49 protein-coding genes (2 of these 49 running past the window's edge) are annotated in these 57,671 nt (G+C 50.9%); 32 read left to right on the top strand and 17 right to left on the bottom strand.

What is annotated here, in order from left to right:
• The 5 genes from folC to L2712_RS07305 form a co-directional block, all read left to right on the top strand.
• Positions 1 to 1,166 carry the 3' portion of a bifunctional tetrahydrofolate synthase/dihydrofolate synthase gene (folC, locus tag L2712_RS07325; protein WP_248977363.1) on the top strand. Its footprint begins 103 nt before the window's first position, so only the last 1,166 of its 1,269 coding nucleotides appear in the window; its start codon lies beyond the left edge, outside the window; it ends in the stop codon at positions 1,164 to 1,166.
• Between the two features lie 36 nt (positions 1,167 to 1,202).
• A complete protein-coding gene (gene dedD / locus L2712_RS07320) occupies positions 1,203 to 1,841 on the top strand; it encodes a cell division protein DedD (protein WP_033539269.1) in 639 nt (212 codons plus the stop codon).
• A gap of 217 nt (positions 1,842 to 2,058) precedes the next feature.
• Positions 2,059 to 2,547, top strand: a complete 489-nt coding sequence (locus L2712_RS07315) for a CvpA family protein (protein WP_033539183.1) — start codon at positions 2,059 to 2,061, stop codon at positions 2,545 to 2,547.
• A gap of 85 nt (positions 2,548 to 2,632) precedes the next feature.
• Positions 2,633 to 4,147 (top strand): amidophosphoribosyltransferase, encoded by a 1,515-nt coding sequence (gene purF / locus L2712_RS07310; protein WP_033539184.1) that lies wholly within the window; start codon positions 2,633 to 2,635, stop codon positions 4,145 to 4,147.
• Between the two features lie 188 nt (positions 4,148 to 4,335).
• Positions 4,336 to 6,453 (top strand): methyl-accepting chemotaxis protein, encoded by a 2,118-nt coding sequence (locus tag L2712_RS07305; RefSeq protein WP_033539185.1) that lies wholly within the window; start codon positions 4,336 to 4,338, stop codon positions 6,451 to 6,453.
• A gap of 101 nt (positions 6,454 to 6,554) precedes the next feature.
• Here the strand turns inward: L2712_RS07305 and L2712_RS07300 are convergent, their stop codons facing one another.
• Positions 6,555 to 6,845 carry a hypothetical protein gene (locus L2712_RS07300; RefSeq protein WP_248977362.1) on the bottom strand — a complete coding sequence of 97 codons (291 nt, stop codon included), beginning with the start codon at positions 6,843 to 6,845 and terminating at the stop codon, positions 6,555 to 6,557.
• 152 nt (positions 6,846 to 6,997) lie between these two features.
• Between L2712_RS07300 and L2712_RS07295 the strand changes: the two genes are divergently transcribed.
• Positions 6,998 to 9,049: a DNA topoisomerase III gene (locus L2712_RS07295; RefSeq protein ID WP_248977361.1), complete on the top strand. Its 2,052-nt coding sequence runs from the start codon at positions 6,998 to 7,000 to the stop codon at positions 9,047 to 9,049.
• A gap of 206 nt (positions 9,050 to 9,255) precedes the next feature.
• On the opposite strand, the gene L2712_RS07290 is transcribed toward L2712_RS07295, so the two are convergent.
• Positions 9,256 to 9,450: a DUF4250 domain-containing protein gene (locus tag L2712_RS07290; protein WP_033539188.1), complete on the bottom strand. Its 195-nt coding sequence runs from the start codon at positions 9,448 to 9,450 to the stop codon at positions 9,256 to 9,258.
• 311 nt (positions 9,451 to 9,761) lie between these two features.
• Here L2712_RS07290 and L2712_RS07285 point away from each other — a divergent pair, with 311 nt between their 5' ends.
• Positions 9,762 to 10,919, top strand: coding sequence for a porin (locus L2712_RS07285; protein WP_248977360.1), 1,158 nt, complete (start codon positions 9,762 to 9,764; stop codon positions 10,917 to 10,919).
• A 193-nt stretch (positions 10,920 to 11,112) separates the two neighbouring features.
• Here L2712_RS07285 and L2712_RS07280 read toward each other — a convergent pair whose 3' ends face one another.
• Positions 11,113 to 12,636, bottom strand: a complete 1,524-nt coding sequence (locus L2712_RS07280; protein WP_248977359.1) for a sigma-54 interaction domain-containing protein — start codon at positions 12,634 to 12,636, stop codon at positions 11,113 to 11,115.
• 197 nt (positions 12,637 to 12,833) lie between these two features.
• On the opposite strand from L2712_RS07280, the gene L2712_RS07275 reads away from it, so the two are divergent.
• The 7 genes from L2712_RS07275 to L2712_RS07245 all read left to right on the top strand — a co-directional run bounded on the left by L2712_RS07275 (position 12,834) and on the right by L2712_RS07245 (position 20,427).
• Positions 12,834 to 14,393: a flavocytochrome c gene (locus tag L2712_RS07275; protein WP_248977358.1), complete on the top strand. Its 1,560-nt coding sequence runs from the start codon at positions 12,834 to 12,836 to the stop codon at positions 14,391 to 14,393.
• Positions 14,394 to 14,428: 35 nt separating this feature from the next.
• The gene (locus tag L2712_RS07270; RefSeq protein ID WP_248977357.1) at positions 14,429 to 16,087 is read left to right on the top strand and encodes an HAL/PAL/TAL family ammonia-lyase; all 1,659 of its coding nucleotides are present in this window, start codon (positions 14,429 to 14,431) and stop codon (positions 16,085 to 16,087) included.
• 67 nt (positions 16,088 to 16,154) lie between these two features.
• Positions 16,155 to 16,535, top strand: coding sequence for a cytochrome c3 family protein (locus L2712_RS07265; protein WP_248977356.1), 381 nt, complete (start codon positions 16,155 to 16,157; stop codon positions 16,533 to 16,535).
• A 189-nt stretch (positions 16,536 to 16,724) separates the two neighbouring features.
• Complete coding sequence (locus L2712_RS07260; RefSeq protein ID WP_248977355.1) at positions 16,725 to 17,633, top strand: LysR family transcriptional regulator; 909 nt, start codon at positions 16,725 to 16,727, stop codon at positions 17,631 to 17,633.
• A gap of 307 nt (positions 17,634 to 17,940) precedes the next feature.
• Positions 17,941 to 18,387 (top strand): DoxX family protein, encoded by a 447-nt coding sequence (locus L2712_RS07255; protein ID WP_088905904.1) that lies wholly within the window; start codon positions 17,941 to 17,943, stop codon positions 18,385 to 18,387.
• 114 nt (positions 18,388 to 18,501) lie between these two features.
• Positions 18,502 to 19,494: a glutathione S-transferase family protein gene (locus L2712_RS07250; protein ID WP_248977354.1), complete on the top strand. Its 993-nt coding sequence runs from the start codon at positions 18,502 to 18,504 to the stop codon at positions 19,492 to 19,494.
• Positions 19,495 to 19,551: 57 nt separating this feature from the next.
• Positions 19,552 to 20,427, top strand: coding sequence for a DODA-type extradiol aromatic ring-opening family dioxygenase (locus L2712_RS07245; RefSeq protein WP_248977353.1), 876 nt, complete (start codon positions 19,552 to 19,554; stop codon positions 20,425 to 20,427).
• Between the two features lie 354 nt (positions 20,428 to 20,781).
• Here the strand turns inward: L2712_RS07245 and L2712_RS07240 are convergent, their stop codons facing one another.
• The 3 genes from L2712_RS07240 to L2712_RS07230 all read right to left on the bottom strand — a co-directional run bounded on the left by L2712_RS07240 (position 20,782) and on the right by L2712_RS07230 (position 25,958).
• On the bottom strand, positions 20,782 to 22,485 hold the full coding sequence (locus tag L2712_RS07240) for a hypothetical protein (RefSeq protein WP_248977352.1): 1,704 nt from the start codon (positions 22,483 to 22,485) through the stop codon (positions 20,782 to 20,784).
• Entirely contained in the window at positions 22,469 to 24,211 is a 1,743-nt protein-coding gene (locus L2712_RS07235; RefSeq protein WP_248977351.1) for a hypothetical protein, read from the bottom strand. Before L2712_RS07235 ends, L2712_RS07240 begins: the two co-directional genes overlap by 17 nt.
• Before the next feature lie 457 nt (positions 24,212 to 24,668).
• Positions 24,669 to 25,958: an alpha/beta fold hydrolase gene (locus tag L2712_RS07230; RefSeq protein ID WP_248977350.1), complete on the bottom strand. Its 1,290-nt coding sequence runs from the start codon at positions 25,956 to 25,958 to the stop codon at positions 24,669 to 24,671.
• A gap of 159 nt (positions 25,959 to 26,117) precedes the next feature.
• Here L2712_RS07230 and L2712_RS07225 point away from each other — a divergent pair, with 159 nt between their 5' ends.
• The 7 genes from L2712_RS07225 to L2712_RS07195 all read left to right on the top strand — a co-directional run bounded on the left by L2712_RS07225 (position 26,118) and on the right by L2712_RS07195 (position 33,628).
• Positions 26,118 to 26,762, top strand: a complete 645-nt coding sequence (locus L2712_RS07225; RefSeq protein ID WP_033539195.1) for an MBL fold metallo-hydrolase — start codon at positions 26,118 to 26,120, stop codon at positions 26,760 to 26,762.
• A 146-nt stretch (positions 26,763 to 26,908) separates the two neighbouring features.
• Positions 26,909 to 27,940: an XdhC family protein gene (locus L2712_RS07220; RefSeq protein WP_248977349.1), complete on the top strand. Its 1,032-nt coding sequence runs from the start codon at positions 26,909 to 26,911 to the stop codon at positions 27,938 to 27,940.
• Complete coding sequence (locus tag L2712_RS07215; RefSeq protein WP_248977348.1) at positions 27,937 to 28,581, top strand: nucleotidyltransferase family protein; 645 nt, start codon at positions 27,937 to 27,939, stop codon at positions 28,579 to 28,581. The genes L2712_RS07220 and L2712_RS07215 overlap by 4 nt, the downstream gene beginning before the upstream one ends.
• 66 nt (positions 28,582 to 28,647) lie before the next feature.
• Entirely contained in the window at positions 28,648 to 29,142 is a 495-nt protein-coding gene (locus tag L2712_RS07210; RefSeq protein WP_248977347.1) for a (2Fe-2S)-binding protein, read from the top strand.
• Positions 29,139 to 31,382, top strand: coding sequence for a xanthine dehydrogenase family protein molybdopterin-binding subunit (locus L2712_RS07205; protein WP_248977346.1), 2,244 nt, complete (start codon positions 29,139 to 29,141; stop codon positions 31,380 to 31,382). The genes L2712_RS07210 and L2712_RS07205 overlap by 4 nt, the downstream gene beginning before the upstream one ends.
• 232 nt (positions 31,383 to 31,614) lie before the next feature.
• The gene (locus L2712_RS07200; protein ID WP_033539199.1) at positions 31,615 to 32,109 is read left to right on the top strand and encodes a DUF1097 domain-containing protein; all 495 of its coding nucleotides are present in this window, start codon (positions 31,615 to 31,617) and stop codon (positions 32,107 to 32,109) included.
• Positions 32,110 to 32,179: 70 nt separating this feature from the next.
• A complete protein-coding gene (locus L2712_RS07195; RefSeq protein WP_248977345.1) occupies positions 32,180 to 33,628 on the top strand; it encodes a methyl-accepting chemotaxis protein in 1,449 nt (482 codons plus the stop codon).
• A 74-nt stretch (positions 33,629 to 33,702) separates the two neighbouring features.
• Here the strand turns inward: L2712_RS07195 and xthA are convergent, their stop codons facing one another.
• Genes xthA through L2712_RS07180 form a run of 3 tightly spaced genes read right to left on the bottom strand, consistent with a single transcriptional unit; the run spans position 33,703 to position 35,380 of the window.
• Positions 33,703 to 34,512: an exodeoxyribonuclease III gene (gene xthA, locus L2712_RS07190; RefSeq protein ID WP_248977344.1), complete on the bottom strand. Its 810-nt coding sequence runs from the start codon at positions 34,510 to 34,512 to the stop codon at positions 33,703 to 33,705.
• Positions 34,513 to 34,535: 23 nt separating this feature from the next.
• Complete coding sequence (locus tag L2712_RS07185; RefSeq protein WP_033539202.1) at positions 34,536 to 34,835, bottom strand: YciI family protein; 300 nt, start codon at positions 34,833 to 34,835, stop codon at positions 34,536 to 34,538.
• On the bottom strand, positions 34,835 to 35,380 hold the full coding sequence (locus tag L2712_RS07180) for a septation protein A (protein ID WP_033539203.1): 546 nt from the start codon (positions 35,378 to 35,380) through the stop codon (positions 34,835 to 34,837). The genes L2712_RS07185 and L2712_RS07180 overlap by 1 nt, the downstream gene beginning before the upstream one ends.
• Before the next feature lie 397 nt (positions 35,381 to 35,777).
• Between L2712_RS07180 and L2712_RS07175 the strand changes: the two genes are divergently transcribed.
• Entirely contained in the window at positions 35,778 to 36,959 is a 1,182-nt protein-coding gene (locus L2712_RS07175; protein ID WP_248977343.1) for an HD-GYP domain-containing protein, read from the top strand.
• A 12-nt stretch (positions 36,960 to 36,971) separates the two neighbouring features.
• Here the strand turns inward: L2712_RS07175 and L2712_RS07170 are convergent, their stop codons facing one another.
• From L2712_RS07170 to L2712_RS07135, 8 genes are all read right to left on the bottom strand, one after another.
• Positions 36,972 to 37,487: a CIA30 family protein gene (locus L2712_RS07170; protein WP_052125590.1), complete on the bottom strand. Its 516-nt coding sequence runs from the start codon at positions 37,485 to 37,487 to the stop codon at positions 36,972 to 36,974.
• Positions 37,488 to 37,567: 80 nt separating this feature from the next.
• A complete protein-coding gene (locus L2712_RS07165; protein ID WP_248977342.1) occupies positions 37,568 to 38,173 on the bottom strand; it encodes an HAD family hydrolase in 606 nt (201 codons plus the stop codon).
• A gap of 416 nt (positions 38,174 to 38,589) precedes the next feature.
• The gene (gene trpA / locus L2712_RS07160; protein WP_033539206.1) at positions 38,590 to 39,393 is read right to left on the bottom strand and encodes a tryptophan synthase subunit alpha; all 804 of its coding nucleotides are present in this window, start codon (positions 39,391 to 39,393) and stop codon (positions 38,590 to 38,592) included.
• Positions 39,386 to 40,603, bottom strand: coding sequence for a tryptophan synthase subunit beta (gene trpB / locus L2712_RS07155; protein WP_248977405.1), 1,218 nt, complete (start codon positions 40,601 to 40,603; stop codon positions 39,386 to 39,388). Before trpB ends, trpA begins: the two co-directional genes overlap by 8 nt.
• 54 nt (positions 40,604 to 40,657) lie before the next feature.
• Positions 40,658 to 42,127 carry a bifunctional indole-3-glycerol-phosphate synthase TrpC/phosphoribosylanthranilate isomerase TrpF gene (trpCF, locus tag L2712_RS07150; protein WP_428848613.1) on the bottom strand — a complete coding sequence of 490 codons (1,470 nt, stop codon included), beginning with the start codon at positions 42,125 to 42,127 and terminating at the stop codon, positions 40,658 to 40,660.
• Complete coding sequence (gene trpD / locus L2712_RS07145) at positions 42,128 to 43,165, bottom strand: anthranilate phosphoribosyltransferase (RefSeq protein ID WP_248977340.1); 1,038 nt, start codon at positions 43,163 to 43,165, stop codon at positions 42,128 to 42,130.
• The gene (locus L2712_RS07140; protein WP_248977339.1) at positions 43,165 to 43,776 is read right to left on the bottom strand and encodes an aminodeoxychorismate/anthranilate synthase component II; all 612 of its coding nucleotides are present in this window, start codon (positions 43,774 to 43,776) and stop codon (positions 43,165 to 43,167) included. Before L2712_RS07140 ends, trpD begins: the two co-directional genes overlap by 1 nt.
• Positions 43,773 to 45,326, bottom strand: coding sequence for an anthranilate synthase component 1 (locus L2712_RS07135; RefSeq protein ID WP_248977338.1), 1,554 nt, complete (start codon positions 45,324 to 45,326; stop codon positions 43,773 to 43,775). The genes L2712_RS07140 and L2712_RS07135 overlap by 4 nt, the downstream gene beginning before the upstream one ends.
• 435 nt (positions 45,327 to 45,761) lie before the next feature.
• Here L2712_RS07135 and rnm point away from each other — a divergent pair, with 435 nt between their 5' ends.
• The 10 genes from rnm to csy3 all read left to right on the top strand — a co-directional run.
• Positions 45,762 to 46,622, top strand: coding sequence for an RNase RNM (gene rnm / locus L2712_RS07130; RefSeq protein WP_248977337.1), 861 nt, complete (start codon positions 45,762 to 45,764; stop codon positions 46,620 to 46,622).
• Positions 46,619 to 47,239: an L-threonylcarbamoyladenylate synthase gene (locus L2712_RS07125; protein WP_033539212.1), complete on the top strand. Its 621-nt coding sequence runs from the start codon at positions 46,619 to 46,621 to the stop codon at positions 47,237 to 47,239. The genes rnm and L2712_RS07125 overlap by 4 nt, the downstream gene beginning before the upstream one ends.
• Positions 47,240 to 47,395: 156 nt before the next feature.
• On the top strand, positions 47,396 to 48,184 hold the full coding sequence (locus L2712_RS07120) for a segregation and condensation protein A (protein WP_248977336.1): 789 nt from the start codon (positions 47,396 to 47,398) through the stop codon (positions 48,182 to 48,184).
• Positions 48,185 to 48,199: 15 nt separating this feature from the next.
• On the top strand, positions 48,200 to 48,811 hold the full coding sequence (scpB, locus tag L2712_RS07115; protein WP_248977404.1) for an SMC-Scp complex subunit ScpB: 612 nt from the start codon (positions 48,200 to 48,202) through the stop codon (positions 48,809 to 48,811).
• 181 nt (positions 48,812 to 48,992) lie between these two features.
• Positions 48,993 to 50,255, top strand: a complete 1,263-nt coding sequence (locus L2712_RS07110) for a tyrosine-type recombinase/integrase (RefSeq protein ID WP_248977335.1) — start codon at positions 48,993 to 48,995, stop codon at positions 50,253 to 50,255.
• Positions 50,256 to 50,591: 336 nt separating this feature from the next.
• On the top strand, positions 50,592 to 51,581 hold the full coding sequence (gene cas1f / locus L2712_RS07105; RefSeq protein WP_248977334.1) for a type I-F CRISPR-associated endonuclease Cas1f: 990 nt from the start codon (positions 50,592 to 50,594) through the stop codon (positions 51,579 to 51,581).
• Positions 51,578 to 54,952, top strand: coding sequence for a type I-F CRISPR-associated helicase Cas3f (gene cas3f, locus L2712_RS07100; RefSeq protein ID WP_248977333.1), 3,375 nt, complete (start codon positions 51,578 to 51,580; stop codon positions 54,950 to 54,952). Before cas1f ends, cas3f begins: the two co-directional genes overlap by 4 nt.
• A gap of 14 nt (positions 54,953 to 54,966) precedes the next feature.
• Complete coding sequence (locus tag L2712_RS07095) at positions 54,967 to 56,241, top strand: type I-F CRISPR-associated protein Csy1 (RefSeq protein ID WP_248977332.1); 1,275 nt, start codon at positions 54,967 to 54,969, stop codon at positions 56,239 to 56,241.
• Complete coding sequence (csy2, locus tag L2712_RS07090) at positions 56,238 to 57,152, top strand: type I-F CRISPR-associated protein Csy2 (RefSeq protein ID WP_248977331.1); 915 nt, start codon at positions 56,238 to 56,240, stop codon at positions 57,150 to 57,152. Before L2712_RS07095 ends, csy2 begins: the two co-directional genes overlap by 4 nt.
• A gap of 11 nt (positions 57,153 to 57,163) precedes the next feature.
• Positions 57,164 to 57,671: the beginning of a type I-F CRISPR-associated protein Csy3 gene (gene csy3, locus L2712_RS07085; RefSeq protein WP_248977330.1), read on the top strand. Its footprint extends 521 nt past the window's final position; the window shows 508 of its 1,029 coding nt (coding positions 1-508); it begins with the start codon at positions 57,164 to 57,166; the stop codon falls past the right edge of the window.

The raw sequence follows: 57,671 nt of genomic DNA, 5'->3' as shown, positions 1-57,671 counted from the left end.
CGGTGGCCAAAACCATGGGACTGGAGAGCCTAGGCAGTACCAAGGTGCTCACCGTTGCCGGCACTAACGGCAAGGGAACCACTTGCGCCATGATAGAAGCCATCATGACACAAGCGGGTCAACGAGTGGGGGTATACAGCTCTCCCCACATGCTTAAATACAATGAGCGTGTGCGTATCAATGGGGTTGATGCCAGCGACGAGGCGCTTATTGAGGCGTTTTGCGCCATCGATGCGGCGCGCGGCGCCACCTCTCTGACCTTTTTTGAATATGCCACCTTAGCGGGCCTCTACCTGTTTAAACAGGCAAAGCTGGATCTTGTGCTGCTTGAAGTGGGTCTGGGTGGACGACTCGATGCCACTAACATCATAGATGCCGATATCGCGGTGATCACAGCTATCGATCTTGACCATCAGGAATACCTCGGTGACACCCGGGAGCTGGTGGGGCGTGAAAAGGCTGGAATAATGCGTACTGCTCGCCCTGTGGTGATAGGGGAGCCGGACCTTCCCGAGACAGTGGTTGAATACGCCCATGCTATTGGTGCCCAAATGGTGCGGGTGAATCATGAGTTCAGCTACCAGGTCACTGAGTCCGACTGGTGCTTTAGCGCCAACGAAGCAGTGCTGGGCAACCTATCACTCCCCGATCTGCCACTGCCTACGCTACCACTTGCTAACGCCGCGACAGCGGTTGCCGTAGTGAGCCTATTCGAGACCGAGTTGCCGCGCGGCGCAATCGATTCAGGTTTGAACCGTGCCAGATTGAGCGGGCGGCTCGAAGTGGTCAGTGAGCAGCCTAAGATCATCTTAGATGTTGCCCATAATCCCCATGCGGCGCGCTATCTCTCGCAGCGGCTTAAGGCCTATGACGGCCAGCGGATCTTCGCTCTGTGCGGCATGTTAAAGGATAAGGATTGCCGCGCCGTGCTCGGTCTGCTCGATGAACAGGTGCATGCCTGGTATCTGACGGATCTTGACTGCGAACGCAGCGCCAAGGCTGAAGATCTTCTAAGTTACCTAGGAGAGGGCAAGCAAGCCATGGCTTTTTCATCGGTTCGCCATGCTTATCAGGCGTTAAAACAGGAGATTAACCAATCCGATGTGGTAATTGTGTTTGGCTCCTTTTACACTGTGGCTGAGTTTAAGCAATTGGACCTTGGGTGAATGCAGGTGGATGAAGTAGAAGTCAAACAAGAGAAGATATCGAGCCAGTTTCAAAACCGTTTAGTCGGCATCATAGTATTAGTGGCTCTGGGGGTCATTTTTCTGCCCGATATCTTAGACGGTAAGAAACAGCATCAGGAAGAGCAGTTTGCCGAGATCCCTTTGCGTCCTCAGTTTGAATCTGACAGCAATGCCCTGCAGTCATTCGAGCCTATCGATCTCAGTGAGCAGGAAGAGCAATTTAATCAGAACTTGCCGGCATCAGAGACTGATAGCACTACGGCAAGCGGCAGCACCTCTTCGGCCAAGCCTGGTGATTCTGGCTCAAGTAACCCTGAGGCCAGCAATTCAGCTTTAAGCAAAAATGAGCCAAGTAAGACTGAAGCGGTAAAGCAGGATAGCAAAGCGACCAGTGAGCCAGCAGTCGCTAGCTCAGCCTACACGCTTCAGCTGGGCAGCTTTAAGAATGCCGCTAACGTTAATGCCCTAGTGAAACGTTTGCGAGACCAAGGTTACCGAGCCTATACAGTGCCGAAAAAACCTGTTGATGGTCAGTTGACCAAGGTATTTGTGGGTCCGGATATCTCTAAGGCGAAATTGCAGAAACTGCAGACCAAGCTGGATAAGTTTACCGGTCTTAAATCGGCTGTGGTCGACTATAACCCGCTGCTATAGTCCGCTGCTATAGTGGTCCCGATGTGAGATACTAAGCCCAGGCAATTGCCTGGGCTTTTTTATTCTAAGGTTAAGGAGAGGTGGATTGAGTTCAGAATTCAGTGTCCGTAATTGCGGATAAACTAAATCAATTTTAAATCAGGCTAGGGGGTGAGAATGTCTTCAGTCTCTGGTAAAATCCCGCCGTCTTAATGCTAATGCTGGATCACCTTATTCAATGGTTTGGATCGATTATGCCATTATTGCGGTTATCGCAATCTCGACTTTAATTAGTCTACTTCGTGGTTTCGTTAAAGAGGCTATGTCACTCGTGGTCTGGTTTGCAGCCTTCTTTGTTGCAAGTCAGTTTTATGAAGACCTTGCCGTCTACCTGACCCAGATGAAAGATGAGTTTGTGCGCAATGGCATTGCCATCGCTATCCTCTTTGTCTCAACTCTTATCCTCGGCGCTTTGGTTAATTATCTTATCGGCCAGTTAGTGGCCAAGACTGGCCTGTCGGGCACAGACAGAGTGCTGGGCCTTTGTTTCGGTGCCTTGCGCGGCGCCTTGATCGTCAGCGCGATACTCTTTTTCTTGGATGCGTTTACCGGCGCGCCCAAAACAGATTGGTGGGCCAGCTCGCAGCTGGTTCCCGAATTCGGAGTGGTTATCCAATGGTTTTTTGACTATGTGGAAAACACCTCAAGCTTTGTACCCAAAATATAACAATCTTAAGCGGATTAACGCCTCTGTCCAGAGCAAAGGCGAACATAATAATTATCAGAACATCTTAAAATGAGGAAACCTACCCATGTGTGGTATCGTCGGAATAGTTGGCCGATCATCGGTTAATCAGACAATCTATGATGCACTTACTGTGCTACAGCATCGTGGCCAGGACGCTGCGGGTATTGTCACCGTAGATGGTAATGCGTTTAGATTGCGTAAGGCCAATGGTCTGGTAAGAGACGTTTTTGAACCTAAGCATATGCAGCGTCTGCAAGGCTCTGCGGGCATAGGTCACGTACGTTACCCAACTGCGGGTAGCTCAAGTGCTTCAGAGGCACAGCCTTTCTATGTTAACTCGCCATTTGGTATATCTTTGGCTCATAACGGTAACCTGACCAATACGGTTGCGTTGCACGAACGCCTGCTGAAGCAGCGCCGTCACGTTAATACGACCTCTGATTCTGAGGTTCTGCTCAACCTGTTAGCAGATGAATTGCAACACACCAATAGTCAGTTCCTGACTGCCGATGAGGTATTTGAGGCGGTCACTAAGGTACACGATGTGACTCGTGGTGCTTATGCTGTGGCGGCAATGATTATCGGTCAAGGCCTGGTAGCGTTTCGCGATCCTTACGGCATTCGTCCTCTGGTACTGGGTAAGCATGAGACAGAGCAGGGCACCGAATATATGGTGGCCTCTGAGAGTGTCGCACTCGATGCCGTCGGCTTTGAGACAATGCGTGATGTCGCGCCAGGTGAAGCTATCTATATCTCACTCGATGGCCAACTCTATACCCGCCAGTGCGCCAAGTCGCCTAGCTATTCACCTTGTATCTTCGAATACGTTTACTTTGCCCGCCCTGACTCGACTATCGATAAGGTGTCAGTCTATGGTAGCCGTGTGAACATGGGTACCATGTTGGGTGAAAAGATTAAGAAAGAGTGGGAAGATCACGATATTGACGTGGTGATCCCTATTCCTGAAACTTCTTGCGATATCGCCCTTGAGATCGCCCGTAATCTTGACTTGCCATACCGTCAGGGCTTCGTGAAGAACCGTTATATCGGGCGTACCTTCATTATGCCTGGTCAGCAGGAGCGTAAGAAGTCAGTACGCCGCAAGCTTAACGCCATTAACGCCGAATTTAAGGGTAAGAATGTGCTGCTGGTGGATGACTCTATTGTGCGCGGTACCACTTCTGAGCAGATCATCGAGATGGCACGTGAAGCCGGTGCCAAGAAGGTGTATTTCGCCTCTGCAGCCCCTGAGATCCGCTTCCCTAACGTCTATGGCATCGACATGCCGACTTCGAGCGAACTGATCGCCCATGGTCGCGACGCCGATGAGATCAATAAGCTGATTGGTGCCGATGGTATTATCTTCCAAGATCTAGAAGATCTGATCGAAGCCGTCCGTCAGCAAAACCCAGATATTAAGCGTTTTGAAACTTCGGTGTTTGATGGCAACTACATCACCAACGATGTTGACCAAGCCTATCTGGATCATTTAACCCAGCTACGTAACGATGATGCCAAGGCCAACCGCATCAAGGATATCGGTACCAACCTGGAATTGCACAACGTCTGTCACCCATAGGGGATAGCACTGGTGTGAGTAAAAAACCGACCCAAAGGGTCGGTTTTTTTTATGGTACATTTTGCTAAGTCACTCCCTCTGTAGCCCTAATTAAATGCCTGATAGCATGGTGTTTTAATGCTTTAGTGCTATTTTTAATAATTGAACATGCATCGCCTCATGCCTGTAGCCACCCTTAGGAGTGATAAATGAAACAATTGTCCATCAGTACTAAGTTGCTTTGGATCACCTCTGCACTGTTTTTGATCATCGTTGCCATTCTCTCTTTTAGCCTCTGGTGGTCCTTAAGTGATAAGAATGCGCAGCTGGCGCAGCAGGTGCAAAGCACCCTACATAACGAGACGCGGCAGCGTCTAAGTGCCAGAGCCAGTGAGTACGGTGAACGAGTGGCGGGTTTTATCAACGAGGCTTATCGGATCCCCTATTCTTTTGCCGGCATGATGGAGCAGAGCGCTAGCTCTCAGCCCCTCTCTCGTAATGGAGTCGAAGAGGCGGTGACTGGTGTGCTGAAAAAGAATAGCCAGCTCTCCTCCATGTACGCCCAGTTCGATCGCAATGGTTATGATGGCCGTGATGATGAATATACCGGCAATGTCAGCCACAGCGTACCCGAGACGGGGTCGCTGGAGATCTATTACACCCGTAATAGCGATGGCAGCGTCGAGCACCAGCAGGTGGATGATGCGCAAGAAAAATATGTCGATACCCTTAACGAGTTTGGTGTACGCGAAGCCGAGTGGTATCTGTGTGCCAGAGATAAAAAACGCCCCTGCTTAATGGAGCCCTACCTGTACGAAATTAGCCCTGGCAATAATGCTCTGATGACTTCGCTCACTGTGCCTGTGGTGGTAGACGGGAGTTTTCGTGGTGTGATTGGTGTGGATGTTAACCTGCCAGTGTTTCAGAAACTGATCGATGAGTTATCGGCCAGTCTCTATCAAGGCAAGGCCAAAGTGACGCTGCTTAGTCAGCAGGGCTTGGTCGTCGCGGCTAGTCATTATGATAAGAAGGCGCGGCCCTTGTCTGAGTCTATCTCGTCTCAGTTAGCCTCACAGTTGACTGGGCTGCACCGTCAGGGAGGCTATCTTGAGCAGGAAAAAAGTATTGTTGTGGCGTTTCCTATCGACATTCCACTTGCTGAGGCGCAGTGGTCTCTGGTGATTGAAGTGGATAAGGAAGATGCCTACCAGGCCGCTAATGCCATGGACGCTTCTATGTCTGCTATGGCAAGTTCTCTAGGAAGCTTGTTGCTGATGGTCGGCGCCGTAGTATCTGTGATCGCCATAGTGACCATCAGTGTGGTGATTCGCTCGATAATCGCTCCTCTTAAAGTGATTCAGAGCCGGGTTGAGAACCTCGCCAGTGCCGAGGGGGATTTGACTCAGCAGGTGACGGTTGAATCTCACGCCGAGCTTATCGCCTTAGGCGGCGGCATCAATGGCTTTATTACTAAGCTCAGGTTATTGATCAGTGAGCTGAAAGATTTGGCATCGCGCTCACAGGCCGAAAGTCAGGTGGCGGCAGATATTGCTCAGCAGACCCATGACAGTGTTAATCGTCAATACAGTGATATCGAGAGCGTGGTAACCGCAGTGAATCAGATGAGTGCCACCGCGCTTGAGGTGGCTAAGGCATCTGAGCAGACAGCCTCGGAAACAGAGGCGATGAGCCTTAATGTCAAAGCCGGCGAAGACAGCCTGAGTCAGGCCATGGGGTATGTGACCCAAATGTCCCAAGAATCGCTGTTGGCTAAGGAGGCCGTAGGTAAGGTGGCGGAAAGCAGCACCAATATCAGCAAGATCCTTGAGGTGATTAGCGCCATTGCCGAGCAGACTAACCTGCTGGCCCTCAATGCCGCCATCGAGGCGGCCCGCGCCGGAGAGCAAGGACGGGGTTTTGCCGTGGTGGCCGATGAGGTGCGGGCGCTAGCGTCTAAGACGCAGAGTTCGACCGATGAGATTAGTAAGTTAATCGAGTCATTGCAGCGAGAGGTCACCAGTGCCTCACAAATCATCGACCAAGGGGTAGATGGCGCACAGCGCGCGGTGGCGCAAACCGAGTCGGCCTTGAGTTCACTCAACACTATTGTGAGTCAAATTCAGGAGGTCTCAGGTCAGGTGACGCATATTGCGACGGCTGCAGAGGAGCAGAGCGCGGTGACTGAGGAGGTTAACCGTAATATCACGGGTATTTCCGATTCCGCTTCTGAGCTGGCACGTTTGGCCGATGAGGCGCAGCAAAGCAGTGCCAGTCTGGCGGCTTTAGTTGAGCAGCAGCATCAGCAGCTGGGCAAGTTAAAAACCTAAGTTAATCCTCTAAGCTTTTAGGCTAGCTAGGCGTCTCTGATGAGGCGCCTTTTTAATTTGTATCGTTAGAATCTTATCTCGTGAGTCGAAGAGTGCATTGGCTAGCCACTGCGAAATGATAAGGGAAGCAGCAGTCCCTGGTTGAACCATACCAGTAACCAAATGCTAAAGAGCAGGGTAAGCGCTGTACGATGCACTCTGCTACGCCGAGCGATTGCCAGCAAGGTTACGGCGCAGCTTAGCAGAAGCAGCAGGCTAAATAGTGGCAAGGGAGCGGCATGCCAAGTCACTTGCGAGTATGGCATCAAAAGCAGGACCAATGCCGTCGCCATTAGCATAGCGTAGATCAGCAAGCGGTCGGGTCGGTAGGGGGTCTTGAGTCGTGTGTGCATATTAGCCTCCGTGAATTAACCTTAGGCTACTCTTTAATGAGAATAGTTCTCAACTAAATTTACACGTAAGCATCAGATTGGCTTCTTACATTTGCGCCGACGGCGCGAGTGGTTTAAAGTTACTGTTAATTTATACAGTAATTGATACCAACATGATCCTTTACATAGCAGAGAAACCCAGCTTAGGTCGGGCGATCGCCGACGTGTTACCTAAGCCCCTGAAGAAGGGGGAGGGATATATCACCGCGGCCAATGGCGACACTGTTTCCTGGTGCATAGGTCACCTGTTAGAGCAGGCCGAGCCCGACAGTTATGATCCTGCCTTTAAGTCCTGGTCGTTCGAGCACCTGCCTATTGTGCCACAGCAGTGGAAGATGACTCCCAAGAGCAAGACCCGGGGGCAGCTCAGTGTACTGCGAAAGCTTGTTAAGCAGGCGAGCCAACTGGTCAATGCCGGTGATCCCGATCGAGAAGGTCAATTGCTGGTGGATGAGGTGATCGCTTATCTGGGCGTAAAAGGGGATAAGCTCAATCAGACCCAGCGTCTGCTGGTGAGCGATCTCAACCCCCAGGCGGTGAAGCGTGCCTTGGGGCAGCTTCGCAGCAACCGCGAGTTTATCCCTCTGTCGACCTCGGCCCTGGCGCGTTCCCGCGCCGATTGGCTCTATGGCATGAATATGACCCGCGCTTATACGTTACAGGGGCGTAAGGTGGGCTATCAGGGCGTGCTCTCTGTCGGCCGGGTGCAGACGCCGCTGCTCGGTTTAGTCGTGCGCCGTGATGAGGCGATTGAAAACTTTGTCAGTAAGCCTTTCTATGAGGTGCTCGCCAATCTCTATACTCAAGAACAGGCTCACTTTAAGGCCAAGTGGCAACCCAGTGAGGCCTGCCAGCCCTACATGGATGAAGAGGGACGGGTGTTGTCGCGGCGTCTTGCGGAAAATGTGGTGGGGCGGATAACCGAGCAGGCGGCAGTGGTGAGCGACCTAAAGGCAAAAGATAAACAGCAGGGGCAGCCGCTGCCCTATAACCTGTCGTCGCTGCAGATTGATGCGGCCAAGCGTTTTGGTATGAGTGCCAAGGCGGTGCTCGATACTTGTCAGTCTCTGTATGAGAAACATAAGCTGATCACCTATCCGCGCTCCGACAGCCGCTATCTGCCCAAGGAGCAATTGGCCTTAGCCCCTAGCGTGATAGGCGCCGTGCTCAAGGGCGCGGGCGAGCTTACGGCCCAGTGTGATGCGCCAGATCCTAAGATAGTCTCCAAGGCCTGGAATGATGCCAAGGTGGATGCCCACCATGCCATAGTGCCCACCGAGAAGGTGGCTAACCTGAGCACCCTAAGCCAGGCCGAGAAACAGATTTACCTGCAACTGGCCCGCCAATATCTGGCGCAGTTTTACCCTGTCTATCGTTATCATGAGACCCAGGTCGAGGTGGAGATCGCCGGGGGGCATTTTCATACCAAGGCAAAACAAGAGATCGCCCTTGGCTGGAAGCAGTTGTTTCCCAAGCGTAGCGATGACAAAGCTGAGAGTGAAGGGGAAGAGGGGCTGGCCCAGTTACCACCGCTGCATAAGGGACAGGCGCTGCATTCGGGGCTGGGAGAGCTTATCGAGAAGCAGACCCAGCCACCTAAGGCTTTCACCGATGCGACTCTGCTCAGCGCCATGACGGGGATCAGCCGCTATGTCACTAATGCTGAGATCCGCAAGATCCTAAAAGAAACAGATGGCCTGGGTACAGAGGCGACTCGCGCTGGGATCATCGAGCTTCTGTTTAAGCGCGGCTTCCTGGCGCGTCAGGGAAAATCTATTGTCTCCACTTCGGTCGGTCGTGGACTCATCAACAGTCTGCCTGAGTCGGCAACTACGCCAGATATGACAGCGCTGTGGGAGAGTCACCTGGATGCCATCAGCCGTAAAGAGGCGAAATATTTAACCTTCATGGCGCCGCTTATCGAGTCGCTTAATGGACTTATCATGCAGGCGGGTGCCCAGCTGCCCAAGGCCTTGCAAGGTGTCGAGGCGCCTAAGAGCCAGTTTAAGAAGCGCGGTTATGGAAATCGCCGTGGCAGCACAGCAGGTGGCAAAGGCAATACGAGCGGCAAGAATAGCGGCGCGGCTAAGGGAAGCGCTAAAACAGCCTCCAAGGGCAATGCTAGAGGAACGGCTAAACCGCGCTCATCTAAAGCAAGGGCCTAAACAAGAACTTAAGCAAGAGCTTAAGCATAGGCCTAAGCAAAAGCCTGAGTGCATACCCATTAATGCAACTTTGCACCTCAGTACGGCCAAGGTTAATGAGTGCTCTGTTGTAGGGCACAAGCGCAGTCGGGGAGTTGCTTCATTAAGAGCAGGGGCTCGGAGGCCCCAAGAGTTGCTATCGTGGCAGATAATTGCTGTGAAAGCCTTTATCTGCAGGCGCGGTATTGGTTGCTGATGGGGTCATATTCAAAGCCTGATGCGGCCAACTTCTGCTCCAGTTGCTCTTTGGGAATATCTAACTGGTAAAAGAGTTCCTGTTTATCCTGGCAGTTCAGCCTGAGTTGCTCGTTAACTATTCCCACGAGTATATCGCCGCTTAGCTGAGTTAAGTGGTAATCCATATTTGTCTCCTGCTTATCTTGATATGCATCTGTTATAGGTTTAGCCCAGTTTTTATGGGCTGACAACGATGTTGTTACCATGAGGCGGCGTTTGGTGACGTGGCTTTTTATGGCTGTTTACAACGATATTTAATTATTAACACGATATTTAGCGATCTTGATTCACGATATTTCGTGAACGCTTGATCTTATTCTAACTTCCTGTCGATTAGGCCTTTTTATTCGGTGCTGGCACGTTAGCTGCTGTTACAGGCTATTGGGGATACCCAATCTAACAATAAAACAGATAAACACTGATAAAGGGAAATATGATGAATAAGAAGTTATTAGCTCTGTTGATTCCATCTGTATTGATGGCGAGCTCGACGCAGGCCATTGAGTTGTACAAGGATCAAACCAATGCACTGAATATGATGGGCTGGTTAGGTTTCGCTGCGGTTAACGATGGTGACGATACTGCCGTGGTTGATAATTTTTCGCGTGTCGGTTTCAGGTTCGACCGCCAGGAGAAAAACGGCTGGCGCAGCTTTGCTCACACCGAGTGGGGCATCAACATGGTCACCAGCGATGATTCGCTCAAGTATGTCGGCGGCCAACTAGGTGCGCAGAAGACCTCAGACTTCCTGTTTAACCGTCTGGGTTATGTTGGCCTGTCACACGCCAAGTGGGGTAGCCTGAGCTTTGGTAAGCAGTGGGGCGCCTACTATGACGTGGCCTATACCACAGACGTGCTCAACGTCTATACCGGCTACTCGGTCGGCGCCTATACCTTCGGTGACGGTGGCCTAACCGGCGCGGGCCGCGCCGATTCAGCCTTCATCTATCGCAACAGCTTCGGCAACCTGGATATCGCGCTGCAATACGCCGCCAAGCAAAATGGCGACGTCGCCCTGTTTGATAAGAATGGTCAGGCGGTGGATGATGGCTCTCACCTGAGCTTCGACACCAGCTATGGTGCCAACCTGACCTATCATGTAACCGATAAGTTTAAGGTACTTGCCGGCTTTAACCGCGGCGATTTCGAGGGTGAGCTGGCCGGAGTTAGCGTCGATGATACCAATGAGATCATTGGTATCGGCGCCCAATATGGCTCCTTCTATCAGTACTCACCTGGCCGCGACGCCAAAGGCCTCTATGTCGGTTTCAACGCCCATCAGAGTAAGCAAAATGAATTGGTGGCGGGTCAGCTTTATGACTCTACCGGTGCCGAGTTCCTGGTGGCCTACCACTATGACAATGGTTTCGTGCCTAGCTTCCTAATCTCTTACCAAGATCTGGATACCGACGAGACCACTGCCATCAAGGGTAACTGGACTCGTCAGTTTGCCGTAGTAGGCCTGCACTATCGCTACAGCCGAGATACCGTGATGTTTGCCGAAGCCAAGTTCGACTTCAGCGACATGGATGACAAGGGCTTCGAGGCGGCCCAAGACAACAGCTACGCCGTCGGTATCCGCTACTTCTTCTAGTTTGATTGTTCCCTGCAAAGTTCAAAGCACTCCTCGGAGTGCTTTTCTTGTCTCTGGTATTTAAAGGATTAGCGCCAGTTTATAAAGCTAAGCTATTAATACCAAAGCATTTAGTGCCAAGCTTTTAGTGCTAAGCTCTTAACACCAAGCCTTTAGCACTGAGCTCTTAACGCCAAGCTTTTAGCACTGGCAGTTAACACAGCCCTAGCTTCTTCATCTTGCTGCGCAGTGTGTTGGGGTTGATATCCAGTAACTCGGCGGCGCCACCCGGCCCGTAGAGCTTACCGCCGGTGATCCTTAGCGCATGGGCAATATATTTGCTCACCATGATGTCGAGTGGGACTAGCTTATCGCTGGCGTGGCTGGGATCGATAATGATGGTCTCCTGTCCACCATTGGCGCTGGGCTCTATTTTATCGAATTGAATCAGGTTGAAGTTGAGCGGGCCCTCAGGGGTTTCGATCATGGCACGCTCCAGTACATTGATCAGCTCGCGTACATTACCCGGCCAATGGTAGTGGTTTAGGCTGTTGAGTTGTTCGGCGCTGATTCTGGGCAGTTTGTTCAGATTGAACTTGGCTGCTAAAACTTCGATAAAGTGCTGCACAAGCAATGGAATGTCCGAGCGGCGCTGACGCAAAGAGGGGATCTCGATAGGAAAGATTGCTAGGCGGTACCAGAGATCTTCGCGAAAGGTTTGATTTTTCACCATGGCCTGTAGGTTTCTGTGGGTAGCCGCGATTACTCGAATATCAAGGTTGATGGAATCATAACCACCCACCCGGGTGATGCTGCCGTTTTGAAGTACTCGCAGCAGCCGTACCTGTACCGAAAGTGGTAGCTCACCTATTTCATCTAAGAAGATGGTGCCTCCGTTGGCCTGTTCGAATAAGCCTGCCTTACGATGCTCGGCACCGGTAAAGGCGCCTTTTTCGTAACCAAACAGTTCTGAGTCGATCAGACTCTCGGGGATAGCGCCGCAGTTGACCTTGATGAAGGGCTTATCAGCACGTTGGGATTTACAGTGGATCGCATTGGCGATCACCTCCTTGCCGCAACCGGTTTCCCCCAGAATCAACACGCTGGTATGCAGCTTGGCGATTGCCTCCACTTGGCTCATTATCCGTTTGAGTCCAGAGTCGGCGCCAATGACCCCACAGGGATTAAAGGCCTCTTTGAGTACCCGGTTTTGTTGGGTAAGTGCCTGATTGGCTCTGAGTAAGTTACGCCCCTTAAGATTAAAGGCAGTGATCAGCGACAGGGTATCCTTGTGGGGTTCGATCAGTTCGGCGTGGCGGTGACAAAACTGCATCTTCTGCTTGGCATAGAAACCCACCACACCTAGATGGGTGTTGCCGCTTAACATACGTAGCAAGATCACCGACTGGATATTCGGGATCACTTGAGGCGCCACAAAGCCTGTCACCTGATCATGTTCTAGATCGTTAATAATTCGGATCACCGGACGGTCTGGATCTTTCAGCAAAGTCTCCATTTCTGTGGAGAGCTTCACCTGTTTAGTCAGTGCAGTAGCCTGCTCGCTATCCACATGGGCGAGAAATTGGATATCACCATATTCTGGTCGATAGATATTAAGGTAGATACCGTCTATCGGAAGGTGTTGCTTGATGTAGTCAAAATAGGCTAGCAGTGAGTGTTCAAGCTCCAGACTGCTGCACAGTCGCTGTGTGGCTTCGAAATAGAATTGTTTTTGCATTGATATGTCATGGTAACCACGAAGTTTCGTGATTGTAGATCATTATATTTCGTGATTATGTGTTCCCCTTCATAAATTGCTTGTTATCCCCCTCTTTTTAGGTAGTTGGCATGAGGAGTGCAAACTTAATGGTATGAAATCAGTAATTAACTTTCTGATTTTTATGTTTGCTTAATAGGTTTACAGGATAACAAATAATGACACGAAAAGATCTAATAAGCCCGGGTCGACGCCAGCTGTTAAAAGGTGGCGCCGCGATGGCCGCCAGCGTGGCTGGCCTGGGAGCAATGGGCGCCGAAGCGGCCGAGTGTAGCGGCGATACCCTGCCTCGTTTTGACGAGATAGTCGATGTTCTAGTGATCGGTAGTGGTTTCGCCGGTATGTCGGCGGCGCTGCAGGCCAAAGAGGCTGGTGCTAGCGTAATGGTGATCGATAAGATGCCTGTGTTTGGCGGCAACTCCACCATCAATGGCGGCGCCATGGCGGTAGCTGGTTCCAAGTTGCAGGCTAAAGAGGGGATCAAGGATTCGGTCGATACCATGGTGGCCGACATGCTCAAGGCTGGTCGCGGCATGAATGATGTCGAGATGCTCAAACTGGTGTGTAACGGCACCGCCGAGTCTTGTCTGTGGCTGGAGGCCTATGGCGTTGAGTGGAAGCCTTTCGTGCAGCACTTCGGTGGCCACTCGCTGCCTAGAGTGTTACAGACTGTGCAGAGTTCCGGCGCTGGCATCATTCGTCCCCTGATCAAGGCGGCGAAGCAGCATGGTATCGAGATGCGAAATCAGACCAAGCTCGAATCTTTTGTGAAAGATTCGGCGGGCCGTGTGATCGGTGTCCAAGTTCGCGATGGCTATTATTTTCCGCAGGAGCGCACGGGTAAAATGCGTCTCATCGGCGCACGCAAAGGGGTGATCATGGCCACCGGCGGCTTCTCCCGCGATCTCGACTATCGTCAGATGCAGCAGCCTGAATTAAATGGCGATCTGGACTCCACCAACCATCCCGGCGCGACCTCTGAGGCCCTCAAGCAGATGATGTTGATCGGCGCTAACCCTATTCATCTGGACCAGATCCAGCTCGGCCCCTGGGCATCACCGGATGAGAAGGGCTTCGGCACCGCCTCTCAGTTCAACACTATCGCCACCTATCCCAGCGGAATAGTGGTGGATGTGCGTACCGGCGAGCGTTTCTTCAACGAATTGGCCGACCGCAAGGCGCGCGCCGACGCCATAATGACACGTCGTGATGACCAGGGTAACCCCGTCTATCCAGTTGGCTTTACCAATGCAAAGGGGGCAGCCAAGGCTCAGACATTGGAGTGGGGCATCAAGTACAAGGTGATCCAAAAGGCGGACACCCTGGAAGAGTTAGCAGCCCTGTATCAGATCCCCGCCAAGCCATTGAAAGATCAGGTGTCGCGCTGGAATGACGCGGTGAAAGCCGGCGAAGACAAGGAGTTTGGTCGACCCATGCAGAAGGCCATGGCACTGGAAGGGGGGCCTTGGTACGGCGTGCGCATGTGGCCCAAGGTGCACTACTGCATGGGCGGTGTGAAGGTGAATACCCAGTCTCAGGTGCTGCACCTGGTGAGCAACGAGCCGATTGACGGCCTGTATGCCGCGGGTGAAGCGACTGGTGGCATCCATGGGGCGAGCCGTCTCGGTGCCTGCGCCGTGGCAGAAGGTGTGGTGACGGGCAGAAATGCCGGTCGTATCTGCGCGGCAAGCGCGGCAATCGAATTAAAACAGGCTTAACGCAGGTGTGAGCCTAGAAAAATATTAAGGAATTGATGATGAAAAAAGTAAATACTCTGTTGGCAACAACCGCCCTGGCGACTAGCGCCTTGGCTATGACCTCCGGCGCCGCGATGGCGAGGGATACTGTGGTACTCGACGGCCAGCATCTGACGCAAGCGCAGGCTTGGGCTATCGCTGATGGTGCCAAGGTAGATATCGCGCCTCAGGCGGCCTCGTCTTTGGTGAAGGCCCACGACCTGCTGATGGAAGCGGCGCGTCTAGGTAAACCTGTGTATGGTCTCACCGTGGGCGTGGGGCTAAACAAGGACCACAAGCTGTTCGATGCCAATGGCGAGCTAAGCGCCGAGGTGATGGCGGCTTCTAAATCTTTTAATTACAGCACCCTAAGAGCACACAGTGCAGGCGTTGGCGAGCCAATGCCGGTAAGACTTTCCCGTGTTGCTCTTGCGGTTCGCTTGAATACAATTCTGTCTGGTCACACTGGCGTGCAGCCCTACGTGGCAGAGATCTACAAGGCTTACCTGAATAAGGGGATCACCCCTGTGATTCCATCGCAGGGTACCGTGGGCGAGGCGGACATTCTGCTGGCATCCCACGTGGGCCTAGCCATGATCGGTGAGTGGGATGTGTTTTATCAAGGTAAGCGCATGAGTAGTGTCGAGGCCATGAACAAGGCGGGCGTGAAGCCACTTAAGCCTATCGGTAAAGACGCGCTTTCTATTTTGTCTAACAATTCGGTTGCCGTTGCTTACGCCATGAAAGGCTACCAGGATGCCGAGCATTTGCTGCAAGTCTCTCCAACCGTATTTGGCCTGAGCCTTGAAGGCTTGAACGGTAACGTGGCGCCATTCTTGCCACAGACCAATGACATTCGTCCTTTCCCTTATCTGAAGGCGACCACAGAGGATATTTTGGGCTCACTCTCTGGCAGCTATCTGTGGGATCTCAACAGCGAGCGTCCACTGCAAGACCCGTTGAGCTACCGCACCACGGCCTATACCTTAGCGAGCGCGCAGAAGGCGCTGTCTGATCTGGGGCTGGTGATCGACATTCAGATCAACCACTCGGACGATAACCCTGGCGTGATCCTAGGTGCCAGTAAGCAATATGCAGAGCACTCTCAGGTGGCCAAATACTTGGTAGAAGGCAAGGGCGGCGTGTTCCCAACCACTAACTTCGAGCCGCTTCCTGTGGCTCTGGCTGTGCAGCAATTGAGCGTGGCCCTGACCCATGTCTCTCACAACAGCGCTATGCGCACCATTCACCTGTCGGACGATCACTTTACCCATCTTCCACGTTTCCTGAGCGCGCCGGGTAACAATGGTCACGCCTTCGGTGCGATCCAGAAGACCTTCGTGGATATGCAGGTGCGCAACAAGATGTTAGCGACCCCAGTATCTTACGATGGCATTCCGATCGCCGGTAACATCGAAGACACCTTCACTAACCTTAAGCTGGCGAGCGACAACCTGATTCAAATCGTTGACAACATCAATACCATGTATGGTCTCGAGTTGTTGCACTCGACCCAGGCTATTGACCTGCGCAAGGCCGGCAACGCCGACATTAAGTTAGGTAAGGCGACTAAGGCCATGTACCAGGCGTATCGTCAGCAAGTGCCTTTCGTCGAGCTTGACCGTCCGTTTACGCCAGACATTCAGGCGTCACACGACTTCATCGTCAAGTACTGATGGATTGGGCAATAGCCCAAGTGAGTTATTAGCTGGGGCGCTTGGCGCCCCACAATAAGGATTAAAGATGTTAAGAGTAATATCGGCCCTCTGTTTGGCGGCGCTACTGAGCGTGCCGAGCGCACAGGCCATGAAGCTAAAAGATTATCATAAAGAGATCATGACCAACGAGCAGGGCAAGGTGGAATGCAGTGCCTGTCATGGCGAGGCGAAACGCAAGAGCATACCTAAGATGAGTGCCTGCGAGTCTTGTCACGGTACGGCGGCCGAGATGGCCGAGCTGACCAAGCGTCCCGAGGGGGCAGGTCACAGCGTTGAGCCAAATCCCCACGACAGCCTGCACTATGGCAGCGATCTTCCTTGTACTTACTGTCATCAGGAGCACAAGGAGAGCAAGGTGTACTGCAATCAGTGTCATGAGTTTAAGTACCCTAAGATGAAACGTTAGCCAAGTTCGGCTAGGGCGCCCAGTGCCGAGTCTGGGGACAAGGGTCACAGCGCACGCTCCCGCTGCTGTGGCCTTTTTCTTTACCTCTTCCCCGCAATTTCAAGCTATTACCTTCAGTTATTCGCTTAAATAGGCTACTTTGTCTTTGATTATCAACATTTGATGACTAATTGAGTTGAGGAGTGGATCTTGGATAGAATCGATACCATGAAGGCCTTTACGGCCGTGGTGCAGGAGGGTTCCTTTACCAAGGCGGCCGACAGGCTTGGGCTTTCCTCTCAGTTGGTCAGCAAATATGTGTCTCAGCTTGAGGAGCATCTTAAGGTGCGCCTGCTTAATCGCACCACGCGGCGGGTCAATGTGACCGAGGCGGGTAGGGCCTATGTCGAGCGCTGTCAGCAGGTGCTTATCGATATCGAAGAGATGGATAATGCCTTGACCAACCTTAGCGAGACGGCCTCGGGTTTGCTTAAGGTCAGCGCGCCCATGTCCTTTGGCATCCATCACCTGCCAAGCGCACTCGTGAAATTTCAGCAGCAACATCCTGATGTTAAGTTAGATATCACCCTGACCGACAAAAAGGTGGATCTGTTGGAAGATGGCGTCGATGTGGCGCTGCGGATAGGTCAGCTCTCAAGCTCCTCGCTGATCGCCAAGAAGCTCACTCCGATCAAGCTAGTTGTCTGCGCCTCGCCAGCATATCTGGCCGAGCGCGGTGAACCCAAGACCCCGGCGGATCTTGTCCATCACAACTATCTGCATTTTAGCTACTCAGATCTGGGTGCGGCCTTTGGTCGGTTTGGCGAGCATTTCTCTGCGCTCAAGATCCCAAGCGATTTTGCCTGTAACAACGGCGACATGCTGGTAGAGGCGGCTATTGCGGGCCGCGGCATAGTGGTGCAGCCCACTTTTCTCGTAAGTAAGGCATTGCGACGCGGTCAACTCAAGGCGATTTTGACCGACTACGCCCCTGAGCCCTTTGGCCTATACGCCGTCTATGTGCACCGTAAGTTTCTCGCCAGCAAGGTGCGCTGTTTTGTCGACGCCCTGAGCCAATACTATGGCAAGACCCCATACTGGGATGCGATAGACGACTAACTGGTTTTGGCTAGCTTTCTCGCTTTAGCCAGCTTTCTTGTGCTCAAGCCCTAAGCCCTAAGCCTAGGTTTTTTAAGCCTTAGTTCCCCGGCCTGAGTCTCTGAGCCTTAATCTCTAAGCTTTAGTCTCCAAGCCTTATCTGGCATCTCTACTTATTATCGCTATTTTGTTGCTAATCATTAAATGATAGCGATGTTTATCAATTTGACGTTGAGAGCTACATTTACCTCATCGGCAGCGAATGGCCAATGGCTTATACCTAATCCAAGCGAAAGGCTGCAAACCAAACATCTTTGAGGAGATCATTATGAACAAGCAAACCTTAATCAAACTACTTAACAGCGATGCAGGACTGGCCCCTTTGGTACTGCGCCTGCCCCTAGGGCTTATCCTGGCCGCCCATGGCGCCCAGAAACTTTTCGGTTGGTTTGGTGGTTACGGCCTGGAAGGTACAGGGCAGTGGATGGCAAGCGTCGGCTTTGAACCAGGTTATCTCATGGCTCTATTGGCGGGTAGCGCCGAGTTCTTTGGGGGTCTGGCGCTGGTATTGGGATTACTCACTCGACCCGCTGCTGCGCTGACGGCATTCACTATGGCGGTCGCCATGACGGTGCATCTGGGTAACGGCCTGTTTGTCTCTAATAACGGCTATGAGTTTGCCTTGATTCTACTGGCGGCTTCTTTATCACTGGCGCTGCAGGGCGGCGGACGCTACTCGGTCGATGCCATACTGACTGCGCGTCTTAAAAGCTAAGCATTACAGACTAAGTAACACATATTAGGCATCAGGAACCAAGCATAGATTTTGATGCCTTTTACCTAATAGATTCTGCTCAACCCTTGTCGAATGAGAGTTAAGGAGCCACCCATGTTAGTTAATGGTCAATGGGCTGAGGCCTGGCAACCTGTGCAGGCGCAAGATAAGCAGGGACGATTTGTACGCCAGGGCAGTAGTTTTCGCCACTGGATCACCCCGGATGGCAAGGCTGGCCCTACGGGTGAGGGCGGTTTCAAGGCGGAGGCGGGTCGCTATCATCTCTATGTCGCCTATATCTGCCCCTGGGCCTCACGTACCCTGATGGTGAGAGCGCTCAAGGGATTAACTGACTTTATCAGCGTCAGCGTGGTCAAACCCGTGCTGTCGGATCAGGGCTGGCAGTTTGGCGGCGCGTCAGACAGTAAAGTAGGTGGAGACGACACTAACCTAGAGCACGGTGACAGTCTTAATGGCCACAAGTATCTGCATCAGCTCTATACTCAGGTGGACCCACAATTTACCGGTAGGGCGACCGTGCCTGTACTCTGGGATAAGCAGCGCCAGGTCATAGTGAATAATGAGTCGGCAGACATCATACGCATGTTGAACAGCGCATTCGATCATCTTACCGACGCGGCACAAAATCCGGTATTGGACCTCTATCCACAGGGCCTACATCAAGATATCGATAGCCTGAATGAGCGTCTCTATCATCAGCTCAACAATGGTGTCTACAAGGCGGGCTTTGCCACCAGTCAGTTTGCCTACGAAGAAGCTTACCAAGGCGTCTTTAGCCTGCTAGATGAGCTGGAGCAGACCCTGAGCGATGGTCGCCCCTACCTGCTCGGCGAGCAACTGACCGAGTCGGATATTCGCGCCTTCGTGACCTTAGTGTGCTTCGATGTCGCCTACTATGGCCTGTTTAAGTGTAACCGTGAGCTGATCGCCCAGAAGCCGCAGCTGCAGGCCTATCTGCAGCGTATCTATGCCCTCGATGGCATTGCAGCCACGGTCAATTTCGAGCATATCAAGCAGGGGTATTATTCGATCAAGGCGCTGAATCCAACGGGCATAGTGCCTGTCGGCCCCCAGGTTAGCTTATGAGTTTCAGAAAAGAGTTTAAAAGTGAGTACAAGCATGAGTGCAAACATGAGTACAAATATGAGCGCAAGTAAGAGCTTAAGACAGATCTCCCCTGAGATGAGCGAGCAGCTAAAGGCTGTAACCAGTGCCGGGCTCATGCCGAGCCTGTTTGTCTCCCACGGCTCGCCCATGTTGGCCCTAGATGAGAGCGACAACGCCGCGTTTCTCGCCGAACTGGGCCAGCTACTGCCAAGACCTAAGGCGATACTGGTGTTCTCGGCCCACACGGATATTGGCGGTAAGGTGCGCATCGCATCGGGCGATACCCCGCGCACAGTGCATGACTTCTACGGCTTTCCTGACGCCCTCTACCGGATGAACTATCCCGCCCCTGGCGCGCCCAAGCTGGCCGCCGAGGTCGCGGAGATTCTGCAAGGCGCCGGGTTTGAAGCAGAGTTAGACAAAGATCTAGGTTGGGACCACGGACTCTGGACGCCGCTCTGCCGCCTCTATCCCGAGGCGGATATCCCACTGGTGTTAGTCTCTATCGACAGCCGCCGGGGCGCGAGCTATCACTACCGTCTGGGGCAGGCGATAAAAACCCTGCGCGCCGAAGGCATATTGGTACTGGGCTCGGGTGGCATCAGCCACAATTTAGGTGAGCTGTTTCGCCGACCCGGTGACCCGCAAAAGGTAGAGAAGATGCAAAGCTTCGTGCAGTGGATTGCTGATAAGCTTTCCCAAGGAGATCTGCCCGCACTGCTGGATGTCGAGCGCCAGGCCCCACACGCCCGGTTCAACCACCCCAGCATAGAACACCTGCTGCCCTTCTACGTCGCCCTAGGCGCAGGACAGGGCGAAGGGATTAATGAGGCTAGTAAGCCGCCACTACGACTACACCAAAGCGTTGAACTACAAATCCTCGCCCTTGATACCTACGCCTGGCTCGAGTGATTTCCGGGCATATACCTGCCTTAAGTTGTTTTTAGATATAAAAAGCCTTCGAATGAAGGCTTTTTCTTTTTTGGCTTGAAACATCTAGCCGTAAAGGTTTTTACTTCGTTGATGCTAGCCTTGACCCTCATTGTGTTGAATTGCCTGCAGCAGGCCCCATGTTATTACACCAGTATCAATCGTCTCTTCGATTTGACGTTATTACATAGCCTGGCCTTAAAAATATTCTGGACAAAAAGTAATATAAATTTTGCTAAAGTGGCTAGAACCTGATTAATAGAGGTAAGTCTCTCTCTAGTAACCATGGCGTTTTAGTTTCTATAAAATGAGTCTGTAAATCTCTGAATTTACTATTTATTCAGATGTTGAGAGCCAGTCATCAAGATAATGAAAAGGAACTGGATATCGGTAGCAACGACAGGCTGTTAGTATCAAAGGAGCCTTACCTTTAGTAACGGCTGACATTCTCTTGAACGAGTCGGCATTGCCACATTCTTGCTTTATGTGATCTAGCGCCGCTCTCCCATTCATCGGAAAGCCAGTTGATGCAGAGCCATGCGTATCTGAATTAGAGTACATATCTTGTTCACTGCTTTGGTTTGGATACCAATACTGTAACGTGCTATGTTCAAGTTTATCTGTGGCAAACCTTTCCAAATTTTGGCTTACTGTATCTAGTTTATAAAGTGAACAAAAAACCGTTAACAGCGGGTATAAAATACTAGCCTCCGTAACTTTATTCTTATAATTACTATCGGCCTTATCTTTATTTCTATGCTCAAGCAGCCTTTCATAAGAGTTATGCACGATTGGATACATGCCATCGCACTCGAAAGAGAAAGTGCACCTATCGACGATTCCAGAGAGCCAACTCTGCACAAAACTATCAAGTTCTGAATTATTTGAAAGTAAAGTTAAAGCTAAACCAAGATCAATTGCCTGTGAATCTTTGTACGGAGACAATAACATTGGATTATTAACAACCAAGAGATTGATTGACCTAGTAACTTCTTCAAGGCGAATCTGTAATTTTTCCTGCTCTTCGCTCTCTCCATCTATTGGCGAATTTTCAGCATAATTCTTTGATAGTGAGTTTAAAATCCAGTGGCCTTTGACCGACAAACGTCCTAGCACATCAAACAGCTTAATGTTTACATCAATAGAGCATGGTGAATGAACCGCATGAGAGAGCGCGTATTTAAGTCCAACATATGGAATTAAACATCGGTCCACATAACAGTCAGTAATTTGTTGATACGTATCCAAAAGACTATCGAATGATTTTGAGGGTTTATTCCTTCCTGTGTAGTAACCTTTAACCTTATCCCAAGCTAGGAGTAGTGCCCGCTCAGATGAAAGGTATGCAGCTTCCAAATTTCCACCGTCACGACACCAGGAAAATAAAACCCATAAACAAACGTTAATCCGAGTTATTGACGATGCAACAGAATCGGTATCAGTTGCATTTGACAAAACTTCATCAATCAACCGCGAGAAATGTTTGTCTGAACTCTCAGGCTCCTCAAGTAAAGCCAAGGATTTTCTTAACAAAGCCTGACTAGAGTTGGGCAATAGTTCCTCTTTCAGTAAATGTTGTTGAATAAGCTCAGAGAGCTTATCGCCATTCCACTCTTCAAAAGAAATATTGTCTTGCGTATTCCGCTGTTCATAGCCAGAGACCTCTTGCCTAATTCCTGAACCAACATCCCCACCAAAACATAAGCAGATGACTATTTTTTTATCCCTATGTTCAGGTGGTAGACGACTGGGAATAAATGAATCCTGAATCTCATCTAACGAGGGTCTAAGAGCTTGGTCTGCATTTCCATTCCAAGTTTCACGGGTAAGGTTCCCAGACTTTACAGAGAACAAATAGACTTTTTCTTTCTGATCATTTATTTGCCCTACAGCCGCTATATCAACACCGTATTCTTTGACCCCACGAGTCGGTGAAATGAACACATTCATTCCCATACTACTCAATAGATCGGGTAATACAGCATCCAACTCCTTGCGCTCTTTGAGCGAGGCTAAGTATTGCTTAAGAATTAACTTCATCTTTCATTCTCTCACAACGGTAAACTCGTAGAACGTAATCTAGTGACTCTGGGTCTAAGACGTTTAACCTTGGCATTTCAGTCGAATGAGAAAAAGACTGCATTTGCATTTCTTGTCGCACTTGCTCTCCATCCCCTAATTGCATGTAATAAATTGAGCTATTGCCATACAATAGCGTCTGCTTCGTTGCTATCAGATCAATAATCGACCCAGTAGAAGCTTCTTCGTATCCTTCCAGCATTTGCTTATTAAATTCTTTCCAATAAATGTTTATATTTTCACTAGAAGCCGTTAACTCCTTTAATTCAGAGACTTTTTCAATATCCGAATGATAAGCCTGAAGCTTACCAAGCAACCGCTCACATGGGTGTGCTTGAAAGCCTTTATCAATGCATGATTGAAAGAATCGCTTAAGCTCCCCTGGATAACTTAAAAGCAAGGGGTCATACAAAACCTGTTCAAGCTCTTTACGAGTAGATCTCGAAGCAGTTTCGTAAATAGATAGAATGAAGCTTGCCGCCGCTATAGGCCGAGTAAACAGCCAACCGACAGCTTTGTGGCTAACAAACACTTGCTTCACTTCATCACCTAGCAATGCCACTTCTGCCTCTAGTTCGACATCCTTGCCCGTAACATAATGAAGTAGATCTAAAACACCGTGACAAAGTGTGGAATCACCAGACAAAAACCACTTTGTGACGATGTGATTAAGTAGCTCGCGGTGCTTGCTCAGTAGCTCTCTGGAAAAGTAATTCAACTGGGTGAACTTCACGCCCACAGTCAAAATCGATTCTAATAACTTTAGGGCAAGGGGTGAGGCCCCCTTCTCAACTAGATTGACCAATAAATAGTCGATGTTATCTATGATGCCTTTGTGCTCAGGGGAGACATTGGCTAACTGGGCTACCAGAAGCTCTACAACGTCCTTCGGTAGTTCGGCTCGCTGAAAGGCAACAATATGTGATATCTCATAGAGAACCTCTGGAGGAGCGCCCTCAACAAACGTAAGTAGAAACTCTTCAATCTGCGACCAATAGGATGGGAATGTATCTCCAAAGTTAATTGTCGCTCGAAGTATCGAAGCACAACAGCCACTTTCACGCTCGCCACTGGCACTGCTGCTAAGTAGTTTCCAAATGACATTAGCTTGCGTTTCACCTACCTTAAGCCTTCCCAAAGTAAAATAGGCTTGGCTTCTGACAGTGTCATTTTTACTAGCAATCAGGTCTTCTGTCGTTTGGATAGCGTCGTTCACACGTTCTGAGTCGTATGCGAGGATTGAGCTGGAAAGAAAAGGGGCATATGCACTTAGTTCACTTTGTTCCAGAATAAATGCGACACTATCTCTTGGACGATGTGCTTCTACGCTACAGAAACGTTGAAAAGCCCCATAGACTCCACCAATGGCCAAATCTCTGCCAGCCTGTTGTATGAGGTTCAGCAAGCAACGGAGGACATCTTCGACACTTGCATTGAGCGAAGGCAGCGCGCCTTCAAAGGCATGCAGAATCGTGAAAAAATCGTATCCACTGGAGCTTTTATCAACTCCTCTCATTATCTCGACAAGATCAATCTCTCCTGCGTTGTGCAACTGAGACAGCGCCTCTTTTAAGACCTTCTCATCTACTCGTATTTCTTGGACATACAAATCACAAATATGAGCCAGCAAACTATCTGTTGTCTCGTTAGCAATTAGCAATCTAACTTTTGTTTCTTCTAATGACATTTCTTGTCCTTACAAAGACAGCCACTAAACAATTTGTTAGATAAGCAAAATTAGGTCAAATAAAATGTGTCAAAATTGAGTATTGGAATGAGCCTAAAACTTTTTGGGGCAAAACAGAGTTATCTTTTGATCTCCTTTCTACCCCCAATGCTACTCACAGCAAATGAAGCTAAATCGAAGAGACGTTTGGCTACTGGTGTATGCACGCTTTTGGCTCTTGGCGGCATGGACGCCGCCGTGAAGCTCACACGGATGTGCTTGCGGCGTGCCAAAAGTGTGCTTGCACATCCCTCGCCGGGCAGGCGTTAGGTAGCCATGAAGGTTCGACCTTCAAATCACCTTAATTAATGACAATTTCATTCAACGATTAAAGTGAACCGTTACTATGAGCGAGCGAGCGAGCGGCCGGCCGAGAAGAGCAGGGGAAAAGGGGCGAGCGATACGCCCCCGAGCAGATTTACCTCAATTGTTCCCCACGATTAATCCCAATCAACCTATCCAAAATATGCTCCCCATCCATACGGATGCCATTGTGCTCATATTCAGAGGTAAGCCAGTACTTCAAGTTACCTACCTGAGCCGCTGTCTCCAGGCTGTAATTCATCTCCACGAACATATCTTCGCTGTAGATGGCTGCGGCCACGGGCACCTGGTTGGCGGCCAGCTTGGCGGGATCGTAGAGCATGGGCCAATCGGCCTTGTCTGCCAGCAGGTGCGCCGCGTGTTTCAGCGGCTTGAGGTTGGTGAACTGGTCGAAGAACCAGGGATAGACCATCTCGCCGGTAAACAGGAAGGGCTTGTCCGCCTGGTAGTTAAACTCATCATAGGTTTGTCTGACCCTATGGGCCGCCCAGCTTGAGGCGCCTTGCTGACAATAGATACTTTCGTGCAGTAGGGCGAAGATGGGGTTGGTGTTGTAATCCAGCAGCTGGCAGAAGTGAGCCAAAAACAGTGGGTTGACTTGAGTGCCCTGGGCCGTCTCTATCAGGGCCTGTTCCAGCAGGTAATATACTGGCTCGCCGCCTTGCTCCATGCCGATGTTGATCCCCAGTAGTTGCAGCATCTCCACCGTGAGTCGCTCGCCGGTGGCTATGCGTACTTCATTTTCTTGCAGGTAGGCCGCCAGGCGTTTAACTAAGTCTTGGGCGTCCGGGAAGCGGGCGAAGAAGTCCTGGTTTTTGGCCAGTACCCGCTTGTAGGTGGCCTGATAGACCTCATCGGCGCTGCGGGTGAGCGAGGGGATGCCGCCTGTGATATAGGCTTCAATCAGACCTTGAGGCGCATCGTTTAAGTATTTCAATACGCAGAAGCCGCCGAAGCTCTGGCCGAGTATGCTCCATTTTTCATCGCCTATCAGCTGCGTGCGGATAAGCTCGGCATCCTTGATAATGCTGTCGGCGCGAAAATGGCTCAGATAATCGGCCTGGGCCTGTGAGTCCAGATGGGCTAATGATGCATAGTTGATGGGGCTTGAGAGGCCTGTGCCGCGCTGATCCAGTAATAACACTCGGTATTCCTGTAGGGCACGCTTTATCCAGCCGCCGTTTGCTGCGGGTCTGATGGCGCCAAAACCTGGCCCGCCTTGGAAATAAACCAGATAGGGGAGTTTGCGCTCTCTGTGCTCAGGTGCCACCAGTTCGCGGGCGAAGATGGTTAGCTTTTCACCGTCGCTGGCGCTGTGATCTAAGGGCAGGCTAAAATAATGCTTGATACAATGGATGCCAGCAAGGCGTTGTGAGTCGGACATGGTGAACCTTATTATGAAATGTTGCCTGTAAGCGCAGACTTGTAGGGTACTAAATGACGCCGATAGGTTATCCTAGATCAATCTTTTTGTCAGTGTCATTAGAGAATCCTACCTTGATATCGTAACCTATGCCGAGGTGGATGAAAGTGGAAGAATAAGATGAAGTATCAAATTGTGCCCGTGACACCGTTTCAACAAAATTGCAGCATTATCTGGTGTGAAAAGAGCAAGCGGGCGGCAGTGGTCGACCCGGGTGGTGATATAGAGCGCATAGAGCAGCAACTGGCCCATAATGGCTTAACCCTCGAGAAGATTTTACTGACCCATGGGCATATCGATCATGTGGGCGGCGCCAAGGCCTTGGCCGAGGCAACGGGCGTACCTATTGTCGGCCCCCATAAGGACGATGCCTTCTGGTTGGAGACATTGCCGCAGCAGAGTAAGCATTTTGGTTTTCTGCCTGTTGCGTCCTTTGAGCCAGCGCAATATTTGGCGGCAGGCGATAAAGTCAGCGTGGGCGAGCAGAGCCTTGAAGTGTTGCACTGCCCCGGGCATACGCCGGGTCACATAGTATTCTACAGCGAGTCAGATCGCTTGGCCTGGGTGGGTGACGTGCTCTTTAAAGGCTCAATTGGTCGTACCGACTTTCCGCAGTCCAGTCATCAGGCATTGATCCAGTCGATCACTCAGGTGCTCTGGCCGTTAGGCCGCGATGTGAGCTTTATTCCCGGTCACGGCCCCATCTCTACCTTCGGCGCCGAGCGGCAGCAAAACCCCTTTGTTGCCGACCAGCTGCTGAGTTGATCTGATAACGGCGACCTTAGGTCGCCGTTTTGCTCTTCATGATGCAATGAAATCTTTTGCAACGTATTGAACCTGTTTTCTTATTCCCGTCTCTGCTAGGTTAAAAGATCACGAATATCTTTTGCGGCAAACAGAGACACAGGGATATGTCACATCACATCGAAGATCTTGTTAGCGCCTGGGCGTCGGCACCCCAAGATGATTGGGTATTGGCGGTGGTGACCCGTGTAGAGGGGTCGGCCTATCGTAAGGTGGGCGCCATGATGCTGATCCATGGTATGGGCAAGAGTGTGGGCCTGGTGAGCGGTGGCTGCCTAGAGGCGGACTTGCGGCGACGGGCCCAGCAGGTCCTCCAGACAGGGCAGGCGGTTAACGTCTGCTACGATGCGTCTGACGAGACAGACGCCAGTTATCAGCTGGGCTGCGGTGGCATAGTGCACTTAATGCTGGTGCCCCTCTGCGCAGATAATCATTATTTACACTTTAAGCGCTTAAAAGAGACCTTAGTCAATCAGGGACAGTGTCATTATGAGTTGCAGCTGACCGACCCGGTGACGCCGTTGCCTCGCGCCATGGTGTGGGGCGATCAGCAGGCCCTGGATGATGCCAGGGCCAACTGGTGTCTCAGAGACTTTCCCCGCGCCGGGATACTGGCAGGAGAGCAAAAATCCTTAATCATTCCCCTGCGCGCCCGTTACCGTATCGCTATTTTTGGCGGCGGCTTGGATGCCCAGCCCGTGAGCATGATAGCGCAGCAGCTTGGCTGGCAGGTCGATGTGATCGATAGGCGCACCAGTTACGCCAGAGAGTATGATTTTCCCGGAGCCAAAGTGATTAAGCTGCCGGTCGATGCGCTCGATGAGGCATTTTGGGCGCGAATTGACGGCGCCATCGTGATGCAACACAACTTACAGCTCGATGCCGAGGCCTTAGGGCAGATCGCTGAGCGCGCAACCCAGCTACAATATCTGGCGCTGCTTGGGCCTGGTCATCGGCGAGACAGGGTGCTTGCACTCGCCAACCTTAAGCAAGATGCCTTTAAAGCCTTCTTTTCTGCGCCCGCCGGGCTCGCGTTAGGCGGTGAGCTGCCAGCCTCTATCGCCTTAAGTATCTTGTCCGAATGTCATGGTGTGTTTCATCAGGGCAAACGGGTGGCGCTTAAAGAGGTGATGGCATGACAGGGCTTAAGCCTAAGGTGATGATCGCGCTGCTGGCTGCCGGTGAGAGCCGTCGATTTGGCGGGGCTAAACTGGCTGAACCGCTTTCTCAATCAGGGGCTGGCCGTGAAGATCAACAAGCGCTCGATGAGCCGCTCATTCTGGCGCAGTATCGCACCCTTGAGCTGGTGGCTGAGACGCTTGTTGCTAGCCTGGTCGTGATCACCGGTGGCCATCAACAGAGAATAGAAGCCTGCCTGCCGACCTCGGCGCTAAAGGTGCATAACCCAGACTGGCAGTTAGGGCTGGCGCACTCGATTGCCACCGCCGCCCAATATGCCAAGGCGCAGGGGGCTGAGAGCCTGCTTATTGCGCTGGGCGATCAGCCGGCTTTAGCATCCCAGGACTATCTGGCGCTGTTTTCGGCGCGTCGCCGGGAAAATACCCGGGTCTGTGCCTATTATGAGTTAACTTTGGGGGCACCAGCCCTCTTTTGCCATGATGACTTTGAGTCGCTCATGGCCTTATCGGGGGATCGCGGCGCCAAAGCGTTGTTAACCAGGCTATATCGAGAGGGGCAGCTTATCGCCCTGGCGATGCCTGAGGCGGCGGTCGATATCGATACCCGGTCACAGCTTGAGGCCTACCGAGCGCGTTGTTAAGCCTATCTGGCCTAACTAAGTTTAATCGTCACCCTATCTATTTGCGGGGTCAACAAGGAGAAAGTGATGTCCAATCCTCAACTCGGACTGAAGATTAACGGCAAAGATTACACCTTAGATGCGGATCCCAATATGCCAGTACTCTGGGCGATCAGAGATATATTGGGCCTCACGGGCACTAAGTACGGCTGCGGGGCTGGCCTGTGCGGCGCCTGTACCATACATGTCGATGGTGAGCCTGCCAGGGCCTGTCTGACTAGCTTGAAGCAGGTACAAGGCAAACAGGTGACCACCATAGAGGGCTTGGCTGCCGACAAGCTGCAAACGGCGTGGCGCAAGCATAATGTGCCTCAGTGTGGTTATTGTCAGGCGGGGCAGTTGATGTCAGCCGCCGCCTTGCTTGCCCAATATCCAGAGCCCAATGATGCTCAGATAGAAGAAGCCATGGTGGGTAATCTCTGTCGCTGCGGCACCTATACCCGCATCAAGGCCGCAATCAAGGAAGCCGCCGCCGGGCCATCAGCCCTGGTTGACGGCCAGACGAGGGAGGTGGAAGCATGAGCCAGTTCAGCGCTGTACAAAATTTTAGTCGCCGGGACGTATTAAAGCTGTTTGGCGCCGCCGGTGGTGGATTGGCCTTAGGAGCCAGCGGGATCAGTTGGAGCCCCATGGCGCTGGCTCAAGGCGGTGAGGCACGCCTTAATCTATTTATCGCTATCGGTGAGGATGACAAGGTCTATCTCACCTGTCATCGCTCCGAAATGGGACAGGGGATCCGCACCGGTATTCCTCAGGTGTTGGCCGACGAGCTAGGCGCCGACTGGGACAAGGTGGTCGTGGTGCAGGGCTTGGCCGACAAGCGTTACGGCAGCCAAAACACCGATGGTTCGCGCAGTATACGTAAAGGCTTTGACAAGATGCGAGAGATGGGCGCCATGGCGCGTACCATGTTAGAGCAGGCCGCCGCCGAGCAGCTAAAGGTGCCAGTGAGTGAGTTAGAGACGGTCAATAATCAGGTGCGGCATCGCGCCTCTGGTCGCAGCTTACGTTTTGGCGATCTCGCATTGGCGGCCTCGAAATTGCCGCTTCCCGAGGTGTCTGAACTTAAGCTCAAGTCAGCCGATGCCTATACTCATATCGGTAAAGGCCACACCATAGTGGATATGGAGGCGATACTCGATGGCACCGCCCAGTACGGCTTCGATGTGCGTCTGGACAATATGCTCTATGCCAGCATAGTGCGCCCACCGGTGTTAGGTAGCCAAGTAGCCAAGCTTGATGATAAGGCGGCCAGAGCCGTTGCCGGCGTGGTGGATGTGATCAAACTGCCCACACCTCAGGGCGCCCCCAGTTTTCAGCCGTTAGGCGGCGTTGCCGTATTGGCAACAAATTCGTGGAGTGCTGCCCAGGGGCGCGCTGCGCTGGCAATCGAGTGGACCAGTTCGGCCAACGATAGTCATGATTCGAGCGCCTATCTGACAGCTTTGAAGCAGGCGGTGCAAGAGAGCGGTAAGCCAGTGCGGCAAATGGGCGAGCAGCAACAGAGCTGGCCAGCAGACAAGACCATAGAAGCTGTTTATAGCGTACCTTATCTGGCTCACGCCATGATGGAGCCGCCGACGGCAACGGCGAATGTCACCGAGAGTCGTGTTGAGATCTGGGCGTCGACTCAGACGCCACAAAGCGCCCAGGGGACAGTCGCTGGTGCGTTAGGGCTAGAGGCCGAAAAGGTAATTGTGCATGTGACTCTGCTCGGTGGTGGTTTTGGCCGTAAGTCCAAGCCAGATTACTGCGTCGAGGCGGCGCTGTTATCCCGTGAGGTTAAGCGGCCGGTTAAGGTGTGTTGGAGCCGCGAAGATGAGTTGCAAAACGGTTACCTGCACGCCATCAGTGCCCAGTACTTTAAGGCTAGAGTGGGGGATAATGGGGTAGAGGCCATGCTGCAACGTACCGGCTTCCCAAGTATTAGCTCTACCTTTGCCGAAGGGGTCGATGAGCCAAGTGCCTCTGAGTTGGATCTCGGCTTTGTGGATGTGCCTTTGGCCATCGACAGCCTGCGCTGTGAGACGGTAAAAGCGGCCGCTCATACCCGTATCGGTTGGATGCGCTCGGTTTGCAACATACAGCACGGCTTCGGTATCGGTGTCTTTGTTGATGAGCTGGCCCATAAGCGCGGGCTGGATACCATCAGTATGTGGCGCGAACTATTGGGACCCGATAGACAAGAGACCTTTGCCGATCAAGGCTTTAACTACGGTAATTATGGTGAAACCTTGGCCCGTCATCCGGTGGATACCGCCCGCTATAAGGGGGTGATCGCCGCGGTAGAGCAGAAGTTGGCGACTCAGCCTAAGGCGAAGGCAAACCAAGGCTGGGGCTTTGCGGTGCATCGCAGCTTTACCGCCTTTGTGGCAACAGCCAGTTTGGTTGAAGTCAGCAAGGATAAGCAACTTAAGGTGCTTAAGACGATAATCGCCATCGATGCGGGTACTTTAGTTAACCCAGATAGGGTGGCGTCTCAGCTTGAAGGGGCGGTGATGTTTGGCTTAAGTATCGCCTTGATGGGCAGGATAAGCTTTAAGGATGGGCGGGTAGAGCAGTCTAATTTTCATGATTATCCTCTGCTGCGCTTGTCACAATGCCCTGAAATCGAAACGATTTTAGTGCCTTCCGATGCGCCTCCTGGCGGGGTTGGCGAGCCGGGTGTACCGCCTGTTGCACCCAGCATAGTGAATGCCATCTTTGCCGCCAGCGGTGTGCGCGTGCGTGATCTGCCGTTAAGTGATCATTTCAGCGTCTAGTTGTTACGGGTCGGTCAGCGTTGTCTGACTGGCCCTGCTTCCCTTTATCTTGTTTGGTTCCATGCTCCCGGTGGTTTCTCACTTCACAAGTTACGTTCTTTTACTACACGGATCGGTTATTTTTTAATCTATTTAGACTAATTCCTGTTTATTTGGCCTGGATCCTATTTTTGTAACTCAAATTGAAGTAATTTAACCAAAAATAATATTCCAATGTAATGAGGGGTCATACATGGAAAATCGTATGCAGGTTGCATTATCTGCAGGGCTGCTTGCTGCCATCTGGGCAGGGGTTGCCGATGCATTTCACTTAGTCACTTGGGTTGGCTTTCTTGCGTGCAGTACCTTTTTTGCTCAGCCAAAGGCGGGGTTTCAAGGGGTACTCATGAGCTGGTTTACCAACCTGTCCGGTGTCTTCTGGGCTTGGGTGGTCATTGCTGGCGGGAGTCATTTTGAGACGCCGCTGGTGGGATACCTGCTTACCGGCATAGTCACCAGCCTCATGTGTTTACAAGCCAGTTACCAGCGACTCGCCTTTATTCCTGGCGCCTTTATCGGTTGCTGTATCACTTTTGCCTTAGGCGGCGATATCGCCAGCATCATACCACCACTCCTTCTTGGTGCACTGCTTGGCTATGCCATGACCTTATTGACCGGGCAGCTGGTTGCCTTTACCGGTAGAACCTTGCCAGCCATTAAGTTACGTCTAATCAAGGCTCAAGATTAGAAAATGTGCTTAACTTGATCTGGTAGATCGAAAGTCGTTGTCAATTTAGCCTGATAAGAAGTGGGTTTCCATGAAAGCTATCCAGTTTAGAAAGATAGATGCCTTGCTGATCAAACTCAGCCTCAATGGTAAATTTTGGGTGGTCTGTACCATGGTGACAGCCATCACCTTGACCATCGCCATCCTAAACCTCAACGCGGCAGTGACGCATCTACAGGACGCCTCGGCCGCCAGGGTGCAGGCCAGTGTCGACGCGTACGCCAAGGTGGCTAGCGGTCAGGGGTTAAGCGGTGCTGAGTTGGCGACATTTGCCGCCAACAATGGTCTGACACTATCTAGTCGACCTGAGCAATCGCGTCGGGGTGACAAGGTGACCGCCAGTGCGCCGATCAACGGCCAATATCTGCAGCTCAGCCAAGAGGTGTCAGCCTGGGAAGCTCAGGGTAAGAGTGATGCCTGGTGGATGCTGTGGATTGCCCTTATCGCTCTCTATCCTTTGTATCAGCTCAGTTACTGGATCTCCACCTCTTTGGGGGGCGGACTTTGGGATATGTATATTGCTATTAAGCGTTTGGCCGATGGCGATCTCTCCTTCAGGCTCAATTTCTTTGGCAAAGATGACTTCAGCCTCATTGCCCGGGAGATCGATCGCAGCGCCGATAACATGTCCGAGATGGTCAAGGCGATCGGCAATAATGCCCAGACTCTGGCCAGGGCTTCACAAGAGTTTAATCAGCAGGCCAAGCAGAATGATGAACTGGCGCAATTCCAGCACCAATTTCTCGATACTGTGGCTGTGGCCATGGATCAGATGACATCGGCTATCGAAGAGGTCTCTCATAACGCTGCCAATACCTCAGATCATACCAAGCAAAATGCTGCGGCCGCAGCAGACAGTAAGCAGCGGATCGCCGAGGCGGTGCGCCGTATTAGCCAGTTAACCGGCCAGATAGATGCGGCATCGAGTGCGGTGGACCAGCTGTCGGGCAATGCCACCGAGATTGGCGCTGTAGTCACTACGATTAACGGCATCTCAGAGCAGACCAATCTGCTGGCGCTAAACGCGGCTATCGAGGCGGCTCGGGCCGGTGAGCAGGGTAGAGGTTTTGCCGTGGTCGCCGATGAAGTGCGCACCCTGGCAGGCAGAACGCAGCAGGCAACGGTTGAGATCCAATCTATGATTGAGGGATTGCAGTCGGGATCGGGGCAGCTGGCGGATATCACCCATGAGATTGTGAAGCAGGCCGAGCTTGGCCGCACTGCGATTGAGTCTGTGGGCGGTGATGTGGATACTATGGCGGATTCCATTGATCATGTGTTTGATATGAGTTCGCAGATCGCCGCATCTGCCGAGGAGCAGAGCGTATCGGCGCGGGATATCGCCTCGCAGCTCAATGAGATCCGTGATCAGTCGCAAACCATTAAAGATACCGCCGAGCGTTCGGTCACTTTGGCCAGCGAACTGCAGCAGTCTTCGGCAGAGCTGGATGGGATCTTGTCTCAATATCGTTTGCAGTAGCAGCTGGTTAAATGCTATCGAACAGAAAAAAGGCGCCATTGGCGCCTTTTTTAATGCTTAGTCGTGCCGAAACACTAATCTTTGAAACTGCTCCAGATAGGGGCGTGATCCGACGGTTTATCGATACCGCGCAGATCATAGTCCACATCTGATTCAGTAAGACGCTCAGCCAACGACGGGGTGGCTAAGATCACATCGATACGCAGTCCGCGGTTGTCGTCGAAGCCTTTGCTGCGATAGTCGAACCAGGAGTAACGCTCACCACGTGCCGGATGCAACTGACGGAAGGTGTCGATCAATCCCCAATCCAGTAGGGTTTGCAGCCATTGGCGCTCTTCAGGTTGAAAGCTGCACTTGCCTGTCTTTAACCAGCGCTTGGCGTTGACTTCCCCAATGCCAATATCCAGATCCACAGGAGAGATATTGATGTCGCCTATGATGGCAATGTCTTCATCTGGACTATGGTGGTCGTTGAGGTAGCTCATCAGATCCTGATAGAACTTACGCTTAGCCGGATACTTGGTTTCATGGCTGATATTTTCCCCTTGGGGGAAATAGCCATTCAGAACTGTCAGTTGGCGACCATTGGCTTGAGTAAAAGTGCCCATGATCATGCGTCGCTGAGCATCTTCCTCATCTGTGGGGAAGCCTTTTTGTACCTTGACCGGCGGCAACTTGGAGAGCATGGCGACACCATAGTGAGCCTTGCCACCATGATAGTGGACCTGATAGCCCATGGCTTCGACGTCGGCCAACGGAAAGGCCTCATCGTGAACCTTGGTCTCTTGTAGGCCAATGATGTCTGGGTGGTGGCTGTCGATCAGCGCCTGCAGTTGGTGCAGTCTAGCCCTTAACCCATTGATATTGAATGAAACAATTTTCAAAAGCTTGCTTCCTGGATTAAAAACTACGGGAGAACGCGCTTGAACGGCTTCACAATAACGCTTTGATAAACACCAGCGGCGATGTAAGGGTCTTGATCGGCCCAGGCCTGCGCCGCTTCCAGTGAATCAAACTCGGCAACGACTAAAGAGCCAGTGAAGCCCGCTTCGCCTGGGTTGTCGCTGTCGATTGCTGGGTGCGGACCGGCGATCATCAGGCGGCCTTCATCTGACAGCGCTTGCAGGCGAGCCAGGTGATCTGGGCGGGCTTGCAGGCGTTGTTCTAAACTGTTTTCAACATCTTGAGATGAGATCATGTACCACATTATTTGAGTTCCTTTTTATGTTCTTCAGGCATATGTTTATAGAGGTAAACGACAGTGATTACGGTATTGATCAGGGTCAGTGCCGTGAGGCCAAAGACCTTGAAATTCACCCAGGTTTCCTGGGAGAGGTTAAAAGCAACATAGATGTTAACCAGGCCACAGGCGACAAAGAAAGAGACCCAGTACCAGGTGACATGAGACCAGATCTTGTCGGCCACAATCAGTTCTTTACCCAACATCCCTTTGAGGATCGGCTTATTCAGATATTGGCTCAAGGCCAACGCCAGGGCAAACAGGGCATAAACGACAGTGACTTTCCACTTGATAAAGGCATCATCATGAAAGACTAAGGTTAGGGTGCCAAAGAAGCTCACCATGGCAAAGGTGATTAGGTGCATCTTCTCGATTTTTTTATAAAGCAGATAGGTGACGATTAACTGCAAGGCTGTGGCCGCGATCAGGGCGCCGCTGGCGATATAGATGTCGAAAAATTTATAGACGGCGAAAAAGATCACCAAGGGTAAAAAGTCGAGCAGTTGTTTCATGTAGGCTACTTTACTAAACAATGAAGAGATATGAGTCGCAGTGTAACACGCCTCTTCAATGGGGCAAAAGATGATAGACGGCAGAAGCGCCGCATTTGTGATGAATTAAGTTTAATCTGCGCTGGTGCACATTTTAGCGAGTCACTTATGTTGCCTCACTTGCTGGGGAATCCACTAAAATGTTGTAAAGCACCTTGCTATGTTAATGATTAGATGTGGATTTTTTGACCTTCTTCAAAGCTTGAGCAAATTTGTTTACACTGATTCGCCCAAGGCTGTGATACATTCTGGCATACAAAGCTCATCAGACGATTATCGCCACACATTGACAAAGTGATCAATTGGCGAGGCGCAGGGCAGTAACAACAAATTTCCTCCTGGGGGAGGCGTAAAACGAATGATAGTGGAACTGGATGTTTCTGAATTGGCTGTTGGCATGTATGTGGTTGAGATCTCTCTGCCCAAGAATAAATTCCATCTGGCCGAGCAGGGATGGATCGCTAAGCAGCAGGTCATAGACGGATTTAAGCGTAAAGGGGTCGAGAAGCTGTTGGTGGATACCAGCAAAAGACGCCTGGCTGCCACTGAGGTGGCTAAATCTACTGCCCCTAAGCCCCCACGACGCTCATTAGGTTTTAAGCAGCAATTAACCCAGGCTAAGCAACTGTTTGAAGAGTCAAAGGCGATACAGGCTAGGCTGTTTGATGATGCCAAAAATGGTGTGCCGCTGTCGCTGGAGCCAGTAAAGAGTGTCACCGAGCAGTCGATATCAGCCATCTTTGAAAATCCCGATGCGCTGGCCTGCGTGATCAATATACGCCACAAAGATCAGTATCTATTAGAGCACTCTGTGGCCGTGTCAGTATTGATGACCATTTTTGCCTGCTATCTCAAGATAGATAAAGCGATTGTGCATGAGTTGGCCATTGGCGCCTTCTTGCATGATGTGGGTAAGATCATGATCCCACCCGCCATTCTCGATAAGCCGGGCAAGCTGACTGCCGACGAGTTTGAGGTGATGAAAACCCACGCCAACCATTCGATTCGTATCATTGAAGCCACGCCAAATATTACCCCGCTCAGTTTGGAGGTGGCCAAACTGCATCACGAAAAGCTCAACGGTAAGGGCTATCCCTATGGCGTGCGCGCTGAGCATATCTCGTTATACGGCCGAATGATTTCCATCTGTGATATTTTCGATGCCTTAACGGCAAATCGTTGCTATAAGGCGGGTTATCCCCAGGTGAAGGCCTTTAGTATTCTCAGGGCCTTAGGGGAGAACAAGGAGCTGGATGCTGAGTTGGTGGATCATTTCATCAAATGTATGGGGGTTTATCCCGTGGGCTCTTTGGTGCAGCTGGAGTCGAATCGTCTGGCCATTGTGGAGAGTCATAATCGTCAAGATCCTATTCGACCTAAGGTGAAGCCCTTCTACAGCCTGAATCCGAATCATTTTGAGGTGTCTGCCAATATCGATCTAGCGGCGATGCGTGACGATCTTATCGTAAAAAATGTGCGCGCCGATGATTTTGACCTCAATATGGATGAGATCATCGAGTTCCTCTCGCACCAGGGCTAGTGAGTTTAGCGTTTATTCTTGAATGCCGATCTCTCTTAGTTGCAGCTCGAAGTCGCCTTCTTGGCCATCACCAATGAGCAGGCCAACGGCGATGATCTGTGTAAAGTCAGGAGAGGCACGTTCTGGATAATCGTTACCGCGAAAGGTCTCTATAAAATCACTTGGTTCAAATGACCACTGCCCATCGGTGGCAGCTTGAGTGGTAAATCCCGCTTTATAGCCTACCAGTTGCCCCTGTTTGAGGACTTTAAGTCTTAGCTGATAGCGCTTGCCATCACCTAAGGCCTCGATACTGATGCGTCTTGGATTGCTTTGCTGCAGTGTGTGTTGCTCTTCGTGGTTCAGCGAACGGGATACAGAGGCAAAACCGCCATTGTTTTCAAGAGATACCTGACCGCTAAAGCGCAGTATATATTCTTGCTGCTTGGTCAAGGCCTCACTGAGCCGACTCTGGGAGCGTCCGCCCATTACCCCATCGTTAACTATCTCCCAGTGACCAGGGTGGGCGAGTAGTTCTAATCCTTGCATTTTGGCATTGGCTCCTTGAGTCATTAGCAGGTATGGCATGAGCAGTAATGACGTCAGCAATAGGCGGCTGCTCATGGGGATTAAGCGCATAGCGAGATAGAGGGCAAGGCCCTATGGAGTTCAACAAGATCCTTAAAGATAAAGCTGGCACCATGTTGCTCACCATAGGATCGCTGCTTGCTAAGTAACACAGATTGCATACCAGCGCGCTTAGCAGCTTGGACATCATAGTGATGGTCGCCTACATAGGCGATATGCTGGGGGGCGATTTGCCAGGCCTTGGCCAACATCAGCAAGCAGCTGGGATCGGGTTTGGCAGGGCCATCGTCTCGGCTGTAAAGCTGGTCTATCGGCAGTGCACCGCGCTCTATTTTTAACTCGGCGGCCCGGCGACTGTTGCGGGTCACTATTGCCATGGGGATCTGTTGCAGTAGCAGAAAGTCCAATAGGGCTAAGGCGCCATCGAGCGGCTTGGCGCTGAGCGCATCTAAGTGTTCGGCTTGGGTGATGATGGCTAACGCTTGTTCTGAGAGCGTCTTCGGCAGCTGTTTTACAAAGGTGAGAATATCTTGCTGTGATGGGCAACCAATCGCCTGCTTGAGGGCCTTAAAGTCGAGAGAACTGCTCACTAAGGTGCCGTCGAGATCGAAAATCACCCCTTTGAATGTGTTGTCAAACCTTTGCATGAAGTGTCCTTTTGTTAAATGAAGACTAAGGGAAAAGCCTTTAGCTCGAAATGCTATTAGAGCACCAAGAGCCCTGAATATAAGCGCCGTCAGTAAAAATTATCACTGCTAGAGCAATTATAGTCCTAACGGGTTTAGGCGCTGGGTGTTATTGATTCTCAGGCCCAAATTAATCAGTTTTAACTGTTAGCGCTGCTTAACGCTGAGCTCAGCCCTGTTAAGCAACCCCCAGTTAAGTAAACCCTGGGTAAGCGCTACGGGTTAATAAACAGGTACGCGACTCAAGAATAAAAGGATCAGTTAAGAGGAAAGGTTGAATAAAAAATCCCTGCAGCAGGCAGGGATTTTTAGGTGGTCTTGGAGAGCGCTTGGTTGTTAGTCCTTGGCGCTCGCTTTAAGCTTCAGGCGCTGGGGACTTAGGTTGCCGCTTTCATCTCGCGGGTGAACTTGGCTAAGGCGGCGAGCAGCGCAGGCTCATCATCTTGATGGGTCTCGATAATTTTCACCACGGCAGAGCCTGAGATGGCACCAAAGGCACCCGATGCGATGGCCGCCTTAACTTGTGCCGGCTCGGCAATGCCAAAGCCCAGCAGTGGCGGAGGCGCATCGAAGGTCTTAAGCTGCGCCAGAATATCGTCAAGGGGCATGCCCGCCTTTGATTCAGTGCCAGTCACGCCTGCACGGGATAGCAGATAGGTGTAGCCTTCGCCTGCCTCTGAAACTTGGCGCAGTGTCTCAGCATCGCCATTAGGCGGTGCGATAAAGATCGGCGCGATGTGGTGGGCTTTGGCGGCGCTGATAAAGGGCGTAGCTTCTTCTACCGGCACATCGGCGATAAGCACAGAATCGACACCGGCGGCCTTGGCCTTGGCGTAGAAGTTATCGACACCGTTGGCGAAAACTAGGTTGGCGTACAGCAGCAGACCTATGGGTAACTCTGGGTACTGACTGCGCACCGCTTTGATAATGTCAAAACAGTCGCTTGGCGTGGTGCCTGCTGCCAGAGATCTTAAGTTGGCGCCTTGGATCACCGGGCCGTCGGCAAGCGGATCTGAGAAGGGAAAGCCCAACTCGAGGGCGTCTGCACCGTTGTCGACTAAGGTGTTAATGATCTTGAGTGACAGCTCTTTATTGGGATCGCCTATGGTCACGAAAGGCACAAAGGCGCCACGATTATTCTGCTTTAGCGCGGCAAAGGCTGCCTGATAACGGTTACTCATTGCCGCTCTCCTTATCTGTGGCTGCTTGATTGTCTTTTTGCTCTAAAATATCGGCGACGGTAAAGATATCTTTGTCACCGCGACCAGACAGGTTAACCACTAGCAGGGTTTCTTCAGTGGCGGTCTCGGCTAGCTTAATGGCATAGGCCAGGGCATGAGCCGATTCCAGCGCCGGGATGATCCCTTCACTGCGAGCCAGCAGCTGGAAGGCCTCGAGTGCCTCGTCATCTGTGGCCGACTCATAGGTGGCGCGCCCGGTGGCAGCCAGATGGGCGTGCTGTGGTCCCACTGATGGGAAATCCAGGCCAGCCGAGATAGAGTAAGACTCTTCAATCTGGCCCTCTCTATCTTGCATTAGAGGCGCCTTCATGCCGAAGAAGATCCCTGTCTTACCGTGTTTAAGCGGCGCGCCATGCTTCGGGGTGTCTATGCCTAAGCCCGCTGGCTCGACACCGATCAATTTGACTGAGGGTTCATCGATAAAGTCGGCGAACATGCCGATGGCGTTTGATCCGCCGCCGACACAGGCGATCACCGCGTCGGGTAGGCGGCCCTCACGTTCGAGGATCTGCGCCTTAGTCTCTTCGCCTATCATGCGCTGAAATTCGCGCACTATGGTGGGGAAGGGATGTGGTCCGGCCGCGGTGCCCAATAGGTAATGGGCCTTGTCATAGCTACCGGACCAGTCGCGCATCGCCTCGTTGCAGGCATCTTTTAAGGTGGCAGAGCCAGAGGTGACAGGGATAACCTCGGCGCCCATTAGACGCATACGAAACACATTGGGTGATTGACGCTCAACATCTTTGGCGCCCATGTAAACCTTACATTTTAGACCCAAAAGGGCACAGGCCAGCGCCGTAGCAACCCCGTGCTGACCCGCGCCAGTTTCGGCGATGATCTCTTTTTTACCCATACGCTTGGCTAACAGGGCTTGGCCCAATACCTGGTTGGTCTTGTGGGCGCCGCCATGGAGCAGATCTTCACGTTTTAGGTAGATCTTCACCAGTGGGTTAGGGCTGAGATTACGGGTTAGAGTTAGGGCGGTTGGGCGACCGGCATAGTTTTTCAGCAGATCGCTGAACTCCGCCTTGAAGCTCTCATCGTTTTGAGCGTCGACGAAGGCGCTTTCCAGCTGCTTAAGGGCTGGCATTAGGATCTGGGGGACAAACATGCCGCCATATTCACCAAAATAGGGGTCCAACTTAGTCATCATTTGTGTCTCTCGTTGCTTGGCGGCGCTGAGTGGGCGCCGCAAAATTAAAATCTAGTATTGTCGTAAGGTGGCAAAGGTGCGGGCGATCAACTCATGATCTTTAATACCTGGCGCCGACTCGAGGCCTGAGTTGAAATCCAGCCCGAAGAAGCCTTGTTTGGCAGCGTCGAAGGCGTTATCTGCACTCAGACCGCCGGCTAACATGGCTCTTGCCTTATTGGGCAACTGCTGCTGCCAGTTAAAGGATTGCCCTGTACCGCCAAACTGTACGCCGTTTGTCGCGCTTGTTTTGCTGTCGTAAAGCAGGCGATCGGCGTTGACCGGAATGGTTAATGCTTGTGAGTCATCACTGTCGACATTAACACCGGCATCGACATTGACGGCAACCGCCTTCCAAATTTGGGTTTGGCTTCCTTGTGCGTCTAGGGCAAGTCTGAGTTGGTCGATATCGTATTCGCTCTCACTGCCATGAAGCTGCACAGCAAACAGCTCAAGGCGTTTTGCAAGTGCGGCGATGGTGGCGATATCTTCATTGACGAACACACCAACAAAATGCAGTGCTTTACCGCTGCTTCGCTGCTGTTCGACCATCTCCTGCGCCTGCTCAGGCGTCACACAGCGAGGTGACTTGCTGGCGAAGATCAGGCCGCCATAGAGGGCGCCAGCATTGGCGACGGCGTTTACGTCTTCGACGCGGGTCAGACCGCAGACTTTATTGTGGCCAAGGGTGAGTGCGCGGCAGGCAAGGTCCAGGTCGGCTTCGGCCATCAGTGAACTGCCTACCAAGAAGCCATCCACCAGAGGACTCAATCTTCTGACCTGCTGCTGGTTGTAGATACCAGATTCGCTGACGACTACTCGGTCTGCCGGGATATGTGGCGCGAGCGCCTCTGTGGTCGCCAGATCTGTGGTGAGATCTCTCAGGTTGCGATTGTTAATCCCTATGATGGCTGCATCCAAGGCGATGGCGCGTTTAAGCTCCTCTTCATTACTGACCTCGGTCAGCACATCCAACTGGTACTGGGCAGCCAGAGTGGCGAGCGTTTTATACTGCTCATCGTCCAGCACAGAGAGCATCAGCAAGATGGCATCAGCCCCCTGATGGGCCGCTAGCTTGACCTGATAGGGATCGACGAAAAAGTCTTTACACAAGATGGGCTGAGTGACCCGGGCGCGAACCTTAGGTAGATAGTCCATGTCGCCTTGAAAAAATTGCTCATCGGTCAGCACTGAGATAGCCGCAGCATAATGCTTATAAACATCGGCGATGCCTTCAACGTCGAAGTCTTTACGAATCAGGCCCTTAGATGGGCTGGCTTTCTTACACTCGAAGATGAAACCGGCGTTAGGGGCTTTAAGCGCCGCAAACAGGCTGCGATCTGACTGCTGAGGTTGCAGTGAGTCTTCAGGAAATCTGAGTTTTAGGGCGGCAATGTGCTCTGCCTTGGTATCGACGATTCGCGTCAGCACATTGCTGGCGGCCTGTGGGGTGTCGTTCGAACTATTCACGCTGGCTCCCATTTAGTTGTTCCCCTGACTCGCGCTAGCGAGCTGTTCAAGTAGGCTGTAGGCCTTGCCATGTTTTAGGATTTCAAGTGCTAAAGCGACGCCTTGCGCCGGTGTATCGCTCAGGCCGGCCACATAGAGGGCGCAGCCTGCGTTGGCGGCAACCGCTTCAGTGTGCGCTAATTTTCCATTGCCTTGCAATATGGCGCGGGTAATTTCGGCATTTTCTTGAGGATCGCCGCCGCATAAGGCCTCTATGCTGGTTTGATGCAGCCCGAGCTGCTCAGGTGTCAGGCGATATTCGCGGATGGTGCCCTGTTGTAATTCACATACTAAGGTGTCGCCGTGAATGGCGACCTCATCCAGGCCACTGCCATGAACCACCATGGCGCGTTTGACATCCAGCGCCTTGAGCACGTCGCAAATTGGACGTACCAGCTTTTCATCATAGACGCCCAGTAGCATGTAGTCGGGCCGTGCCGGATTGATCAGTGGGCCTAAGACGTTAAACAGGGTGCGGGTTTTTAATGCCTGACGAACGGGCACCGCGTGGCGCACGCCGCCGTGGTAGTGAGGCGCGAACAAAAAGCAGAGCCCCAGGTCGTCAAGACAGTCACGCGCTATCTCAGGTGCCATGGTCAAATCGATACCAAACTGCGCCAGCAGATCCGATGACCCTGACTTGCTCGATACGCTGCGATTGCCGTGTTTGGCGACCTTAGCCCCCGCGGCCGCTGCAACAAAGGCTGAGGTGGTTGAGATATTGATGGTGTTGTGACCATCACCGCCAGTGCCAACGATATCGACAACGCCCTGGGCGCGCGTGGTATCACTTGGTGTGGGGAATGGTTTGGCGGCCTGCAGCAGGGCATCGGCGGCGCCGGAGATCTCATCTATGGTCTCGCCGCGCATCTTCATGGCGACCAGCATGCCGGCCATAGTTACAGGATCCATCTCACCCTGCACTATGTCGCCAAATAGGATTTTGGTGTCTTCGCGGCTGATGGCGTGGCCCTGGTACAGTCTGTCTAAAATGGGCTGTCGTTCATTCATTACTCTACTCCTTGGCCGTCAGCGTCTTGGGTGTCTTGGGTCAGATAGGTCAATGTTTGCGTGAGCAGTTGGCTACCTAAGGTGGTCAAAATCGACTCTGGGTGAAATTGAAAGCCCACGGCTTTTATCTGCTTGTGAGAGATGGCCATCGGCATCTCCTCTGTGGTGGCGATCACCTCTAGACATTCGGGTACCTCAGTGGCGACCAGGCTGTGGTAGCGTGCGACCGGCAGCGGAGAAGGCAGCCCTTGAAACAGTCCTTGCCCATTGTGGCTGGTTGGACTGGCTTTGCCATGCACTACCTGTTTGGCTCGCTCGACCTTGCCACCGAAATGTTCGACCATCGCCTGGTGTCCTAGGCAGATCCCCAGCATGGGCACCTTACCCGCCAAGAGGCCGATAAGTGGCATCAAGCAACCGGCTTCATGGGGTGCGCCAGGGCCGGGGGATAGTACCAGGGCAGCCTTGCCTTGTTCTTGCAGCAGTTTGTCGGCAATAAATTGGGCATCGAGATCGTTGCGGTAGATCACCACCTCAAAGCCTAAGCTGCGGAACTGATCTACCAGGTTGTAGGTAAAAGAGTCGAAATTATCCAGTAGGTAGAGCTTCATAGTCCGCCTCCCATCTTAATGGCTGAAATAACGGCTTGGGCTTTTTGGCGGGTTTCATCGGCCTCGGCCTGGGGATCTGAATCATAGACTACGCCTGCGCCAGCCTGAATATGGGCTATGCCCTCTTTAACAAAGGCTGAGCGGATGATGATGCAGGTGTCCATATCACCCAGGCCATTGAGATAGCCGACCGCGCCGCCGTAGCTGCCGCGGCGTGTTTTTTCGGCGGTGCGGATAAGCTGCGCCGCGCTGACTTTGGGAGCACCCGTTAAGGTGCCCATATTCATACAAGCCTGATAGGCGTGCAGGGCGTCGAGGTCGGCTCTAAGCTGCCCCGTTACCCGGCTGACCAGATGCATCACGTGGGAGTATCGGTCGACCTTGAGAAGTTCGGCTACCTTGCGCGTACCACTTTGACTGATGCGGGCCACGTCGTTGCGGGCCAGATCCACTAACATCAGGTGCTCTGACAGCTCTTTCTTATCCAGACGCAGTTCAAGTTCGATGCGGCTATCGAGATCGAAATCTATCTCGCCTGTGGGCGTCTTACCGCGTTTGCGGGTGCCGGCGATGGGATAGATCTCTACCTGATTAGTGCTGGCCTCATATTTGAGTGCGCTCTCTGGCGAGGCGCCAAACAAGGTAAAGTCATCGCCGCGAAAATAGAACATATAGGGGCTAGGGTTGGTTTGCCTCAGGGCGCGATAGGCGCCTAGCGTGCTGGGGCAGGGAAGGCTGAAACTGCGTGAAGGCACGACCTGAAAAATGTCTCCGGCGACGATATGCTCTTTCAGATCTGTCACTATCGTCTTGAAGGTATCATCTGAGATGTTGACCTCGGCTTCATGGAGCACGGGCTTTAAGGGGGCCACGGGCGAAAGTGTCTGGCAGCTTTGACTCAGTTGTCGCAGGCGCTCGGCGAGCATGGCTTGAGTGCTGGCTTGCTGAGTGAAGTCATGGGTGATGATATCGGCGCTGCGCTGCTGATGGTCAACCAAGATAAGGGTTTCGGCTAGATAAAAGAGATAATCGGGGCAGCTGTTGGCACTGGGGGCGACTTGGGGCAGTGGCTCTATGGTATCGATAAGGTCGAAGGCTAATACGCCACCGAGAAACAGGGTTTCAAAATCGGTCTGCTTCCCGGTATCAATATGGTTAAGGAGGCTGCGTAACCCATCTAGCGGCGAAGTTGACTTAAGTCTGGCATCTTCATCTAACTGCCCGGCATCTTTTTGCAGGCGAAGGGTCAGATGATCACCCTCGAGTTGGCTATTGGCGACGTTAAAGAAGTTGGCGATGGGGGCAAGCAAAGCTCGACCATTGTCGCTCAATGCGCTGAAGGTCAGCTGGTATCCTTCACAACGAATCGCCAAGGCGGCGTGGGTCATGATGATACTTTTTAGGTGATCCTTACTGTCTATTTCTGCCGACTCCAGCAACATGGTATGTGCTGCGTCTTGCGTCAATTGCTGATAGAGGTTGAGGGGATCATCATGATAGGTGATCCGCTCCTTTATCGTGTTGACGCTGGCCAGAATCTCTTGCCCCATATTTGTGCTCCTACTGCCGGTAGTGGACTAACTTCGTTTAGTTATTGAGTTAGTGCTTGTTAAATCTATTAATAAAATTAGGTGATTAAATGCAAAAAGCCCGCATCGAGTGCGGGCTTTTTGTTTGAATCTTGTCTCTTTTACATGAGCACAGATATTCACACCACCCGCTATGTTGGGAAGTGCCACCACCAGTTAATGATGTTGAATAGCTGATTAGTCATTGAATGTTTGTCTCACGTAAAAGTTGAATCTTTGTCTTGGCTATATCAAAACATCCCATCTGTTGCCTTGTCAATTGAATATTTCTCTATTTGTGCCCTATTAACCTGGTTTTGATCTTAAGCTGTACAGATTGACAAGGATATTTAACGATTCTCATCCAATTTCATCCAATTAGATGTTTCTAATAACAAAGTCGAGTAGAATAAAGGGATGACAAATGAAACGCGTTTAATCGATCTTCACAGCCACACTACGGCTTCCGATGGCCAGTTAACCCCCTCAGAATTAGTGGCCAGAGCCCTAAGTAATGGGGTGCAGATGCTGGCGATTACCGATCACGATACTTTAGCCGGTTTAAAAGAGGCACACGAGTTCAACCAGAGCCAGGATGTGCCGTTGACCCTGATTAATGGATGTGAAGTGTCTACCCGTTGGAACAACTTTGATATTCATATCGTTGCGCTCAATATCGACACCGAGCATCAGGGGTTCAATGATTTTCTTATTGAGCAGCGGGCGCTGCGAGAGACGAGGGCTGAGGAGATAGGTACGCGTCTGGCTAAGGCTGGCATTGACGGCGCCTATGAAGGTGCTAAGGCATTAGCCGACGGCGCCGCGCTGAGTCGTGGCCACTATGCTCGTTGGTTAGCCGACAACGGGTACGCCAACAATGCCGCCGCCGTGTTTAAGAAGTATTTGGCGCGGGGCAAGACTGGCTATGTGCCTAACAATTGGTCTGATATGGCAACGGCCATTGAACTCATTCACCAATGCGGTGGTATTGCGGTACTTGCCCACCCCAGTGGTTACAAGCTATCGGCAAAATGGTTGAAACGCTTGGTACGGGAGTTCAAGCAGGCTGGCGGCGATGCCATGGAGGTGGTGCTGGGTCAGCAAACCTTGGATGATCGTAATAATTTAATAGCCTTGAGTCGGCTCAATGGTCTGTATGCCTCGCTGGGAAGTGATTTCCACTTTCCAGGTAGTTGGCTAGAGCTGGGTAAAAATATGTTCCAACCCCAAGGAGTCGATTGGGTTTGGCAAATGGATAATTGGATGGAAACCCCATGAGTCAGTTTTTTTATGTACATGAGGAAAACCCTCAAACCCGCCTGATTAATCAGGCGGTCAATGTGATCAAGCAAGGTGGTGTCGTGGTTTATCCCACAGACTCGGGTTATGCCCTGGGCTGCCTGCTTGGTGAAAAGGACGCGATGACCCGCATAGTGCGCATCCGTCAAATTGAGAATGATCATAACTTCTCTTTGATGGTACGTGACCAGTCGGAATTGGCGACCTATGCCAGGGTCGATAATCAGGCTTATCGCGTGCTGAAGCACAATACACCAGGGCCTTATACCTTTATCTTCAAGGCGACCAAAGAGGTGCCTAAGCGTCTGCAAAACCCTAAGAAGAAGACCATAGGTATTCGCGTACCTGACAATGTGATAGCACTGGCGCTGCTTGAAGCACTCGATGCCCCGCTGATGTCTACCAGTCTGATTTTACCTGGCGCTGAGTTTGCGGAGTCAGATCCCGAACATATTCGTGACATCTTAGAGCACCAGGTTGATGTGATCATTCATGGCGGATACCTTGGCGAGAAACCTACTACGGTAATCGATCTCTCCGAGGGCGATATCGAGATCTTACGTGAAGGCGCTGGTGACGTGAGTCAGTTTGGTTAAAGCCCTGTCTATTGGCAGATTTAGCAGGTATAATCGCGCGTTTGGTGTCGTTTAGCACACTATTTTTAGCGCTAAGATTCAAGCCCTAAGATTCAAGGATTCATGCCCTAAGGTCTGAGTCATAACGCTTTTGGGGCTTGGTAATTGGGAGAGCGGATGCAGGGGACTCAACAAAGTTTACCTTTAGCCGTGGTCAGAGGCGAACCGGTTAAGCAACTACCGGCGGATCTTTTTATTCCTCCCGAGGCGCTAGAGGTGTTCCTTGAGTCGTTTGAAGGACCGCTTGATCTCTTACTCTATCTAATCCGCAAACAGAAATTGGATGTGGTAGAGCTGGCGATTTCGCCAGTAACGGATCAATATCTTGAATATATTGAGCTGTTACAGGGGGCGAGGGTAGAGCTGGCTGCCGACTATCTGGTGATGGCGGCGACCTTAGCCGAGATCAAGTCCAGGCTGCTACTGCCTAAGCCAGAGTTAGCGCAAGAGGAAGAGGACGACCCGCGGGCGCAGCTGATCAGGCAACTGAGAGCCTATGAGGTGATTAAAGATGCCCAGCAAAGGCTCGATGCCTTATCTAGGTTAGAGCGTGATGTGTTTCAGGCTAAAGTGCAACCGGCACCAGATATTAAACCTGTGTTGCTGCCGCCATCTGTGTCGCTTGTAGAGTTAGCAGGCGCCTTTGCCGCCGTATTAAAGCGTGTGGAAGCGACTGAGCATCACCATGTCAGGCGTGAACACCTGTCGACACGGGAACGCATGACACAAATTTTGGCTATGCTAGAAGGCAAGTCTTATGTGCCTTTCGAGCAGCTGTTTGATGTTTCCGAAGGGCGAGCGGGCGTGGTCGTAAGCTTTCTTGCACTGATGGAGCTGGTAAAGGAGCTATTGGTCGATCTTATTCAGGCGCAGCCACTGTCGACCATACATGTTAGGGCCTATTGATTGTCGAGTAAGAAACTGCAAATAAACCCTGATCAACTTAAGCAATTGATCGAAGCTAGCTTGTTTGTGATGGCGAAAACTGTCTCTATCAAGCAGTTAAACGAGAGTGTGCTGGCAAATTTTAGCGTTTCCCGCGCTAAAGTGAAGGCCGCTATCGAGGAGTTGCAGCAGGACTATCAAGGGCGCGGTATCGAGTTAGTCAAGGTTGCCGGGGGATATCGTTTTCAGTCTATCGAAACCCTGAGCCCCTACTTACAGCCCTTGTGGCAAGAGAAGGCGCCGCGTTATTCACGAGCGACCTTGGAAACCCTGGCGGTGATCGCTTATCGCCAGCCGGTGACCCGTGCAGACATAGAGTTTGTGCGCGGTGTGGCAGTAGGAAGCCACATTATCAAGAGTTTATCCGATAGACATTGGATTAAGATTGTTGGTCATAAAGAGGTGCCGGGCAGGCCCGGGCTCTATGCGACCACAAATGAATTTTTAGCCTATTTTGGCTTGGACACGATAGCGGACCTTCCTCCCTTATCCGATGCCGAGTCATTAGCGGCGCTGTTTGGTCAGAGTCAGGCGATTACTGATTCTGCTTCGGCGCCTAAAACCGATGAAGAGTCTACTAATGAGTGATTCTAATTTGGCGATTTCATTATCATTCACATCCTTTCGTTTTGGTTGTGCTACTTATTGAAAAAGCAATAAAAAATCATTTATTCAGTATTTTTTTATTCGATTCCATTCAGAACCTAACTCGAAATTTTTGTACATAATCCCGTACAAAATTTCATTATGTACACAGGGGTGAAAGGATATGGCATTAACTGATTCATGGCTTAAGGCTAACTTAGGAAAACCTTCAACCAAGGCATTTGAACGTGCTGATCGTGACGGTTTAAGTATTCGTGTTTCAGCAAAGGGCGTCATCACTTTCCAAATGCGTTACCAATGGAATGGTAAAGGTGCCCGTATCGATATTGGACCATATCCGTTAATGTCATTAAAAGAGGCGCGAGATCTTTGCGAAGAACAGCGCAAGCTCCTGCTCAATGGCATTGATCCCAGAGAAGCGAAGAGAGAAAAAGCGGCTAAAGCTAATGGCGACGATGGCACGATAGAGAGTATTTTTCGTGCCTGGCATAACTCACAGTTTGGCGAAGGCCGCTCAAACGTTAAAGAGCAAACGGCAAAGGAGTATTTGCGCGCGCTCGAGATCAACGTATTCCCAACACTAGGAAATAAGCAAGTCGATAAGGTGTCATTTCATCAATGGCTTGATCTGCTTGAATCACTCGCCGCGAAAAAGCCAACCGCCACCAACCTGGTGTTGGGCGTTAGTCGACGCGCGTTGAAGTGGGCCGTTAGACGCCGCCTAATTAAGGTCAATGAGTTGGCGGGCATCGAGTCAAAGGAAGATCTAAACATCTCACTTGGTAGTCGCTCACGCATCCTAAGCGACGATGAGTTAGCCATATTGCTGCAGGGCATTGAGCTTGCGAATCGTCAGCGCTTGGGTAATCGCATCTTGGTCTTTTTGGCATTGTTCTATGGTTGCCGCATTGGCGAGCTGCGCCTGGCATTAAAGCAGCATTTCGATCTGGACAAGATGATATGGACTGTGCCGGTTGAAAACCACAAGACAGGCTACAAGATGAAGCGTGCTCTGGTGAGGCCAATCATTGAAGAGGTTAAGCCTGTGATTGAGCTGGCTATGTCGCTAAGCGAAACGGACATAATGTTTCCTACTAAAGATGGTGAGTTTTACTCTCAAGCGGTAGTGACACGCATGGCAAGGCCTATCATTACCTGGTCGATAAAGAATGGTACTCCGCTCGATAATGACTGGACCATGCACGATCTGCGCAGAACACAGCGCACTAATATGAGTAAGATCACCACTACTGAGGTCGCTGAAACTATGCTGGGGCATAAGCTTGATGGCGTACAGTCAATCTATGACCATCACGATTACTTAGAGGAACAGGCGAAAGCCTATAAGGTGTGGTGGCATAAGCTGCAGAAGCTTAAGGATCCTGCAGCTTATGAGAATGTGGTGGAGCTTAAGGCCGTAAAGTAGCAACTTCATTTGGACTTTTGTGCATAACTACTACATTTGAAGGTGGATTTTGTGTCTTGCTGAGTGCAGAGTTTGCTCTCATTCATCTGCCAGTGTCTGAGATTTAAAAGGTTAAACCAAGCTGCTTTGGTCAGAATCGCGAAAGACAGATGCGATACCAAAGTATCAGAAGGCGCTTTTTAAAACAGAATGAACCTAAAATTATATCTAGGCCGATCACATTAGAAGACATAATATCTGTAAATGTGAATAAAGTTATAGCCAAATAAAGCCATGGTTGATATGTTGATACTTCAAGGAATTACATGAAGTTAAATCATATGACAATGGATTGTTATGGAAGATTTTTCACCCTCTGATTTAAAATCTATTTTGCATTCCAAGCGCGCCAATATGTTTTATTTGGAATACTGCCGCGTGATGCAAAAAGATGGCCGAGTGCTATATTTAGCTGAAGCTGACAAAGAAAACCTCTACTTCAATATTCCGATTGCCAACACCACAGTACTCATGCTCGGTAACGGCACTTCAATTACTCAAGCCGCAATGCGCATGCTCTCACAGGCTGGTGTATTGGTCGGATTTTGTGGTGGCGGTGGCACGCCATTGCACATGGCTTGCGAGGTGGAGTGGTTCACGCCACAGAGCGAATATCGCCCAACTGAATACTTACAAGGCTGGCTCTCATTCTGGTTTGATGATGAAAAACGCTTGGCCGCCGCGAAACAATTTCAAAATGCTCGGATTGATTACTTGCAGCGCGTTTGGCGAGCTGATCGCGAATTAACCCATGAGAAATTTAATCTGCAAGATGAAGTGATGAAACAATCGCTTGATACTTTCCACCAGCGTACCGAATCTGCCAGTAATCCTGCGGAACTTCAGCTTACAGAAGCGCAACTCACCAAAGTGCTATACAAGTATGCCGCCAATAACACTGGCAAAGACGGTTTTACTCGCCAGCATCAGCCAGACACAAAATGCACGGACAAAGCCAACGACTTTCTCAATCACGGCAACTACTTAGCCTATGGGCTCGCTGCAAGCTGTTTGTGGGTGCTTGGCATTCCTCACGGCTTTGCCGTCATGCATGGCAAAACCCGCCGTGGTGCCTTGGTGTTTGATGTCGCGGACTTAGTCAAAGATGCCATTGTGCTGCCGTGGGCCTTCGTTTGCGCCAAAGAAAACGCCACAGAACAAGAGTTTCGCCAACAAATTCTACATGCCTTCATCGAACACAAAGCGCTCGACTTCATGTTTGACATAGTGAAAAGTATCGCTCTGCAAGGCAAAGATGAAGAAGAGCGCGAGGCACGCGAATTATGATGGTCACCTTTGTTAGCCAATGCGAGAAAAACGCCCTCAAGAAAACCCGCCGTGTACTGGATGCTTTCGCCAACCGGATAGGTGATAACACGTGGCAAACCCTCACCACCGAAGAAGGGTTACTCACGGTGAAAAAAATGCTGCGCCAAACCGCCAGCCGCAGCACCGCCGTCAGTTGCCACTGGATCCGCTCCCGTTCGCGCAGCCAGTTTTTATGGGTAGTGGGCAACAAAAAGAAATTTAATGCAGAGGGATATGTTCCAGTAAACAGTACAGAGAAAGACCTCTTAAACAGCGACTATGAAAGTGATTGGAAATATTTGCCACTGATTAAAGCGCTCACTGGCATGGCTGCTTTGCTCCACGATTGGGGTAAAGCATCTTTACTTTTTCAGGAAAAATTAAACCCAGAAATTAAAACCAAGCATAAAGGTGATCCGCTACGCCATGAGTGGATATCCTGTCTGCTCTTTCAACAATGGGTTTCTAGTCAAACTCACGAAAGCCTTGATGAGGTTTGGCTGGGCACACTAATTAATCAAGGCATTGATGAAACTTGGCTTAATGACAATGTATTACCAAAAGAAAAGGCGTTTGCCGAATTACCGATAGCGGCAGCTTTGATCGCTTGGTTGATCGTTTCTCATCACCGATTGCCGTTGCCAAAAGAAGAAGGTCTATGTAACGACCAGCGTGAAGTGAGTAACGCTTCTCTCGATGGGCTGCTGGACAGAATTACCCCAGCATGGGGCTATGAAAATCGCTTTGATGAGTACAACGCGCTGTTGCCGAAATGTTTTGAGTTTCCGTTAGGGCTACTTTCCAATTCCTCGATTTGGCTTGCTGAACTAAAACGCCGCGCGAAAGACTTATTACATCACCTACCTTTACTCGATCAGGCAATGAATGATGGTAGTTGGCGGGGGATTCTACACCACGCTCGATTGTGCCTGATGTTAGGTGACCACTATTACTCTTCACAACCCAATGATCATCAATGGAAAACGTCGATAGAGCTGTACGCTAACACCGATCCCATCACCAAAGCGCGTAAACAAAAGCTGGATGAGCACTTAGTTAATGTCGCTAAAGTCGCGGTGAACACAGTGAAGTTACTGCCGTTTTTTGAAACTGAGCCGCTAAAAGCCACCGAGCTCAGCGAGCTTGCACCTAAGACCAACACGCCTAAAGCATTCCGCTGGCAAGATAAAGCGGTACGCAAAATCAGCGAATGGCGTGAACACACGGAAGATAAAAGCCAAGGCTATTTTGTGGTGAACATGGCCAGTACCGGTTGTGGTAAAACCATCGCCAACGCCAAAATTATGCAGGCGTTATCTGAAGATGGTGAAAGCCTGCGTTTTATTTTGGCGCTAGGCTTGCGCACACTTACTTTGCAAACTGGCGACGAATACAAAGAACGGCTCAAACTGCAAGAGAGCGATTTGGCTGTGCTTATTGGCTCTAAAGCTATTTCAGAGTTACATAAATCGGGTAAGACGGTTGAAAAAGACGACATTGAACCTGAACAAGCTGACGCTGGTTCGGAGTCTTTGGAGAGTCTACAAGATGAAAACGATGCTCTGGATTGGCAAGGTGTGCTGCCTGAAGAAGAACTCACGACTGTTTTAACTAAAGAAAAAGATCGAAAACTTCTGTATGCCCCAGTACTGGTGTGCACCATCGACCACATCATGGCAGCGACGGAAACCAAACGCGGTGGACGCTATATTCTGCCCTGTTTACGTTTAATGTCATCCGACTTGGTGATTGATGAAATTGACGACTTTACCGGCGATGATCTGATTGCGATTGGCCGATTAGTGCATTTGGCGGGCATGCTGGGGCGCAAAGTGATGATTTCCTCGGCCACCATACCGCCGGATTTAGCACTTGGTTTATACAATGCTTATCGCCAAGGCTGGGCAGTCTTTGCTGCTAGCCGTGATCGAGTCAGTACTGTTAATTGTGTTTATGTCGATGAATTTAGTACCGATACACAGCTGGTGGGCAGCGATGATGCTGATTTAGCTGCCTATGATGCTTTCCAACAACGCTTTGTTTTTAAACGTGTGGATAAACTAAAACAGCAGGTCGCGAAGAGAAAAGCCAATATCATTCAATGTATTAAACAGAATGATCAACCGCTAGAAAAACAGTATTTCGAGACAGTGAAGCAAGCGGTTTTGACCAAACACCAGCACCACAACACGTTAGAACCAGAGAGCCAAACGGGAGTCTCGTTTGGCGTGGTTCGGGTTGCCAATATTCAACCTTGCGTCGAATTAACCCAATATCTACTCAGTTGTGATTGGCCTGCCGATACCGAAGTGCGTTGCATGGCCTATCACAGCCAGCAGGTTCTGTTGCTGCGCCATGAGCAAGAAAAGCATTTGGATGAGGTACTCAAGCGCAAAGAGAAAACGGGCGAATTACCCAAAGCGTTTGCTCATCCCGTGATACGCGAACACCTAACCGCTTGCCAAGCAAAAAACCTGATTTTCATTCTGGTTGCCACCCCAGTTGAAGAAGTGGGGCGTGATCATGACTTTGATTGGGCGGTGATTGAGCCCTCATCTTTTCGTTCGATCATTCAAATGGCAGGCCGAGTACGTAGGCATCGTGATGGCGAGATTCAGGAGCCCAATATTGGCTTGTTGCAATACAACGTCAAAGGCTTCAAGGGCGGCGCCGAGCGAGTATTTAATCATCCCGGCTATGAAACAGACAGCGCCACCCAGCTCGCCACTCATGATTTATGTGAGTTGGTGGATGAAAAGTCGCTGCTGAAAGCGGTTAATGCCATTGTCCGTATTCAAAAGCGAGCTGTGCTAGAACCGCGCAACAACTTAGCGGATTTAGAGCACTTTGCCACCGCGAAAACCCTTGGTAACGAGCATATTGGCAAACCACAGCAAGTCAATATCAGCCGTCAGGAGAGATACAGCCGTAATCGCCGCAACAGTGCGTCGCAGTCATGTTGGCACGAGCATCTGCATGGTCATATTCACGGCTACTGGTGGCTTACCGCACTGCCGCAATACTTCAAACGCTTTCGTAAAAGTGAACCCACAGTACAAATTTACTTAGTTAAAAAAGCGCGCAGCATTGAGTTTTGTTTGCGTGAAGAGCAGGGCGGTTTACACCCGATTGAACGCACCTTGAATATTGAACATCTGCCGCTTCCACCAATGCAGCAACAGAATCTTTGGCTACAACGTGATTATAGCGAGTTAGTCAGTTTATACAGTCCAAGCCCTGAGCAGGAGTTTGCCACCTCAGTGCGCTATGGCGAAATAAGTTTTGTCTACCGTGAAGGTAATCAGCAATACAGCTACAACGACCAACTAGGGTTGGTTAAGGTCAAATAATGGAGGAGAGTGGCGTGATAGATCCAGCAATAGCCGCCTTTTTTTCGGAACGTAAAGAAGCATGGCTAAAGAAGAATGTCAGTGCAGCGATGTCTGACGCAGAAGTATTGGAAAAACAACAGGAGTGTGAGCAAAACTTTCTATTAGACAATTGGTTGCCTGCTGCGGCGCGTAGAACATGTAGTAGGGCGTTAACTACTCATCCAAGTAAGTTTAGCCATCCAAGTACAGGCGTTGGAAAAACAAATATTAAGGATGGCACATTTGTATCTCCTGTATTATTTGAAGGAAATCAACGCAATGATGGTTTTGTCAGATCTGGCAATGTGAGATTTGATTTGACTGATTCAGTTGGAGATGCTGGCGCGTTGGCTGCTGAAGATTTCCTTCGAGTTACTCTTTCTGATGGTATGAGTGTTCTTCAACACATCGAGTCTGAAACTAAAGTAGCTAGAGAGCTTTTAACATTAAAAGGTATTGACTATGAACAACTCCGGTCAAGCTTCTTAGCTATTAAAAGAACAAGTGAAAAAACATCTACGAACTCAAAAATCAAGCAGGTTTATTTTCCGGTCGCAGATCAGCAGTATCACTTACTTTCTTTATTGACGCATTCTGGGCACTTATTTGAGCTCCGCCAACGCCTTGATGAGCTTGGTAGAGAGTCAAATAGAGTACGAGAGTACAAAAAGTTAAATCAATATCATCCCACTGGTTACCAAGAAATATTTGGCCTAACCACGATAGGATTTGGTGGAACTAAACCAGCAAATATAAGTGTGTTAAACAATAAATTTGCAGGTAAAGCACATTTGCTATCCTCCATTCCACCGGAGTTAGTACCTCGTGATATCAGGCTGCCGAGAACGGATTTTTTCAAAGAGAGTTTTACCGGTTGGCAAGCCAAAGAGGTGCTTGAATCGCTGCATCGACTTTTTCAAGCCGACTACAACAACATCAATCTCCGTGATGGCCGTGACTACCGCATTCAGCAATACGTTGATTTAGTGATTGAGAAAATGTGGCAAGTACGTCTTTTTCTTGAAGCGTATTCTGGTGAATTATCGAGTGCGTTGCCTTTGGAGCAAAAAATCTGGCTCTATCCAGAGTTTGCTGAGCAGCGTCAACAAGAGGATGAGTGGCTCGATAAAATCATTCGCTACATTGCGCGAGGCTTAATCAACCATTACAGCCGCAGCAAAGTGATCGCCAGTCCCGTCACATTGGCAGACCAAGAGCTGCTGGCGATAGAAAAGGTGGTTGTCAGCAATAAGGAGAACTTGCGATGAACGTATTGATTTTACCGCATCTTAAAATTCACAACGCCAATGCACTTTCAAGCCCCTTTACTATTGGCTTTCCGGCCATGACGGCATGGCTAGGCTTTGTGCATGCTTTAGAGCGCAAGCTCAGCCAAGCAGGGTTATCCGATCTCATGCTGCATAGTGCTGCTGTAGTGAGCCACCGTTGTGATGTACAGACTTATAAAGGCGAAGGTGACTATGTCTATTCGATTGTCGGTACAGGAAACCCTTTAGAGCCCAAGGCTGAGAAAGGTAAACCAGATGGTAATGCTGTAAGACCATCATTTATCGAGGAAGCTCGCTGTCACTTAGATGTATCCCTCGTCATTGAGTGGAGTGGCAATGAGGAGCAAGTTCAGCAGCATGACTTTACCCAGCAGTTGCAAGCAGTGATCGCGACGATGAAAGTCGCAGGGGGCGACGTTCTTGCCCTTGGGAAGCCCTCAGTTAAATCTGTGATCACTGAGGATGATACTGGCAGAATTCTGCGCCAGTTAATGCCTGGTTATGTGCTGATCGAACGCCGCGATTTAATGATTGATGCAATGCAACAGGGTGATGACGCAATAGATGCGCTGCTGGGTTATCTCACAGTGCACCATCATTGTGAGCAGCTTGAGGACCAAAGTGTTGTTTGGCATAGCCAACGCAAAACGACTGGCTGGATTGTGCCGATTGCCGCTGGTTTTCAAGGTATTTCACCATTAGGTGAGGCAAAAAATCAGCGCGATCCATCAGTGCCGCATCGCTTTGCCGAAAGTGTTGTCACGCTGGGTGAATTTGTCATGGTGCACAAAATCAAGCATCTCGATGACATCCTTTGGCAATATCACCCCGATTTAGAAAACGATCTTTACCTTTGTCAGCCAGTTAACGCTATCAACGAACATCAATAAGGAACAACCTCATGGCTAAAAATAACGACATCGCATCAGTACTCGCATTTGAAAAAAAACTCGTCCCATCTGATGGTTATCTCTTTGGATGCCAGTGGGAAACCAAAGAGCAAGCAAGCCCATTAGTCCTGCAAGAAAAATCAGTGCGTGGCACAGTTTCCCACCGCCTTAATAAAGGTGGTGAAAAGGATATTATGAAGCTTGATATGGATATTGCATCTCCAAACCCGCAGCGGGTGGATGCCTGTGCGTTGGGGCTAGAGCAAGATACCCTGAAGCTACATTTCACGCTCAAAGTATTAGGGGGGCTTGCCCAACCGTCGGCGTGTAACAATGCACAGTTCAAACAGAGCTACAGCGCTGCGGTTTCTCAGTACATTACCAAATATGGCTGTTTCGAATTGGCGAAACGCTATGCCACCAACCTTGCCAATGCCCGTTTTCTATGGCGCAACCGCGTTGGCGCAGAAGAGATTGAAGTGCAAGTCAGGGCATTAAACAAAGGGGCTGAGCAGGCGT

It is taken from the genome of Shewanella marisflavi (assembly GCF_023283925.1).
Classification (GTDB): Bacteria; Pseudomonadota; Gammaproteobacteria; order Enterobacterales; family Shewanellaceae; genus Shewanella; species Shewanella marisflavi.
This window is presented reverse-complemented; position numbering and strand designations above follow the sequence as displayed.

Coding starts and splice junctions, on each gene's coding strand:
- csy2 (WP_248977331.1), top strand. CDS start 56,238: ATGAACGTATTGATTTTACCGCATCTTAAAATTCACAACGCCAATGCA.
- trpA (WP_033539206.1), bottom strand. CDS start 39,393: ATGAGTAACCGTTATCAGGCAGCCTTTGCCGCGCTAAAGCAGAATAAT.
- L2712_RS07285 (WP_248977360.1), top strand. CDS start 9,762: ATGAATAAGAAGTTATTAGCTCTGTTGATTCCATCTGTATTGATGGCG.
- L2712_RS07295 (WP_248977361.1), top strand. CDS start 6,998: ATGATCCTTTACATAGCAGAGAAACCCAGCTTAGGTCGGGCGATCGCC.
- L2712_RS07165 (WP_248977342.1), bottom strand. CDS start 38,173: ATGCAAAGGTTTGACAACACATTCAAAGGGGTGATTTTCGATCTCGAC.
- L2712_RS07120 (WP_248977336.1), top strand. CDS start 47,396: ATGCAGGGGACTCAACAAAGTTTACCTTTAGCCGTGGTCAGAGGCGAA.
- L2712_RS07200 (WP_033539199.1), top strand. CDS start 31,615: ATGGAAAATCGTATGCAGGTTGCATTATCTGCAGGGCTGCTTGCTGCC.
- L2712_RS07245 (WP_248977353.1), top strand. CDS start 19,552: ATGAGCGCAAGTAAGAGCTTAAGACAGATCTCCCCTGAGATGAGCGAG.
- L2712_RS07185 (WP_033539202.1), bottom strand. CDS start 34,835: ATGTGGTACATGATCTCATCTCAAGATGTTGAAAACAGTTTAGAACAA.
- L2712_RS07220 (WP_248977349.1), top strand. CDS start 26,909: ATGTCACATCACATCGAAGATCTTGTTAGCGCCTGGGCGTCGGCACCC.
- cas3f (WP_248977333.1), top strand. CDS start 51,578: ATGATGGTCACCTTTGTTAGCCAATGCGAGAAAAACGCCCTCAAGAAA.
- L2712_RS07225 (WP_033539195.1), top strand. CDS start 26,118: ATGAAGTATCAAATTGTGCCCGTGACACCGTTTCAACAAAATTGCAGC.
- L2712_RS07195 (WP_248977345.1), top strand. CDS start 32,180: ATGAAAGCTATCCAGTTTAGAAAGATAGATGCCTTGCTGATCAAACTC.
- L2712_RS07205 (WP_248977346.1), top strand. CDS start 29,139: ATGAGCCAGTTCAGCGCTGTACAAAATTTTAGTCGCCGGGACGTATTA.
- L2712_RS07135 (WP_248977338.1), bottom strand. CDS start 45,326: ATGGGGCAAGAGATTCTGGCCAGCGTCAACACGATAAAGGAGCGGATC.
- trpB (WP_248977405.1), bottom strand. CDS start 40,603: ATGACTAAGTTGGACCCCTATTTTGGTGAATATGGCGGCATGTTTGTC.
- L2712_RS07125 (WP_033539212.1), top strand. CDS start 46,619: ATGAGTCAGTTTTTTTATGTACATGAGGAAAACCCTCAAACCCGCCTG.
- L2712_RS07250 (WP_248977354.1), top strand. CDS start 18,502: ATGTTAGTTAATGGTCAATGGGCTGAGGCCTGGCAACCTGTGCAGGCG.
- trpD (WP_248977340.1), bottom strand. CDS start 43,165: ATGAATGAACGACAGCCCATTTTAGACAGACTGTACCAGGGCCACGCC.
- L2712_RS07280 (WP_248977359.1), bottom strand. CDS start 12,636: ATGCAAAAACAATTCTATTTCGAAGCCACACAGCGACTGTGCAGCAGT.
- L2712_RS07305 (WP_033539185.1), top strand. CDS start 4,336: ATGAAACAATTGTCCATCAGTACTAAGTTGCTTTGGATCACCTCTGCA.
- trpCF (WP_428848613.1), bottom strand. CDS start 42,127: ATGGGAGCCAGCGTGAATAGTTCGAACGACACCCCACAGGCCGCCAGC.
- L2712_RS07210 (WP_248977347.1), top strand. CDS start 28,648: ATGTCCAATCCTCAACTCGGACTGAAGATTAACGGCAAAGATTACACC.
- cas1f (WP_248977334.1), top strand. CDS start 50,592: ATGGAAGATTTTTCACCCTCTGATTTAAAATCTATTTTGCATTCCAAG.
- rnm (WP_248977337.1), top strand. CDS start 45,762: ATGACAAATGAAACGCGTTTAATCGATCTTCACAGCCACACTACGGCT.
- L2712_RS07235 (WP_248977351.1), bottom strand. CDS start 24,211: ATGTCATTAGAAGAAACAAAAGTTAGATTGCTAATTGCTAACGAGACA.
- L2712_RS07180 (WP_033539203.1), bottom strand. CDS start 35,380: ATGAAACAACTGCTCGACTTTTTACCCTTGGTGATCTTTTTCGCCGTC.
- L2712_RS07315 (WP_033539183.1), top strand. CDS start 2,059: ATGGTTTGGATCGATTATGCCATTATTGCGGTTATCGCAATCTCGACT.
- L2712_RS07300 (WP_248977362.1), bottom strand. CDS start 6,845: ATGCACACACGACTCAAGACCCCCTACCGACCCGACCGCTTGCTGATC.
- L2712_RS07255 (WP_088905904.1), top strand. CDS start 17,941: ATGAACAAGCAAACCTTAATCAAACTACTTAACAGCGATGCAGGACTG.
- L2712_RS07170 (WP_052125590.1), bottom strand. CDS start 37,487: ATGCAAGGATTAGAACTACTCGCCCACCCTGGTCACTGGGAGATAGTT.
- L2712_RS07275 (WP_248977358.1), top strand. CDS start 12,834: ATGACACGAAAAGATCTAATAAGCCCGGGTCGACGCCAGCTGTTAAAA.
- L2712_RS07175 (WP_248977343.1), top strand. CDS start 35,778: ATGATAGTGGAACTGGATGTTTCTGAATTGGCTGTTGGCATGTATGTG.
- L2712_RS07240 (WP_248977352.1), bottom strand. CDS start 22,485: ATGAAGTTAATTCTTAAGCAATACTTAGCCTCGCTCAAAGAGCGCAAG.
- L2712_RS07215 (WP_248977348.1), top strand. CDS start 27,937: ATGACAGGGCTTAAGCCTAAGGTGATGATCGCGCTGCTGGCTGCCGGT.
- L2712_RS07110 (WP_248977335.1), top strand. CDS start 48,993: ATGGCATTAACTGATTCATGGCTTAAGGCTAACTTAGGAAAACCTTCA.
- L2712_RS07230 (WP_248977350.1), bottom strand. CDS start 25,958: ATGTCCGACTCACAACGCCTTGCTGGCATCCATTGTATCAAGCATTAT.
- L2712_RS07265 (WP_248977356.1), top strand. CDS start 16,155: ATGTTAAGAGTAATATCGGCCCTCTGTTTGGCGGCGCTACTGAGCGTG.
- L2712_RS07290 (WP_033539188.1), bottom strand. CDS start 9,450: ATGGATTACCACTTAACTCAGCTAAGCGGCGATATACTCGTGGGAATA.
- L2712_RS07140 (WP_248977339.1), bottom strand. CDS start 43,776: ATGAAGCTCTACCTACTGGATAATTTCGACTCTTTTACCTACAACCTG.
- purF (WP_033539184.1), top strand. CDS start 2,633: ATGTGTGGTATCGTCGGAATAGTTGGCCGATCATCGGTTAATCAGACA.
- L2712_RS07270 (WP_248977357.1), top strand. CDS start 14,429: ATGATGAAAAAAGTAAATACTCTGTTGGCAACAACCGCCCTGGCGACT.